This window comes from Rhodopirellula sp. SH410, from assembly GCF_055811895.1.
Window position 1 is genome coordinate 4,840,344 of record NZ_CM147949.1, and the last position, 57,671, is coordinate 4,898,014.

Consider the following 57,671-nt stretch of genomic DNA (forward strand, 5'->3'; position numbering starts at 1 on the left):
TTTTTGCAAGACGTTGCCCAAGCCGTCTCGTGGGCGAACGAGTTCGGCTCGGACGGGTGCAAACGTCGGTGACTCCGCATGAGTACACGCCACGGCAACAAGTGTCAGCAAAGAAAATACGCAGGATTTCAATGTCGGGGATCCAAATTCGGGGGGGCGGGGCGAAACAAAGTTGGTCGGCAAAACAAAGCGGGCGTCTGCGCATGAATCGGTTGAGACAGTGCGCAACGCCGCGCGTTTAGGAACGCGGGATCAATAACTGGCGTAGTGGATCTTGTTAAAGATCCATCCAGAACAGGATCTTTAACAGACGCGCCCGACAAAAGTCTCATGCTACCGGCTTCTTTCGTGGGCGAGATGCGTTACCTTTTGCTGTATGGATTTAGCTTTTTTCTTCGAGTGGTCGGTTAGTCAGTGAAAACCATCGAACTACCTACGCAGCAAAGACTTTTCGACCCGTTCGAGGGCGTCATCGGCCCCATGGGGCGAAAGATGATTGACAACGGATGGCAGGGCCTCCTTCGCGACGTGCTCTTGGAGCAGATGCCCATCGGCCTCGTCGGTGAGCATCTCAGTGACGATCAAGGACGACCAACCTTTGAGTTGCACGCGATCATCGCGCTCCTTTGGATCCGTGACTTTCAAGGTTGGACTGTCCCCCAGGCCCACGAAGCACTGCTGTTCCGAACCGACATCCAGTACGCACTGAACTTGGAGCCAAGCACCGAAGTCACTCAGCGAACCATTGAACGCTACATCGCTCGAATGCAAAGCAACGAGAAGATCAGTGAGGAGATCTTCGCAGGCGTTACCGACACCCTGCTGCAAAGCATGGAAGTCAAAGTCAAAAAGCAGCGTCTCGATTCCACCCATGTGCTCAGCGACATGGCTACCCTGGGACGCGCCCAAATGATCGGCGTGGCCCTGCGGCGGTTCTTCAAGAAAGTCGAAAAGCACGACGCTCAGTCTGGTTCGGCTAGGCTGATCGACCGATTTGACGACGAGCTTTTGGCCCGCTACCGCAAGCAATCCGACAGCCGAATCTTTGGCGACGCACGCACTACCGAACAGCGGAAAATTGCGTTGCAGCAAGCCGCCGAAGACCTCTGCTTAATCCTCAATGAATTAACCGAAACCAAGCCGATCTGCGACTGGGACTCCTTCAAACAACTGCAAACGATCTTTAACCAGCAGTGCGAACTTCGGGAAGAATTCGTCGAAGTTCGCAAGAAAACCGGCGGCCATGTGATCGTCAATCCGTCGGATCCCGACGCGACCTACAGCGGTCACAAAGGAGCCGGATACCAGGTTCAAATCGCCGAGACGTTCAACGAAGACGGCGAGCCGAACTTGATTACTTCGGCCAAAGTCGAAACCGCTGCGGACAACGACGCCGATGCGGTCTCGCCGGTGTTGGAGGACTTGAAAAAGCGGGACGCCATGCCAGACGAACTGCTGGCTGATACCGCTTACGGTGGCGACGCCAACGTCGAGTCGGCTAAGCAAGAAGGCGTCGAATTGGTCGCTCCGGTGCCAGGCTCGAAGAAGTACGATGCTGATGAAATCGGCTACGACCAATTCAAGCTCAACTGCGCCGGTGAACTGGAGTCTTGCCCGGCTGGTCACGCTCCCGAGTCGACCAACTACAACGCCAAAGGCGACTACACTTTCGCACAGATGGATCCCGAGAAGTGCCAGCACTGCCCGCTGCTTGCACACTGCCGCGTTCAACGCAATCGGGACACCGAGCAGCCGACCGGCCGCATTCAATTTACCGGCAGTGCGGTTCGAGCCGACGCGCGTCGTCGCCACGAGCAGAGCGACGAGTTCCGCGATAGGTACCGTTGGCGGTCGGGTATCGAAGGGACCAACGGTTGCCTCAAGCGAATGATGGGCTTGGGTCGGCTCCGCGTTCGCGGCCACAATGCGGTGAAGCTTTCGATCCTACTGAAGCTGGCCGGTTGGAATCTGCTTCGAGCGGTGGCAATGCGCCGCCAGCGAAAGAATTCGCTCCAATTGGCCATTAACTAGGAAAAACAGGGGCAATAGGCGACTAGGACGACGGTTCATGTAGAGCCTGCGACTCCTCGACAGTCAAACCAGGGCCTCCAGAGACCCCCGGCTAAAAACTTTTGCACCACCAAAAAAAGTCGCCCGCAGCAAAGCTACCTAATGTCGGTTGCGTCTTAACAAGATCCACTACGGTAAACCCGTCACTTGTTGTTCCTGTTATCCTTAGCCGGGAAATCTCGACCCGTTGGTAATACGGTTCAACGAGTGGTTCGGAAGAATGGCTCTCCGAGGTGCCTATTCCAGTTCACGCAGCTTTAGATTTCGCCAACGAACTTCGTAGGGGCCGGTTCCTTTCGCGATGCCGTGGACTTGCAAGCCAATGAACCCTTCGGGGTGAGAGGCGAAACGTTCGGCGTGTGTAAGATCCGAGACTTGGGTCCCGTTGATCCAGGTTTGAATCTTGTTGCCTTTCGCCACCACGCGGTACGTGTTCCATTGATCGTTCTTGAACAGGTCGGTCGGCTTGCGTTCGTTGTCCGGGGTCATCCAACCACCGGCGGCTTCGCCATAGATGTAGCCAGCCATCTTGTCGTAAGAAATTTCGACCTGTGGACCGTTGACACGACCTTTGGGGTCATCGCCAGCGGTTTGAGAACGAATTTGGACACCCGAGTTCAAGCCTGGATCGAGCTTCACCTCGAAGGTCATCTCGAAATCGCCATAGTGCTTGTCCGTGCAGATGAACGAGTTCGGGCTTCCCTCAGCGGTTTTGCCAACGATCTCATTATTTTCGATGCGGTAGGTCGCCGTTCCGTTTCGCTGTGTCCAACCCTCGAGATTCTCTCCGTTGAACAAATCGACAAAGTCGTTGCTGTCAGCGGCCGTGAGCGTGATGGCGGTGGTCAACAGTAAAATCAAGGATGCAATGGATCTTCGCATGTCTTTCAATCTCTCGGGGTTTTGAAATATTTCGGTAAAGGGGACGGTCGCGTCCAGCCCATAGCATAGTGTCTGCGACTCGCTCCGGTGGGAGTTTGGTGGCTCGAAAACATCTTCGACCCGACCGGCTTCGCTTCAACAAGCACGCGAGTAGCCGGGGAACGCGTTTTGGCGTCACCGCAACCGTACGCCGGCACCCAATAGCGATGCCGCGTTGACTTGTTCAGTAGACGGCGACGGGGGGCGGTCATCCTTCGACGACGCCAACCAGTACATGAAGAACGGCACGTTGATGCGGCAGGTCGTCAACAAGATCAACGAGATCGACTTCAACAACAGCAAAGACCGGCACCTGTTCGGCGACGTCTACGAGCAAATCCTCAAGGACTTGCAATCGGCGGGCAACGCAACAGCAAGCGCGCACGCTTGCATCTCTTGTGAAGGGCGAGATCGAACGACGCACCGACGCTTAGCGCATTGAAGACTTCTGGAGTGAAGGATGCTCGGACATCTGACATCCATTTCGCTTCCGCATTGCCATTTTTTTGATACGGCGTATAACTGCTGTCGCAGATCTCAACGCACTGAACGATGGCCATGAGTTCGGTGAGCGTGCATTGCCGACCGATTTTGCGAAGGCATTTGATGATTCGACCGCATGAAGTATAGGAAAGCAATGATCCGGCACACACGCGACCGAGCGGTGTGAGGAACAGTTTGCGTCGTTCGCCATCAAGCATCTCGTTGTCTAGCAATTCTGAGACCGCCGCATCGACATCATCGCGGAGATCATCAAGACTGCCGGGGGCGTCGCTACAGCGTAGATACCTGCGTAAATAAACCCTGCAGTTGAACATCATCGTCCAGCAAGCTGCAAATCGCATTGGCCAGTTCGCGAGCTGCTTGTCCCTTGGTCATTATTGGGGCCGGTGCCGTAGGTAGCGAGAATAGACGGGGTCATACGAATGTACTAATTCTCAAACAAGCGAACGCTAGTTTGACTTCCATAAAATGATCATGGAGAAACCGAGATTCTCCGTGTGTTACACGATTGAGTGAGTATCAACAATCCCTCAACTGCGGTCCACAACGAAGAGCTCAGGTGAGATCTATTGTCTCGATTCACATCGCTCGACGCAAGCAAAAAAATCCTCAATCGCCTCTCCAGAGCACGTCGCGAGCAAGTGCGGAAAAGATGACGAGTACGGAAAAGGCGACGGGGGTGAATGGAACGGGAGTTGTTTTGAGATTCAAACCGTGGCTTCCGCTCGCGTCTGTACGATGACGTCGATTGCGTTTGCGATCCACGGCAAACGCACACTATAGCACGGGAATTCCCAGTACTTTAGCGAGATAGTCCAGGTTCCAACCAGCGACTCGTCGCCTCATCGCAACGCTGTACTTGTCGTCTTGCTGCTTCAGCATGCTCAGACCGAAGCGTTTCAGCCACGCCATATTGTTCGCAGTGTTTCGCTCGCGGACTCGATTTTCATCCTCGCGGAATGTCACATCGAGGCACCAATGAAGCGTGTTCTCGATCGCCCAGTGACCGCGTACGTAGCGAGCAAACTTCTTTACTCCCGGTGCAATCGAAGCGATGAAGAATCGAACCTCGGTTGAGGACTTTGAGCCACTCTCACTTTGCCGGATAGCGACACCTATCGTACGTAATCCTGACCATTTGTCGAAGTTCGCAAGTTCCTTCGGAGCCCGCATATGGTAGTAGGTGATTTCATCCACACGACCGTGTCCTTTGAGAGTCTCAGCGTAGCGGCGTACCTTGATGTCCGCGAAGTCATTTTCCATATGCTTGGTGACATAGTCCCGTACCGAGTCATGCAGCTTTCCCTGGTTGCCCTTGAGCGCAAGAACAAAGTCGCCTTCGCCATCAATGATCTTCTTAGCAATCTCTCGCTGACACCCTGCAGCGTCGATCGTGACCACCGCCCCCTTGATTTCAATATTGTCCAGAAGTTCAGGAATCGCAGTGATTTCGTTAGATTTCTCTTCCGTGGCGAGTTGCCCAAGGCTGATCGAGCGATCGACTGCCCAGGCGCTAACCAACCACAAAGGCCCCAGTCCTTTTGACCGATCGTGGCTGCGTCGGAGAGCCTTACCGTCAATCGCGATCTGATTCATAGCGGCATCTTCCTCCAACGGTGCAACCTTTTGAATCCATGCCTGGAAACAGTTCTGAAATGCGAGTGGCTTGAGGGCTGCAAGCAAGCGTCCCAAGGTATCGTGAGACGGAATACCGTTGGGGAGTTTGAGATGCTTTTTCAACCATGCTTGATTAGTGTCCGCCCAGATGCCGATTGCTTGCGGTCCATCGGCTCCTGCAATGACCGCCATGATACAAATGACGAGTAGATCGCCGAAGATATGGAGTCGATTAACGTGGGAACGCGGGTCGTTGAGTTCGTCAAAACAAGTGAGTATCGAATCGACGTTATCGAACTGGATTTCGGCCATAGAGATGAACTTTGGAAAGCGATGGGAAGCAAACAAATCACCCCCATATCATCACCTAAAAACCGGCCGAGCGCAACTCGACGCATGCTGCCTATTTAACCCAAAGTGCGCGTTGGCCGTGGTTTGCGATCTCAGTGTAAATTGGAATCGTTGCGCCAACGTCTTCGATGCGAACCACGACGGCGAACGGGATCGGCTCAACGGCACGCCCCCAACGCTTGTGACTGGCGATCGCAAGGGTGTAGTGGTTGTCGCTGTATTCGTCGCGGTGCTGTGTCCAATCATGCCAATCGTGTTGGATCGTCCCACGTGAGCGTCGGGTAATTCGATGCTCGAACATCACTTCGTTGGGTAAATCGACTTCCAGGACACCTTCTTCGTCTTCTTCAATCGATGCGGACATTGCGTCGACAACCGCATTGCGGTCGATGTTTCCTCGAAACATTCGCCACTTTAGATCAGCACCGAAGTAGCTCTCCAGTCCCCATCTCTGAACCTCGGGGTAGTGAGCCACGGTGACAGTCAGTCGCTTCCGGTCGGTGGATGCTGCCAAGACGCTCGGTATCGGTATATCAAAAAAAGCGACCTTGTTCGGCTCGATCGCCCCCTGATGGAACAACACGATCGAGTAGTCGTCACATTCCGTGGCACGCAATGCATCTGGGATTCCGTAGCCAAGCACATCGAGCCATTTTTTCTTGCCGACGGTATTCAGTACTTCCACCACGCGTTCCAGGTCGCCGCGGTAACTAGCCGAGTTGACCAGAAACGCCTTCAGCAATGGAGCGGTAATGTGATCCAGGCCAAGTTGATTGAGTTCGCGATGAATCCTAGCCAGTTTGTTGGCGACGCGGGGGGCGGCAAAGCTGGTGCCATAGCTGTGCGTTGCGGCTGGCGTCAGCTTATGGCTTGCCATGACGACATTAGACGCGGGGTTTGCGCGTACAGATGTTCGCCCGACGTCGCTGACGAGGTTGCCACCGATGTCGACCAGTTCAGGCTTGGTCTCACCCTTAATTCCCGGTCCCGAACGAGTGAACGGCGAGGGTTCGTACTGCTGTGCAAGCGTCGTGTCGGGCGTGCCAGCCACGAGCGTACCACTGGCAATGGAACCGACGCTCAAAGCGAGTGCCGCGTGCCCTGGGTCCAGAATCCGCGAATCATCATCGCAAAGGTAAGTAGGGTAGTCGCCACCTGATTTCAGCGAATCCAGAATGGTCGCGGGGTGAATATTGCCGGATGCGGTCACGAACACGACGTCATACTCGCGACTCAGTCGATCAATCGTTCTAGCGGTCCACGACGTTCGCGATTGAGTTCGCTTGCTGTCTTGGTTCCACTTCTTCGCCAGATCGGCAACGGACAGGTTGAAGATCCGTACGCCCAGCGGTGCAAAGTGCTTGACAACATCTTCGAGAACTCTTGAGAAGAGGCGGCCATCTTCGATCTGATTGGTTGCATCCAGAATCCGAGCACTGGCGATCCATGCCGTCGCTGTATTCTCAGCCCCCTCGGCCAAGTTCAGCACGTAGTACGAGGCCAACGAAGCGACGCCTGAGCCGTGTCCATTTTCGTCGTAGGGTGCGTCGGGATCGTGCTTCAAGAACGATTTGACGAGATCGGTTTTCGTCACCGGTTCTAGAAACGGATTGCCGGGTGATATTCCCGAATCAATGATACAAACGGTTGCTGCATCGTCAGACGGTGGTGAGATAGCAGCCAGCTTCTCAAACTGGAAGCTATGCCATGTCATGTGAAACGTCTCGAACCTTGGTTTTGGCTCGAACCACGCGATTCGTCGCTGCCATTGGTCTTCTTCAACCAATCGTTTGAACATTGCACCCGAGCAACGAATGACGGCTCGGCAGACTCCAGCACTCCGCTCGTGCTCGAAGAGTGTTCCGTGGACGCCGCTCGCAAACGCGTTGTTGAGGTCCCGCAACATTTCGGCGATCTCTGCTGATTGCTGGTTCTTGCCTTGAGCAAGCGATAGCAATTCGATTTCGCAGATGAACGTCGGCTGCTTCGTCTTGACGATCGATTCGTACTCGGCCAGAAGTTCGTCGCTTAGCCGGTCCTTCGGATCTCCCTGCTCGATGTCCTCGATACGAGCAAAGTCTTGGCCGGGCAGGAACCCTGGTCCTTTCGGTTCATCCGTTTTAAATTGCTTGATCTTTTGAATGAACGCGTCGAGGTTGTCTTCCTTGGGAACGACCAAGGTGACATGTTCAGACCGATCAACGAGTGCCTTGAGACCGGTCCCCGACAGATTGATTGGACCGTCGTGCGTGACCTTGAAGAAGATCGCCTTGCGTTGCTCGTTGGTCAGACGATTGAGTAGCTTGTGCAGCCCATCGACTTTGACGCCCAGTACGCGAGCGATCTCTCCACGACGGGCTAGCACTTCCGGGGCCAACGGCTGGCGGCGAGGTTTCTCGGGACGTCGGTCTTGGTACGTCGGTTCGGCAAGTGATTTGGGTGGAAACTCGTTATTCATCCGATCCGGCTTGTACCTGGCTCATTGCAGAAAACATTTTCTGCAAATATTTCAACTGACGCGTGACGTGCTCCGCCGTCAACTGCGTCTGATCCTCGAGAATCATCGACTTGATGGCATCCACCAGGACGTGTTCGATCTGGGCAAAGGTCATGCCGGAGGTCTTCTTGACCAGCGATTCGATTCCGCCTTGGTAGGCAACGCCATTGAGGTGATGCTGAATGAACGATTTGCGAAGGGCAGGTGTCGGCTTCGGAAACACGATGACGTCATCGAAGCGACGCCAGATTGCAGGGTCGAGCAGATACTGGTGATTGCTGGCACCGACGAGAATACTTTCCTTCGCGGCGAACGAGTCCATGGCCTGCAGCAGACTGTTGACGATCCGCTTCAGTTCGCCAACATCGTTGGCATCGTCACGGTTCTTGGCAATCGAGTCGATTTCATCAAACAGGATCACCATCGGCGTCTCCTGGGCGATATCGAACACGCGCTGAACATGAGACGCCGTGTCTCCCATGAAACTAGAGATCAAAGCGCTGAGCCGCACCACACCGACTTTCAGATTGAATTGATTGGCGAGATGATGGGCAGTGAGAGTCTTGCCACATCCCGGCGGTCCCCAGAAAAGCAGCTTTGACTTGGGCGAGTAGCCATATCGTGCCAGCTTCTTCGCATTCCGTCGCTCGTCGATCACACGATCGATGCGTGATTGGGTCGCTTTATCGAGAACCAGGTGCTCGGTACTAGCTGGCTCGTGGAAAATGGTCAGTAGTTCTTCGCCCGAACGTCGGTCGCGTGGCAGCACGGACATCGATCCAGAGCGTCCCATACTTGACGAAGCGGATCCGAGCGCGGATCGCAGCTCCTTGGCGACCGAGTGATGGTTCCCCGCGAGTTGTTCATCGATGATCGACTGAGCGATTTTACGAAAGGCCGCATCGTTCTGATCACGATAGGCACGAAAAAGCCGTAAAAGCGAGTGAATCTCGGTCATCTGTTCGTTGTGGGACATCGTGAAACTGGACTCCATGCCGTTCTTTCAAAGCTCCATACCAATGGGGTTGTTATCAACCTTTGTGGCAATCACGCCACACCGAGATTAATGATAACACAAGTAAACGGGCCTGGCATTCACGAACATTTCGTGGCTCGCGGCGAACGAGCGTCTGCTCCCGCTGCTCATTGGCTTCTGATCGCGATTGAATTGCCATCGGCGCGAGCCTCGTGATAGTGTCTTGCTATGAACAAGCCGCCTCCCACTAAGCCTGATTTTCCAGACGGATTCACCATCCGCGATGAAGCAAACTCGCTGGTAGCATCCGCCTTCCGCAATGGTCCCCTGGAGAATTTGCACGCTGGAAAACACTCCGATCTTCTCGAAGACGCGAGCCTTAGTCGAATCACGGACACGGAAATGAAGACGCTGATGATCAACGCCTCCCAAACGCTTACGCGTTGGCTGCAACTCCGAGTCGACAATCCAGAAGAATATCGTCGCAAGGTGATGGAGTATGGTGCGATGTACTGTTACATAGGCTGATTGAAAGAGCCGTTGCCCGGGGCATCGATCGACGGACATTGATCGAGATCAAGCACGTCGGCATTGACGAAAAGAGCCTCGGCAAAGGTCATGACTACGTCTCGGTATTGACCGACCAGGATCATCGGCGAGTTCTTGATGTAACCAAGGATCGCACCATCGTGGCTACGGATGAACTTTGGCAAACGCTCAACGAAAACCAGCGAAATGGGGTTGAATCGGTGTCCCTGGACATGTGGCAGGCATTCATGACCAGTTCCAACAAGAATGCTCCCAACGCGGAGATCGTGCACGACAAATTCCATGTCAGCAAGTATCTCAATGAGGCCGTCGACAAGGTGCGACGAAGGGAGCACCGCGAGCTCAAGTCCGAAGGCGACGAACGACTGACGGGCCTGCGTCAGTTGCTGCTATACAACGAAGAAAATCTCAATGAGGATGGTCAGGTGGAGATGCAGATCCTTCAGAAGAGTGATCTTCAAACAGGTCGTGCTTGGGCGATCAAAGAGAACTTTCGCCATTTCTGGTTGAGCGAAGATTCCAACTCGGCGGATACGTTCTTTCGCTCGTGGTACGGCTGGTCGATTCGCAGTCGCCTGGAGCCAATCAAGAAGGTCGCCCGAATGCTTAAGAGCCATCTTCCAGGACTGCTGAGCTACTTTCGGCACCATGTCACCAACGGGCTAGCCGAAGGATTCAACAGTAAGATTCAGTCCATTAAGTCAGCTGCAAGAGGCTTTCGTTCCTTCGCCAACTATCGACTCAGGATTCTATTTTACTGTGGCAAACTCGATCTGATGCCGGAAATCGCGTGCCACTAAAATCCGAGAAGAACCAGATTTTGTGTGTCAATTTTGTGCAGTAAGCACATCACCTTAGTTATAAACAAAACTGAAATGCGTTCCGAGAAAGAACAATGTGGTGTATGTCGACTATGCAAGCAGCATCGCAGGCTTCGCAATAGCCATATCTGGCCATCGTTTGGGTACCGCGATTTCGTCTCCGATCGAGAAAAAGGAGGCGCGTTTATCAACCTGGAAACCAATCGCTATTTCCCCAAGCAGTTAAAGCGTTATTGGTACTGCAGTGATTGTGAGCAAGTCTTTTCACGGGGAGAAAAGTACGCAAAAGAAATGCTAGCTGAAATTGATGAACAGAACCCATCGCCGACTGAGTACGACGAACGGTTTCACACTTTCTGCACTTCGATTTCACTTCGCACGCTGGAATACTGTGGAAAAATAGAGTCGTTGCCCAAGCGAAGCGAAGTAAAGTCCGCACACAAATGCTGGAGGGAACATTTGCTCGGAAAACGCTCAGAAGTTTTACCATTTTCGATCCACTGCTTCCTGCTATACGACAAAGACCTGTCGATGCACAAGGCGATGGGGGGACACGTTTTTTACGATGAAAACCTAATACTATCTCAGGTCGGTCCGCTGTTTATTGTTGCGTTGCTCAGCCGGCGACAACTTTCAATTCGCGATCTCGATATTTGGTCTCAAAGTTTGGTCTCTCCAAAGAGAGAGACCTTGATGCCCTGGAAAGAATGGCGACCCAATGGGAACATCACCACTTCATTCTTCGGTGTACTGGTGAAACACCAACGAGAAGTTGTCGAGCGGATCACCTCTCAAAATTGGGGCCTTGATGTGGAATCCACTTCCGGTTGACGTTGAACGTTGGCGTCGAGTTGTGAACCTAAACGATGAACCCGTCGGATAGATTGCCGCCAGCATGCATTGCAAAATAAGAACGCTCGACTCCTTCTGGCCGAGTGTTGCTTGGCGGCGTGAATACCGACAAGTCTGGAATGTCGTCTGGGTAACTCATCAATGAAGCGAAGAGTTCAGGATCATTCTTTTGGCAAATGTCGATGATGCGCATCCAAGTGAGCCGCCATCGAACTAGATTCGTCGAATTCAATCCCATCACCGCAATGACGCGGCGTGCTTCGTCGGTCAAACCTGAAAGTCGTCCATCGAGATGGACTCGGACAGCCGATTCCAAAAGAGCCTGTGCTGGATCTGGGACCTGCCGTTTTCCTTTGCGGAGATTACAGGCATGGCACGAGTAGACAAGATTGCCGTAATCCAAGCTCGCCTCTGGCGAACGAGCCACCGGCTCGAAATGGTCGAGGTCAAATTCACCGAGTCGCTTTCCCCACTGTTCTCGGATCAGACAGTACACACAGCGAAACGAAAACTCGTCACGCAACCACGGCCGGAACGATTGGACATCCGAGTAGCCACTCGGCCCGTGACGACGAACTAGCGGTCCGCCGGGGTATGTGAACGCAAGCGGCGGCACACTACGCATCCGGTTGAGAGAGTAGCCGCTTGTGTAGCTTAAGAGCTTCTTCCATTGGTGGTGATGCTATTTCATCGAAGTGCTGCTCTGCCATCCTTTGCAGGCCCGCAAGCTCGGTACGTTCAGGCACACTGATGGTGCCAGCAATTTCGCGATCAATCAACTCACAGCGTCGATCGTCTTTGGCCTGCGTCCACTGAGAATCATCTCCGTTCGCCCCGACTTCCTCGGCAACAAACCGGGTCACGGCTAGTTGGATCAAATGCACAACGTCTTGACCGGTCTCGTTAGCACGAGCGGTAAGGCAATGCTGGATATCGGCAGGAAGATCAATTTCGTACTTCATGCCTTCATTGTATCACGGAAAACGGCCAAAAAGCCAGCGATTACTGCGGTATCCACGCACGCTGGAAGCGTGACCAGGGCATTTTCGCCACAAAGAAAGGGATTTTGCTGATTTCCGCATTCGTCAATTGGCGGTTCTCGGGTGACGAGGGATGGCTAGTTTCGGCAGACTCTCGCTCCAGTAATGGGATCGTACTCAGGAACACTTGGCGGATGGAGGGCAAACCAAACTTCCTGGTGATTCGCGTTAACCCGCACGATTTCGTGGTAGATCTGTTCTAGTTGGCGGCGAACAGCTTGTGGGTGGTGTTGTCCAGCAATCGGAAAATCGGAAGACACGACATTTGAATAGACTTCCACACCCAGGACGACAATTCGATACTCTCGCGAAGCAAGGCTCCTACGCGGCAAATCTCTCGGATGCTGAATCGACAATCCCGGCATCTGCCGATCACGTTTTCGAAATTGTTCTCCCGCCCTTTCGACATCCTGTCGGAACGAAGCGAGAAGTTGCGTCGACTCGGATACCTTTACGGTGGAACCGGCGAGTTACACTGCCCAAGAAGCAAGCACACCTACCCAATTGGAATAGATACCCTTTGAGTCCTAAGCGGATGCAGGCGGGTACCAAATGGGTAGTTAACGGGTGCAAACGGTACGAAAAAGTGCTATTCTGAGTGATGTTTACCACCCACGAGCATGAAAAAACCCTGCCGTAACAAAAAGTTACGGCAGGGTTTAGGAAGCGACGCGGACGGGACTCGAACCCGCAACCTCCGGATCGACAGTCCGGGGCTCTAACCAATTGAGCTACCGCGCCTTCATTTGAAGACATTCGCCTTGAAAAAAGGCGGTGAGCGAAAGTGTCTTTTGTGACTCGTTCGCTCGTGTGGGTGGAAGTATATCGATGCTGCTGAGTCGTGCAAGAGGTGTCAGCACGCAGATCCAAAATTCTCGAAATTTCTCCGTTTCACGGGGTGGGATTGTACCGAATAGGGTGTTTTCGCCCCTCCGCGGCTGGAGGGTTCGGTACCACTTTTAGCCTGGGGCTCATGCCCCAGGCATGCTACTGTTGCCGCTCCGAGACTGCCGAAGCGAGGGATTCACGCCCTTGGGGCGTGGCACCGTCGCTCGTCGGCTCTTTAAGAGTCCGTGGGTCTCTTCTATTTGACGATCGCGAGCAGGTTGCCTGCTTCGACCTGCGTCCCGGCGGGGGTGTGGATCGTTTCCACGGTCCCGTCGATTGACGCGTTGATCGTCGTTTCCATCTTCATGGCTTCGAGCACGAACAGTTTTTGGCCCGCTTTGACTTTATCACCGACAGCCACTGCGACGGTGATTACCATTCCGGGCATCGAGGCAGGGATGTGTGTCGGATCGTCGGCGTCGGCTTGGATGGCCGCTTTGACCTGGACGTCGAGCGATCGATCGATCACGGCGACTTCTCTGGGTTGGCCGTTGAGTTCGAAGAACACCGTGCGACTGCCATCGGGATGGGGCTGGCCGACGGCGAGGAATTTGACGATCAAGCGTTTGCCGGGCTCGATATCGACGGCGATTTCATCGCCCGGTTCTTGGCCGTACAAAAAGTTGGGTGTGGGCAATGTTCCCACGTCACCGTATTTCTCGCGGTGTGCGGCGAACTCCTTGAACACCTTGGGATAGAGCAGGTACGTGACCGCGTCTCGGTCGCTCGGTTTCTCCTTGGTCATCTCCGCTGCGGTGGCGCGGGCGGCGTCCATATCAGCGGCAGGCATGGTGGCACCGGGGCGTTCTTTGAGCGGTTCGGCTCCGGCCAGAATGACTTTGGTAACATCCGCGGGGAAACCGCCGGGCGGTTGGCCCATGCGGCCGCCGATCAGATCGAGAACGCTGGCGGGGTATGCGTGCTGTTTGTTGGACGTCAGGACTTCGTCGGCCGACATCTTGTTAGCGACCAAGAACAACGCCATGTCGCCGACCGCTTTGCTGGTGGGGGTGACTTTGACGATGTCGCCGAAGAGTCGATTGACGTCCGCGTAGGCTTGGCACACGCCTGACCAGCGGTCAGCCAGCCCCAGGGCGCGGGCTTGTTGGAACAGGTTGGTGTACTGCCCACCGGGCATTTCGTGGTCGTACAAGTCGCCGGTTGCCGGCAACACGTCACTTTCGAAGGGGCGATAGAACTCGCGAGCGGCTTGCCAGTACGTCGCCAGGTTCGTCAGCGCACGGGTACTGAGTGCTGATTCGCGTTCGGTATAGCGAAGGGCCTCGACCAGGGTGTTCAGGTTCACTTGGCTGGTGCCACCGGACATCGGTGCCAATGCTGCATCGGCGATCTGCAATCCTTCCCCCGCGGCGGCCAATAGCGTCGAGGCTTGAATGCCCCCGGTATCATGCGTGTGCAGATGGATGGGGATACCAATTTCTTCACGCAAGGCCCGCATCAGCGTTACCGCGGCGGTGGGCTTGAGCAGGCCAGCCATGTCTTTAATCGCGAGCAGGTGGGCACCACCGGCTTCGAGTTTTTTAGCCAGATCCACGTAGTACTTGAGGTTGTACTTCGTGCGACCGGGGTTCTGTAAATCGCCGGTGTAGCAGATCGATGCCTCGCAAATGCCGCCTTCGGCCAAGACGGCGTCCATCGCGACACGCATGTTCTCTTCCCAGTTCAATGCATCGAACACGCGGAAGATATCCATGCCGGCTTGGACCGCTTCATGCACGAATGCCCGGACGACGTTGTCGGGATAATTCGTGTATCCGACCGCGTTGCTGGCTCGTAGCAACATTTGCGTGAGAATATTGGGGACGGTGGCGCGAAGATCGGCAAGCCGCTGCCACGGGGACTCGTTGAGAAATCGCATGCTGGTGTCGAATGTCGCACCACCCCACATTTCAAGCGAGAACAGCTCGGGGGCGAGATGCGCATAGGCCGGGGCAATCTGCAACATGTCGTAGCTGCGCACCCGCGTGGCGAGCAGGGATTGATGGGCGTCGCGCATCGTCGTATCGGTGATCAACAGTCCCTTCTGCTGGCCGATCCAGCGGGTCAAGCCGGTAATCCCCTCTTCGCGGAAGATATCAGCCGTGCCACGAGGTGGTTTGGATCGCTGCGGATAGTCCGGAATCGGGGCGGGCTCCGTGCGCAGGGCGACAGGGCGTCCCACGGCGAGCGGGTTGCCGTTGACGATCGTTTCGGCCAGGAACGTCAGCAGTTTGGTCGCTCGGTCGCGGCGGCGTGGCAAGCGGAATAGTTCCGGCGTGGTGTCGATCAACCGCGTGGTCGCTTCTCCGGCCAGGAACGTGGGATGATTCACCAGTTTGAGCAGGAACGGGATGTTGGTTTTGACGCCGCGAATCCGGAACTCCTGAAGCACACGATCCATCCGCGAGGCGGCGGCGGCAAGTGTCGGGGCGCGGGCGGTAACCTTCACCAACATGGAATCATAAAATGGGTTGACGACGGCGCCACTGTAGGCACTCCCTGCATCGAGCCGGATCCCCAGTCCCGCGGCCGACCGGTAGTGACTGATCCGCCCATAGTCAGGCCGGAAATCCGCTGCCGGGTCCTCCGTCGTGACGCGGCACTGCATCGCAAAGCCGTTGGTGTGGATGGCGTCTTGCGAGCCGAGTCCAACCTGCTCGCTACCGAGCGGATTTCCTTGTGCGATCAGAATCTGGCTGCTGACAATGTCAATTCCAGTGACTTCCTCGGTGACGGTATGCTCGACCTGGATCCGTGGATTGACTTCGATGAAGTAAAATTTGTTCTCGTCCACATCGAGCAAGAATTCGACCGTGCCGGCATTCTCATAGCCATTGCCCCCGCCGACGACGCGGCCGATTTTCAGTGCGGCTTCGCAAAGATCCAATCGCATTTGCGGTGACAGGTTCGGTGCCGGTGCGAGTTCGACCACCTTTTGGTGGCGGCGTTGGACGCTGCAGTCGCGTTCCCAGAGATGGACGAGGTTGCCGTGACGATCGCCCAGCAATTGGACTTCGAGGTGGCGTGCGCGCTGGACAAACTTTTCCAAAAACACTTCGTCGCTGCCAAAGGCCGTCTTGGCTTCCCGCTGTGCCGCCTCGAGTGCTGAGGCGAGTTCTTCCGGTTTTTGGACGACTCGCATGCCGCGACCGCCGCCGCCTTTGGAGGCTTTGAGAATGATCGGATAACCGAGTTTATTCGCGGCACTCTCAGCATCCTCGAATGACGCGACCGCAGCGGCCGTTCCGCTGAGTACGGGCACTCCAGCAACCTCAGCCAATTGCCGGGCGCTGGTTTTGTCACCGAGATCCCTGAGTGAACGCACGCTGGGGCCGACGAAAAGAATCCCCGCATCTTCGAGTGCTTGGGCGAAGTCAGGATTTTCCGACAGGAACCCGTAGCCGGGGTGGACGGCGTCAACGTCGTGTTTTTTGCAGATGTCGACGATCGCGTCGATATTCAAATACGAACGAATCGGCTCACCCGGTTGACCGATTTGGTACGCTTCGTCGGCTTTGAAACGGTGCAGCGCGTAGCGGTCCTCGTGGGAATAAATCGCTACGGTGCGAATGCCGAGTTCCGTTGCCGAGCGAAATACTCGCGTCGCGATTTCGCTACGGTTGGCGGCCAATAATTTACGAATTGGACGGATGGAATCGTTCGAAACGGCAGCATCTGCGGGTTGAGACATCATGCAAGTCGATAGCGAGGAAGCGAAGGGTGGGGAGACGCCCTAAAGCGTAACGAATTCGCCGTCCCAAGTGAAACTACCCTCCCAGTTTGATTCCCGTGTCGCGCCATTTTTGTGGTGGGGGAATCTGGCTACGCAAATAAAACTGATGGCGAGGTGTCTCCGATTTTTCTCAAGGTTCGTTCGACGGAGAGACGGCGGCTCCCTGGGGGGGCGAGGCAGCCGACATGAGTGGAATCGGTGCCGCAGCGGGCCAGTCCGCCAGTTAGGAACGAGCGGAAGATAAGTGGCCGAACGCTCCGCGGTCGGAATGATCGACCGCGGAGCGTTCGAACACAATTTCATTCGTTCCAGCGGCAGACGCAAGTTCCGAGGGACCCTCGACGTTGCATCTTTTACCGCATGCTTTCGTTCACCGCATCGATCTCCGCCCCGCTGGGGCGGATCATCTCGAAGTACTTTCGAATCGTTTGGCGGTGGCCGAGAGGGATTGATTCGGAATCCAGTACCGATTCGCTCAGGGCTTCATACTCTTGAGCCTTCTCGCGGTAGGCCCGTACGGATTGTTGCTGATTCGGGTCACTCGATTCGGTCTCGACATCGACGTCGCCCTGCGAGGATTCCTGACCCTTCAAGTTCATTTGCGGGTTGGTTTTCAGTTGAGCGGTCTTGAGTCCAGGCTCATTGCTGCTCTTGGCACTGCCCGCTTTGGTGCCACCTTTTTTGTTGGATTCGCTCCGGCTACGACATTCGCTCTCGCATTCGGACTTACACTCGCTCAAGCACTTGCACTGCTTCTTGAGTATGTCAGAGAGCAACTTGCGACGTGATTGTTTGCGTGCCTCACTAGCGAGACTCTTCATTCCGTCACTGAACGTGCCGCGTTTGCCTTCGCCCAGCCCCTGGCTGATCTTGCTGGCAGCTTCGGCGACCGACTTCTTTTGATTTCCGTCCCCCGATGCTTGCTGCAGCTTGTCAAGTTTTTCAGTGATCGCTTTCTCGGTTTTGTGATCGAGTTCAGGCATGTCCAGTTTCTCTAGCTCTTCGGCGGCCTTTTCCATGTCACCCTTGGCGAGCGATTGTCCGGCTTTCGCCATCGCCTGGGACAACGCCAACGCACTGCCGACTTCTTGCAGTTCCGCGGCGGCTTGCGGGTCGTCCAACTGCTGCTGCATTTCCTGTAGCGAAGCTTCCATCTCCGACAATGTTGCGAGTGCCTCCTTCGGATCCAGACCGGGTTCTTTCAGTTGTTCAATCAGAGCTTCGAGATCCTGAACTAATTCTTTCAACTCGGGGTCATCGGACTTTTCTTGCAGTTCCTTGAGATCCTCCAGGTCGTTTTCGACTCGTAGGGCCTGTTGGCTGACGACGTCGTTCCGGACTTCCGCCGCGGTCAATTTTGTTTTGGGGCCAGCAAAGACGGCCAACACGACTGCCGCGACACTGATGGCGATCGCAAGTGGCCAAGACGAAGGATGAGCGATCGGTGCGACTTGGTCCACGTTCATCCGCGAGACGTGTTCATCCGCATCGGCGAGTTGCAGCCGATGCAGGGCCGAAGTGGATTCACTCTTGGACGCACCATCAAACTGCAGCGCCGTCTGGGTGCGGTCTTTTAATCCACCGACACGGTCAATTGCTGCGGCGGCATGCCGGGTCGAACGCGAGGAAATCGAGGCGTAGATCAGCCCGACGATCGGACCGGCGAGGACCGCTGCTGCGATCCAAGTCCGTGCGATCCCCTCGGCTGAAAATAATCCCGCCACGCCGATGAGACAGGCAACCGTGCCGCTGATCAGTAGTCCTGCGCTGACGCAACGCCACTGCCACTGTCGCTGTTGGCGGCGACGGACGGTTTCGATCTGTTGTTGCAATCGAGTCATGAGCAGGAGTCCCGGGGAGGAGGTTGCTGGTGTGGGGGAAGAATCTCGCAAGTCTCCCCGCTCGCCCTCGCTCCGGAGGGAGAGAAGTGGGAGGATGGTTGTTAGGTGATGCTTCCCTAATCCGTGGAACCACCGATCCGGAACGTGTGGGGCGGTGACAAAATGGGATCGCCGGCTCGCACGCAGTGACAGGTGATTGGGGTCAAAATCCTTCAGCTCGGACGGGCGGAACCGTCCGGTTACCTTGGAGTATATCCGTTGGTGCCCTAGGTGGGGGAGGGAAATCTCTCACTATTTTTCTTCGATCAGACTCAGTTTTTGCAGAGTGAGTTCGGCGGTACACGCGCTGTCGGAGCATTTACAGCCAAATTCGACCGTTCGAATTGCCGCAGAACCGACCGGAAACGCCGCCAACCATCGGAAATCTTCCGAATTTGGATCTGCGATCAAGCAATGTATCTGCCCATCGCGGCGAATCATTCGCAACCGGCCCGATGGCATCGCTTCGTGAACCGCAAAACCGCCGTAATATTTTTCTTGCGGGTTGGGGAAGTTGTGGGACATGCGCGTGCGACAGGTGGGGCGGTTTTCTTTGTCCAACGATAGCTGCAGCTCGAAGACCGAGTTTTCAGGATCATTCATCTGAATCCGAAGTCCTGTCGCAATCCCCCAACCTTCTTTCACCGGCGTCATCTTCAAGTCCGCATAATCCGCCGTGATCTGAAAATCTCCTTCGACGACTTTTCGCCGGATCACACCCGGAAGCGATGAATATCCCTCGCTATCATGCAGCGTCATCCGAACGCCATCGTTGGACTCGGTCGTGCGGTCGGCCGGACCCAGGATCTGGAAACCTGCCGACTTCATCTCAGCGAGTGTTTCTGAAACTTGGGCGTTTCCATCGAGTGCGAATGCTCCGCCTTCAGGTGCGGCGAGATCTTGATCTTCGACCGTTGGGAATGTCTTCGGCCAATCGCCACGATAGACCACGTTTCGGACGCGGCACTTGGTCTGATTCACGTAGCGAAACAATCCAAAATGTCGCTCGGAACTCGGCGACGCCACGTCAATGCCCGCAATTTCGACATCGTTGACTGTGATCGTCAATCGATCCCCTGCGAGCTGCAATCGTACTTGGTTCCAGTCATTCTCGCGTAGCGGTACGGATGTGGCCGCCCCGTCAATCTCCGACGCATTGTCCGGTGCCAGGCCACTCGTTTCGTATTGGCCTTCGGTCAGACGATGACGGCGAATCCCATCAGGCGAGATGAAGAAGGCCTCTCGTCCGAGTGCCGGATGGACTTCAAAGACGCCCGGTTCATACCAGCACTCCAATTCAATCACCCCATCTTCGAACATGGGACGTTGGTATTGGATCAGACTCTCCACATCGGTGGCTTGAGTATTGAGCACGCGATCGCCAACGATTTCATCACCATCGCGAATCCATGGTGCGTTCGAGTTGCGGTCCGTGGAATGCCATCCGCCATAGATGTCGGCACGCCATCCAGACAGTTTATGGACGTCGATCAAGTCAATCTCGTCAGGGATCACGGGAGTACCTGTGATCCGCAGATCGCTCATCGTTGCGTAGTCGGACGGCCAGTTGGCCTGCAACATCAGCCATGGATTGGCAGGCGAATCAAAGTGTTCCTCATGAATCTTCACGCCGTTGCTGAACGTCGTAATCTTGTTGCCATCAACTTCAAATCGGGTCTTCGTGCGATGATCCCAGTGCGGCAACTCCACATCGTCACCAACCGTCTTTGAGCCGTGCATGACTGTGTAAACCTTCACGCCATGGAGATCATAGGACGGTTGAGCGGCATGTTCACCGTATGAAATGCTGACCTCCTCATGACCGAAGTTGGAGTGTTCGGCTTCGACAGTGAACTTACCTCGCAGTGGTGACTGAAAGAACAACTGAGTCCATATTTCGGAGGGGAAATGTTGCAGCGAACCTTTCGCACCCAACCACGTCGAAGGGCGATAGCCTTTCCAGCGGTCAACGGGACCCATGTACGATGTGGATTGCCACTGAGTGATGCCCTCGCTGGCGAGTGACTCTTGTTCCGGCGCAGAGTACTGTTGCAGACGTTCGATATCGCCGTACAAGGCATGGACATAGCGTGAAAAGGAATCATCGCCGGACTTCCGCTCGCCATCTCGTTCGGCAAAACGCATCTCTCGCACGATATCCAGAGCAGCAGTCCGATACTTTTGCTCATGAGCTGCTTGCCAGGCGAGGACATACTCGGCCGCTCGCTGACGCGATATCCATTCATCGGTCGAGTGGTCACGGAGCAGACGCCATGCCTGCTGCAATGCCAATCGCACACCGTCTTCGGCGCCCTTTCGCAACACAATTAATCCGCCCAGGGCGAGTCGGTTGTGCGTATCGAGACCCGAAGCATCCTCGCCGGGAAGGCCCGCGAGGACTGTCGATAACTCATCGAGTTTGCCGAGCTCATCGGCAACGCGGACAAGCTCCACAGCGGGGCACAGCACGTTGGCGAGCGTTGTGTCGTCGCGAGGTTCGCCAATCGAAAAGTACATTCGTGTGTTGGCATGATCCGGGGTTGGCAATACCCATGACTTCAGCATTTGGTACGCATCTTCGGGATTTAGATCCCGTGCCGATTCCACTACCTCGCCCGCGAGCAGCGCGATCGAGCTGTCGTCAACAATCGTACCGATTTCACGCCGTTGGGCATCAGAGAGTGGTTTGTCGAGCTCGGTGATATGGGCCGCTAACTCTTCGCTCCACCGCTCGGGCCAATCGCCGCTGAGCATCATCTTGCGAACCTGGGTCGCTTGATTCTTGTAGCGGAAGATGCCAAAGCGGGTTGATGATTGCGGCTCGATGGGGCGTTCGAACACCCATTCACCATTGACCGATACGGAGGCGGCACCGTCTGACAGCTTGAGCCTGACATGATTCCACTCGTTGGACTTGAGCGGCAACGCCTTCGGGCCGCGGCGGAATTCTGACTCGACGACCGAATTATCTGCGGCGATCGGCGTGGGGCCATCCCAGGAGGGAACGGTTACCCAGTGACTCGTGACACCATCGCCCTGCAACATCATCGCCAAACCGCCGATCGTTGGATGAGCGACCGATTGCCCAGGCACGTAGAAGAATTCGTACGCGACTTGATCGCCTTCGACCAATGGCCGAGCGTACTGAATCCAGCTCTGTTGTGGTATCCCACCGGGACGCGAAATCGCTCGTCCCTTGAGCACCCCGTCAACCGCGTCCCAGTCAAATTCACTGGGCTCCTGTTTCTGATAGTACGCCATGGCAGAATTTTCCTCTTCCACGGTTTCGGCCATCAAGCGATGCCGAGGCTGCGACTCCCCAAATACGGAACAATCCCAACCGTCCAACCGGTCCCTGCCGATCAGTGGGACTTCACGCGGGATGATAGGGTTGCCGTCTATGCGTACTTGACGCATGGCCGCCAAACGCACTTCCCAGGTAGACAACGTTAACCAGGGGCTGGTCATGACGGTTGGCTCCTCATAGACCGCCTGTCCGTTGATCGAATAGGTCAGTATTGAATCGCGTTGATCAAGTGCGGCAGTGCCAAACATGGGTCTGACGCGGTTGAACGAATCCTTGCGGGTGATCGACTCGTGATGGGTGATTGATTCAATCAGCGTCCGACCATTCTCAGAATTGATATTGATACCGTTGATTCCAACACTCGATTCCGCCCAATGGTCATCGAAGCGATCGATCGAAACCGTGAAATCACCCGTCAAGGGAAAACGCAAATACAACCGGTCATGTGCAGGGCCCCAAAAGTGAACCAGTTGGTTTTCATACGCCGACCACCATGGGGTTGCACCACCGAGGTCTCGTTCGTCTGTGGTCGGAATCCAATATTTCAGACGAGGGTAACCCGCCGATAGCGGTGCCGGTGAAGAGTCACGCTGGTTCCAATCGCGGACGAAAAGCTTCATCAACGTATTCTGGCCGCAGTCAATCAAACGTGCACGCAATGGTCGGTACTGGTCATCAAACACTGGCGAAATTGATTCCGAGTTCAAACACGCCTGGAGTAAAAGGTAGTCACCAAAGAGAGACGGATTTCCCCGCCGTGGATTCACAGGCTTGCTGCGCTCTTTCATCGAACTCGCCAGTGAATGGTAAGTCGCCAGGGCAACGTCGTTGTCACCCATCGCAACCGCGATCAGCCCGAGCAATGCTTCGGCGTCAGCTGTTTCGGCTTCCACCAGCGATTCGACTTCGCCACGCAATTCATCGAGCTGGTTCGCCGCCGCTGCTGCGCCGACGAGCTCTGTGAAATTGCTAAGTAATCGTGGCGATGCCTGGTCGGCGTTGGATTTGTCGTCCATGCGAAACACGGTGGGGACATAGCGTTGCCGGACCAGTTCAGTTAAGAACCGAATCGTTTGACGCCCCTCTGCTGGCATTGTCCAGTCCTTCCATGCTTGGTAGCGTTCTTGAGCAGTGGCCGTTTGCAGTGATTGCGCAACGGCGGAGAGCGGCATGGTCAGGTCCGGTCGGGAGTAGTTCTCAACATCAAAATCCATCGCCCGGCCGATGAGATCGAGCGTCAGGTCTGGCAGATTTAACGTCGCGGTCTGGCTAGCGATCTCGGCCAAGTCTCGCCATTGTTGGTTGAGACCGTAGTCGCCGCTGTATCGGCTGTAATAACTCTGCCGGCTGGATAGGAGTGTCTCGATATATTCCTTGACCGACTTGGAATCGCCCGTCGAGGCAAGGTACTCGTTGACGAGCTTCGGTAGCGCTGCGGACAGGTTCAATTCCGAGTTGTTGTTAGCGGAAACCCCCTGCAATTCGTCCTGGAGTGACCGGCGAAGAATCGGGAATGCTGCCGCCTTGAGTTCGTCGTGATCAAACGCTCGCAGCGCCGCCAAGAAAGCGGTCTCAGCGTTTGCGGTCGGCAATCCTGCGGCCGACATTGCCGCGAGCGCAGCGAGCGGTTCCTTGGCCGCCTCGGTTTCCCCTTGCTCGATAGCGATCAGCGTTTTGATCGCAGGAATCGAAACCCGCGTCGCTGGATTGCCTGCCCGCTTGTCCAATTGACGCGCGAGCTCGTCCAACCGATTCGATGCGGAGGCACTGGCCACCAAGGGCTCAGCCAAGCTGCCTGCCTGGGCGTCAAAAACATCCGCGTTAACGTACATCATGATCTCGGTTGCCCGATTTTCGGGCAACACCATCGCGGCCAAGACGTCGAAGGTTTCCGTCGGCGGATAGTCCTCGCCGGACCACAGACCAACAATCTCTTTGAGCGATTTCACAACCTCTGTTTCCATCGGATCGGCAGTGGGCTCGCTGTTAGTGCTGAGCACACGGGCGACGCTTGCCGATTGCGTGGTGCTCAAACTGTCGTTGGAAACATCCGCGACGGGGAAGCCGCCGCGCAGTGACTCTTTGACCGCCCTGCGAGAGAGTTGCGGCATGCCGTGCCGTGCGGCGAATCTGCCTACCAAGCTGGCGACGCGGAACTGGGACACTGTCAATGGCGGAACGAACGCTTTTGCGGGATCAGACGCCTTCTCGCCAGCATTCTTTGAGTGCGCCGGACGAATGGTCACTGCGTTGAGCAACTGAGTCCAACGCTGGCGTCCACCCTCGGTATCGCCCTTGTCGACCAGACGCTGTCCCCATTCGAACAGGACTGCGGCCTGCTCTTTGAAGGAAACCTGACGGTCGGCGGCGGCCAGAGCGACCTCGGCCAGCGAATTCCCAACGTCGGCCAGATCATCCCGTCCCAGGCACTGCCTCGCAACGAGCCAGATCGGCACCAACGCAGCCGCCTCGCGGCGCTGCCGGGAATTGGGACGACGGCCTTCCGCGATCGGTTCGAGCGGATGCGTCTGCACGATCGAGTTCAGTCGCTCAACGGCCGCCTCGGCATCATCTCGGTCTGACTGCAACTTCCAATCGGCTTCCGCAATTGCAATCGAGACATCCTGGGGATATTGATTGGCCATCGCATCGAAGCGGCTTGCAATCGCGTTTTCCGTCTGTGGGTCCTGTGACAATTGATTCAGCAACGCCACATAGGCGCTGTTCATCGGATTAATCGTGGCAGCGTCCGCCGCTGAGATTCCAACCATTAAGTCAACCACGGAAGCATTCGGTTTGACTTCCTCAGGCATTTTTAACAGCTGAGAGATCATCTTGTCCGCTTTTTCCGGCTTCATCGCGGCGAGAGCCTTTTTGATGCCCGACTCAGCCTGCTGCTTGAATTGATCACCACGGCTGGTGAACTGGGCAGCGGCCTTCATGCCGTCCGTATCGTCAAGTGTCTCACGATACAGCCGAATCGCATCGACGGGGAAATCCATCTCCAGCAACCGCTCACCAACCCACTGCATGTTTTCGAGGCGTTGGTAGGATGCATAAGACTGGTCGTACTGATTGGCGTCGCCACCACTGAGTTGATTGAGCAATAGGTCTCGAGCCTCGTCCTTACGCCCGGCCGCATCATAAGCCGTGATCAGTTTTGCGACGGGTGAATATTGCAGTTGGCTCGTGCGATTCTGAGACGGGTTCTTCACTGCTTTTTCGAACAGTGTCAACGCGAGAGCCTGAGTCTTCTCGTCTTGATCGAGTGCTTGGCCAATGATCCAACATGTTTCCGCCGGGATCGTCTTCATCACGTCTTGATCATCAACAATGGACTTCAAGCGGTCGCGTCCCGCTTCGGAGTGCTCCGTCGCCAGTTCAATGAATGCGAGCATGGCTTGACCGCCGAGCCATTCGGGGTGCGCGTCCGCCGCAGTTCGGATTGTCTCTTCCAAATCCTTGATTTTGTCGGTCGACTTCACGCCGTTCAAAAGTTGGCCAAAGTGTGTACTGACGGTACCGTTGCCGGAGTACGAATAGATGGAATCCATCCCCGTCCAACGATTGGCTTTGATGTCCATGGGGGTCGGCACAGCCATCTTTTTGGCGAAGGCGTAGACGCGTGGATTTTCGAGCAGTTTCGGGTCCCCAAAATTCTGGACCAAGTAGCGGCGATATTGGGGCAACGCATCGAACGCTTGTTCCAACAGTGCCATGGCAACATCGACATTCTCGCCCTCTCGCAGCATCGATGTCGCCGCTTGAGAAATGTAATACGGCTGGGTGACCTGTTTCAGGTCAATGTTGGTGAGTGCTTTGACCAGGTCAACGCGGCGTTTTGCTTGGGTGAACACCCGTTCGATTTGGTACAGCTCGGACGTGACCCAGTTGGGCTGCAAGCGGAGCACTGCCAAATACTCATCGCAGGCTTCGCTTTGTTTGCCGGCCAATTCCCATTGTTTGGCCAGCTGCAGATGCAACATCGGTGAATCGGGGCGTCGCTTGACAGCCGCCTGGAGCAGCACCAAGGCCGCCTCTTTCTGACCGGTGACGGTGTAGAACTCGATCAGTTGTTCGACCAGCTTGTCCGAGTCAGGCGATCGATTGTACTGTTCCTCCAATTGCGTGATGAGCTCCTTCAACGCTCCCGAACGCTGCAACACATTGATCGCTTGCGTGCGTACCCCGCTCTCGCTACTCCGGTATCGCGATGGACTTTGCGAGGATCGTGAGTTAATTGACATGGGCGAACTGGTGCGGCGGAGCAGGATGTGAGCGACCTGGTTCGCCTTGTCTGTTTTTCCTTGCCCCTGGTAGAGCATCATCAGCGATGCCATCGACGAGGTTTGATTGCTGCTGGTCCGTTCGATTCGTGAGATGACCGCATCGGCCATTTCATTCAGTCCGAGTCGCCGCATCCGTTCGACGAGGCTTAATTGAAGTTGGGGATTCAACCGCAGTCCAAACAAACGCTCGGCCGCGGTGCGAGCGCGATCGATATCGCCGATCCGTTCGGCCAATTGCAGCACCGCGATCTCTTTGCGCTGCAGGACCTGTTGGTCGCGAGGATGGATCGATTCCACCAGCGTCAAGGCGTCCTCGAAATCGCTGCGTTGCTCGTACATCGCCGCCATGTCGAACCGCATCGAGAGATCTTCAGGCAACTGGTCGGTGACCTTGGCCATCGACTCGATCGCTGCGTCCTGGTCGTCTGCCCACCACAAGGCTGCGGCTAAGTAAAGTTGATCACACAACGCTTCCACTGATTCCGATTCCTTGACGTCGTTCACCCGCGACTGCAATTTATCCACGAGATCGCTCGCGACATCGTTTTTGACGAGATTCTCGTGGACTTGCCGGAGCAGCGTTAGCGTGGGCTGATCGAGATACAGACTCGTCGGAGGGAAGGTGATGTTGGTATACGTCGTTTCCTCGCCATAGACAATTTGCGTCCGCCCGCTCGACGCATTGCCGCTCAACGCCTGACGCTTTCTTGTGTTGAGCGCATCGACTAGCTGGCGATGTTTCGCTTCGGCAACGGAAACGTCGAGTACCGCGTCTAAGATCGTCAGGAGACGAGCGTTCTCTTCCTCGGCAGCGAGCTTGCCCATCCATCGCTGGATCGTGTAGGTCGCAGCCGGCAGGACGGTTGCACTCGCGGTGCTTCCGGCGTTCGCAGAGCGGGTGCCACGGCGTGAAGGAGCCTCGACAGGTGCGGCGGCAATCTGTTTTAACGCCTCTTTCTGCCAACGATCGAAATAGACAGCGATCTCCTCATCTCGCTCCTCTTTCATGAGCAAGGACATCGCCTCGGTGAGTTGTCCGGCGGTCTCGGCCTGCTGCAAATGCGTGTCGAGCAACTTCTCGGCCTCGTCGTCGTGCCCCCCTAGGCGTAGTTCCTCGACCAGCGTGTTCAGGAACGCTCCCTCTCCTTTGAACACGCCCGGCAGCATTTGATAGCTGCCACCGACTAAGGCATAGGCTTGCCCATTGTTAGCGAAAGCGATGTTGCCACCATAAATCGCCGCGAGATCTACATTTTTGTTTTCTGCCTCGAGGGCCGCGTAGCAATCACGGACCAACTGTAGATCATCCTCCGAGAGTGCCGTTTTGATGATTTCGGCGTTCTGTTGATTCGCCGTTGGCTGGGCATCTCGTAGCGACAGCGATGACAGGAAGAAGCGTTGTCCCTCGCTCTCGCCCTCTTGGGCCAATCGGCGAGCAATTTCGTAAACCTTCTTGTGGTCCTCCGTAATCGACGCAGCATACAGTGCGTCGTAGATCGCGCTGCGTGGTGCATCGTTGGCATCGGCCGCTACGTAAAAATTGTCGACGAGTGACGTTGACTCGTCGGAGGTCGCGTCGGCTTCGGCCGAGTCGACTTCCGTCTCACGTTCCGCATCCTGTTCGAATTTCACCAACCATCCCATCGCCGCCATCCGGGCCACGCCGTAGACGTCGGGCGTCCAGATCGTGGGCGTCTGCCCAGGCGGATAGTACCGATTGTCGGCGACCAATCCCGAGGTCTGCCGAACTTGCAGCGCCGATGACCGCATCGCTAAGGGAGACTGACGTTGGGGGGCCACTGAAGTGACGCCTCGCAGATTGTCGGACTTCGCCTTGGCTTGATCACGCTGCCACTGCGCCTCGGCAGACCTGCCCATTGAGTCAAACGGCAAGCTGAGCGACAAAATACGATCAAAACGGTTCTTCGCTTCGCCAGCCTTCTCCAGGTTGGCCCATGCGAGGGCTTCGCGGTAGAGCAGTTCCCAATCGTCACGCGACTGAGCTAATAGCGGCTCGATCACATCAATCACCGCTTCGTTGTTACCCTGTCGCAGCAACGAATCGATCGCCTTGATTTGCCGGATGGGATCTTCTTCGCCCCGCGTCAGCTTGACAAAAATGTCCCGAGCTTCGTCCGTCTCACCGTTGGACATCAGCATCGTTGCGAGCGGGAATTCCGTTTCGTGTCCGGGCGCGAGGGCGACGAGTTGGCGTTGGTAGCCGATCGCCGCATCGAGTTCGGCACCGTCCTGGCAGAGTTTGGCTAGCTGGTTGAGCAGATTGGTGTCCCGGGTATCCTCGCTGAGCAGACTCTCGAGTTCTTGCCGGGCTGCACCAAAATCGCCCGTCGTGTGCCAGGCCTGAGCGAGACAAATCGTCATTTCCCGCCGTTTGTCGTCCTCACGCCGGTCCCGCTCGAACCGTTCGATGAGTTTGTCGAACTGGTTGGTCTGCTGATAGAGATTGGCGAGCTGTATCGTCAGACTGACTTTGTCTTCGACCTCATCGGATTTTTCGAACGCACGCCAGTACACCTCGATCGCTTCGTCGGTACGCAACTGCTCGGCGAGCGCCGCGGCGAGTGCCATGATCAGATGCGGCTCGTTGGGGTTGATCCGAACCGCTTTCCGCAGTGCTTCGAGACCATCGTCGGTCTTGCCCATACGGAAACACATTTGGGCGTAGAACTCGTAATGGTCGGTATTGCCCGGTGCCGACACAATCAATTCCTTGGCGGCGGCGAGGGCCTCGTCGGCGCGACCGAGCTGTGCTTCCAAACGCGACACGTTCATCAAGTGATCGCCGCGTGCACGCCGATCGATCGCAGCGAGCTTGCGGCTCGTCTCAGCGGCGCGGCCATAATCACCGGATGTCTCGGCGATCCGCGCCGCAGCGGTCAAGCTGACGATGGATTTCGGATCGAGCTCGATCGCTGTATCGATCGCGGCCGTCGCGTCCGCCCAACGCCGTGCCGCCTCGTAGTAGCGTGCCAAACGGTACCAATCCGTGGTGGTCGACTCTGGGTTGTCGCTCACTTCCGCCGCTAAACGCTCTGATTCCTCTTCCAGCCGTTGGCTGGTTTGCAAGACCTCGATCCGCTGGGTGACGACGGCCTCATGCTCATCATCGCTCGACGCGATTTTTTTGGCTTGAGCGATATAGGCGAGTGCATCGTCGAATTTGCCCGCGCGGCTGTGGGTGTCCGCAGCACGAATCTGAAGATTGAAATTCTTGGGGTCGAGTGTCACCGCCGCCGCGATTTCCGTGATTGCCTTTTCCGGGAACCCAAAGCTGTTGTAGACTTCCGCCAGCCGCGTCAAGTTCACCGCCGTCGCCCGCTCGCCTGCGGCGATACCCGCCCAAACGGCGAGTGCTTCCTCGGGGCGTTTTTGGATGTAGAGGAACTCGCCCAAGTATTCGCGGTACTGAGGATCGGCGGGTGACCGTTTAATCGCACGCCGATAGAGCTCTTCGGCTTGAGGCAATAAATTATTTTGGCGATACAGGTCAGCAACCTGCGATACCACGACAGCATCCTCGTCATGACCGATCAGCATGCGGTTCCAAATGCGCTCGGCCTCCTGCTGCCGCTCGGCTTGTGGCATCTCCTTGTTCCGAAGCACCAACTTGCCCCAATCACGCAGGTAGTCCGGGTTCCCGGGTGCCGATTCCACCAGGATTTTGTATTGGGAAATGGCTTCGTCAAAACGACGGTCGTTGACCAATTGGTCGATGAATGATTTTCGTAAGTCCGTGCGCGAAGGGGCTAGCTTGAGGGCTTTCTCCATCCACTGCATCGCCTCTGGCATCCTTGCCGACGAGGCCAGGAAGCGAGCGAGTCGCGACATGCCATCAATGTCGTCGGGATGCGTTTCTAGCCAACGCTCGTAGTACTTGACCAAGCTGTCTTGGTCACCCGATCGCAAAAACACATCGTCAATGCGGCGGCGCACATCCCGGTACAGCCAACTGTCCGGATTCAAATCCGACATCACTTTTTCGAGTTCTGCGATTCCGGCATCACGTGAACCTGATTGAATTCGCAACTCCGCGGCGGCGACTTCGTAAACCACTCGGCGGTAGTCGTCATTGACGAGCGTGGCCAGTTTTTCGTAGCGGGGCAGGGCCAGTGCCGATTGTCCCTCATCGGCCAATGTCGCGGCGATCTGTTCGAGCACACGGGGGTCATCGGGAAATAGAGATTCCAATCGCTGCCACACCTCCATCGCTTCGTCGGTGCGCTGGGCGCGTTGGTGGACCCGGCCGAGTTGCTGATAGATTTCGAGGAGGTCGGCGCGAGGGGGTTGGCACTCGATCGCACGCTCCATCGACGCGACCGCCTCGACGGATTGGCCGATTCGCAGTTGAGATTGAGCGAGGTAGTAGGGCGCCAGAGCATCCTCAGGCCGCAACGATTCAGCTTGCGTAAACGCATCGGCTGCCGCTCCGTCGTTGCCGCGTTGCGATTCAAAGAGTCCGAGCAGCATCCACGCCGCACCGTCATCTGACGAATGTTGGGTCTCAACCTTAAGTGAATCGATCAAGTTATCGAGGGTGCCAAACTCAATGTGATGCCCATACACCCGATCCAGCGCGGTGCCACGCCGCGGGTTCCTTTTCAATATAAACAGAAACCTTTCGGCAGTCTTGATCTGGCGAAGTTCGTCTTCGGAGAGTTCGTCCGCATTTGCCTGATCGCGATCCGCTACAATTTGCGGTGCTGCGGCCACCTCTCGGTCCGGTGAGATGATCGTGGTGCAAAGTGAGAGTAAACCCAAACCAACCCAATTCGAACCGCTCATTAACTTCATCGGTCAACCTCAGAAAAGAAATTTCGCTACTCGTTTTATTGTCGCTCTGCTCTCCGAGCCGCAAGCGAAATACACACGATTCCAAGTGAGTCAAGAACCTTATGGCCGGTAGCAGCACTGCCAACCATGCCGCACAGATGTCTTGGCAAACTTCACTCACCACAAGACTCGCGAATCCATTCGGCTTGGAGCACCGATCGACAACCAAAATAACACAACGCGACTGCAGCATGTCACGATTCCCGATAGAATCGAGCTGACCTCCCCCACTCCGCGAGAACCATCGATGAACATCGACGATCAACTGAAACAGCAACTCGACGACTTCCGTCGCGACTTTCACTTGCTGAAATCTGAGATATCCAAGGTGATCGTTGGACAGAACGAGATCCTCGATGACATGTTGATTTCGCTCATTGCCGGTGGTCACGTGTTGCTCGAAGGGGTGCCTGGGCTCGGCAAAACACTGACCGTTCGTACATTGGCCGACGCCCTGCACCTGGACTTTCACCGCATCCAGTTCACACCCGATTTGATGCCCGCCGATTTGATCGGCACGCAAGTGATTGTCGAATCGGCGGACGGCCGCAAGGGATTCGAGTTCCAACGCGGGCCCTTGTTTGCCAATGTGCTGTTGGCTGACGAGATCAACCGTGCGACGCCGAAGACCCAGTCGGCGCTGCTCGAGGCGATGCAAGAACACAGCGTCACCGTCGCGGGAACCACTCATCGATTAGCCGAGCCATTCTTTGTCATGGCGACGCAGAACCCACTCGAGATGGAAGGCACCTATCCGCTGCCCGAAGCCCAGTTGGATCGATTCTTTTGCAAACTGCTGGTCAAATATCCCAGCGTCAGTGATCTCGAGTCGATCTTGGATCGGACGACCGAGTCGCTTCAAACGCAAGCCCAAGCGGTCATGACGGGAGAACGTATTTTGGAAATGTCAGCTTTGTCTCGGCTGATTCCGATCGCTTCGGACGTACGGCGGTATGGCATAGCGATGGTGGTCGCGACGCATCCTGACCACGAATTGGCAGCGGAGTCGACTAAGAAATACGTTCGCTACGGGGCATCACCACGTGGTCTGCAATCATTGATCCTGGGCGCAAAAATTCGAGCGATTCTCGACAACCGCTATCATGTCGCTCGCGAGGATTTACGTGAGATGGCGACTCCCGTATTGCGGCATCGATTGATTCTGAACTTTGAAGGTCAAGCTGAGGGGATCAGTGCTGACGATGTGGTCAGTAAGATCATTGCCGACGTTAACGAAGATGCACTGGCGGTGGCGTGAGCGTGCTCTTCCCACCTGATTTCCTGACGCGATTGGAATACCTTTCCATCATGTCCAAGCGTGTCTTTCGAGGCACGCTCTTGGCCCAACGTCGGACGACACAGATGGGCTCGGGGATTGAGTTTTCCGATCACCGTGAATACACGCCTGGCGATGACCTACGCTACCTGGACTGGAATATTTACGCTCGTCATGGTGACCTGCTGCTCAAGCGTTTTCAGGAAGAACAGGATCTGCATGTTTATTTGATGCTCGATTGTTCTCCGAGCATGGCAGTGGGGGATCCGGCAAAGTTTGATTTGGCACGGCACCTGACGGCCGCGCTGGCCTACATTGCACTGGCGGACCTCGATCGCATCGCGGTGCTCGCCTACGCCGACGGGATTGTGCAAGAATTTCCAGTGACGCGTGGCAAGGCACGTATTTTGGCTTTGATGCGGTTTTTGGAGTCGCTGTCGACCGTGGGGCACGATACGAATCTGTCGCGCGCCGTGCAGGGCCTGGTTCATCGCGGCGCCCGGTCGGGAATGGCGGTCGTGATCAGCGATTTCTTTGACCCCCACGGGTTTCAACCCGGATTGGATCTACTGCGGTCTCGGCGATTTGACGCTCATGTGCTGCAATTACATGACCCGAAGGAAGCCGACCCGCAACTGTTGGGTGATGCCGAGTTGGTGGACGTCGAAACCGATTCGGTCCGCATGGTCACGGTCACTGAAAAGCATCTACGAACCTATAAGAAACTGTTTCAGACGCACCAGCAGTCGGTACGTGATTACTGTTCCAACTATGGCTTGGGATGCACGCAGTCACCATCGACGGTGCCGTTTGACAAACTGGTGCTGAGCATGATGCGTGCTTCGGCGACGGGAGAATAAACACAATGTCGTTTGCCGCACCCATCGCCTTGACCTTGGCCGCTTTGGCTGTGCCGATTATTGGGCTGTACATCCTGAAGGTCCGACTGCGGCGGGTTCCGGTTTCGACCAACATGTTTTGGCAACAGGTCTACGACGAGAAGCCGCCGCGATCGTTGTGGCAAAATTTGCGGCACTGGCTTTCACTGTTGGCGCAGTTGGTTTTGCTCACACTGCTCGTGCTCGCGATTGCCGACCCGTTTTTTGCCTGGCAAGCCGCGCGGGCACGCCGAATGGTCATCGTTGTCGATGCCTCAGCGAGCATGCGGGCGAGCGATGTCGAACCCACGCGATTCGATTCAGCGATTGCCGAGGCGCATCGCATCATCGATGGCGTTCGCGATCACGATCAAGTCGCGATCGTCTCGGCCGGGAGCGTGCCGAAGGTCGTCACGGGAATGGCCAATCATGCCCCCACACTACGGCGTGCCATCGATTCGATTCACTGCACCGATGCACCGTCGTCGTTGGATTCAGCTCTCGCGCTCGGGCAACAACTCATCGGCGATCATCCCAACGGACAGATTGTCGTGATCAGCGACGGTGGTCAGGAACTACCGCCCGACATTGATCAACGCATCGTGGGCACGCCTGCGATCAACCTCGGCATCACGCAGTTGCAGGCCCGACGCAGTTTTGTCGATCCGGTCGGATACGAGGTGCTCGTCGAAGTGAAGAACGCGTCGGAAGAGCCCGCCCTCGGCCGACTGGAGTTGGAACTCGACGGCGTCCCGATCGACGTGCTGCCCTTGGAACTCGAGCCGGAACAATCGTGGTCACGCACAATTGAGAAGACGTCGCTCGAAGGCGGCGAGCTCACGGCGACATTAACGCAGTTGGAACAGGCTGACTTCTTGCAGACTGACAATACGGCCTGGGCGATCGTGCCACCACGCGCGCTGCAGAATGTACTGATTGTCTCGCCTGGCAACCTGTTTTTGCAAAAAGTCTTCGAAGCCAACCCGCTGGTGAGCGTCGTCGTCACGGACGAGCTGCCGGACAGGTGGCCTGCTGACACGATCGTGGTGCTGCACAGACTCGTCCCCGAGAAAATGCCAGCGAATGATTTTTTGATGATTGATCCGGAAGCGAATAGTGATTTGTGGGACGTGGGCGAACGGATTGCCAATCCAATCGTTACCGAGCAGGACGAATCATCGCCACTGATGACCTACATTCGTTTGGATAACGTGCTCGTGCCCGAAGCACGCCAGCTCCAATTTATGGGGGCTGTCGATGCGCTCGCAGCCACCGTGAGCGGCGAACCAATTTACGCTTCGCTCGATCGTGATTCGGGCAAGGCACTCGTACTCAGCGTGAACTTGGAACAGAGCGATTTGGCATTCCGTACCGCGTTCCCTATCCTGATCACCAACGCGTTGGCGTGGTTCGCGGACCAATCCGGTGAGCTGGAGCAGGCCATCGCGACCGCAGGTGTGGCCACGATCAAGTTGGATGCCGATGAGAAGCGGACACTCGTCTCACCGTCGGGAGAACGCTCGGCGGTCGCCGGCGATCAAGTGGGACCTTTGACAGAAGTCGGGATCTGGGCGGTTGAGGGGAACGCCGCTGAAAAGAAGATCGCAGTCAACTTGGCCAACGCAGCCGAATCGGATTTGCGGCCCGTTGCCGCGGCGCAGGCCGACCGGCAATCTTCCGCTGCGGCACTGTGGTTCACCCGCCCAATTTGGTTCTACTGCGCTGCGTTGGCCCTTTTGTTGTTTGTGGTGGAATGGTTTTTGTATCAACGCCGGCTGATCGGATAGCGCCATGATCCCGTTGGAATGGACACGACCGTGGTTCTTACTCGCCCTGATTCCCATCTTGGCGGTGATTGTTGCCTATTTTCGTCGGTCCCTCTCGGACTTTCCACATCGCCAGCGGATCGTGTCACTGTTGGTACGCATGATCATTGCCACTTTGTTGATCGCCGCGTTGGCGGGCTTGACGTTATTACGCGACACACGAGAGCAGTTTGTCGTTCTTTTGACGGACGATAGTTTGAGCATCGATGACGACGCGAAGAAGCAACTCGATGATTTTGTCCGGCAAGCTGTCACGAGCAAAGGTGGCAATGAACTCGCCATGCTTTCGTTCGCATCGTCGACCGGTCCCATCCACTCCCTCAGCGACGTGGCATCGATTCCAAAGCCGCGAGATGCGGGCGACCGCAGCGATGATGACAGCAGAGGTGGACAAGACGCGGATGAAAACGAGCAGAATCAGCAGCGGGACGGAACAAACTTGGCCGCTGCGATCGAAGCGGCGGCCGGCTACATCCCACCTGGATATGTCCCGCAAATTGTGCTCGTCACAGATGGGAATCAAACTGCGGGCGATGCTGTCGGCGCAGCCTCGCAGAGTCGCGTTCCGATCACGACCGTGGCGCTTCCATCGATGAGCGAGCCCGAAATTCAGGTTGCTGCGGTCGATGTTCCCGCGGAGGTTCGAGAGGGGGAGCCATTCAATGTCGGTGTCGTTGTCCAGTCCAATCATGACGACGAGGGGCTCGTTGAGGTTTACCGAGGCGACCACAAGGTGATCAGTGAAACGAAAAAGTTCACGAAGGGCGAGAATCGATTTCAGTTTCAACAATCGATCGAGCGAGACCGCTTGGCCGCTTTCACGGTACGTGTCACGGGAGTGGAGCAAGACACTTTGCTTGACAACAACTCCGATATCGGTCTGGTCTATTCAGCGGGCAAACCACGGGTGCTGATTATCGAAAGCGATCCAAACCTGATCCGTGAACTGGCTTACGCACTCGAAGATGAAGGGATTATGGTCGATGTCCGGCCTCCCCAGGGAATGCCGGAATCGTTGGCTGACCTGCAGAACTACGAGTGCTTGATGTTATCCAATGTCCCTGCGACGGCGCTATCGCAAACGCAGATGCAGATCGCCCGGACCTGGGTTCAGGAATTGGGCGGCGGATTGATCATGCTCGGGGGTGAGCAGTCGTTCGGATTGGGCGGCTACTACAAAAGCGCTCTCGAGGATGTCCTGCCCGTACGCAGCGACTTTGAAAAAGAAAAAGAGAAACCGTCGCTCGCGATGGTTTTGGTCATCGACAAATCGGGGTCGATGCAAGGCGATCCTATCGAGATGGCTAAATCCGCCGCCCGCGCTGCCGTCGAATTGTTGGGCCGGCGAGATAAAGTCGCCGTGCTCGCCTTCGATGGTGAAACGTTCGTGATCAGCGACATGCAACCGGCCAGCAATTCGCTGAAGATCAGTGACGAGATCGCTCGGATCGATGCTGGAGGGGGAACGAACATGTATCCTGCGATGGAGATGTCGTTTGACATGCTGCAAGCAACCTCGGCGAAACTCAAACACGTGATCCTGCTGACCGATGGCGTGTCCACTCCCGGCGATTTCGAAGGCATGGCCCAGCAGATGGCATCGCTGAAAATCACCGTGTCGACCGTAGCCGCCGGCGGCGGCGCCGATACCGAGCTGCTCGAACAGATCGCCCGCACCGGCAAGGGGCGTTACTACTTCACCGATGACCCGGCTCAAGTGCCACAGATCTTTGCCAAGGAAACCGTCACGGCGAGTAAGTCGGCGATCGATGAGCAGCCGTTCCTCCCCGTGGTCATCCGGGCGACCCACGCGCTCGCGGATCTGGACATGGAATCCGCTCCGTTTCTGCTGGGATATGTGATGACGCGTCCCAAGCCCACCAGCGAAGTGATTTTGGCGACCGAAAAAGGAGACCCGCTGTTGGCGTGGTGGCGATATGGGTTAGGCATGACCGCCGCATTCACATCCGATGCGAAATCTCGCTGGGCCGCTGAGTGGATGACGTGGCCGGGATACGGCAAGTTTTGGACACAGGTGATCCGGCAGGTCATGCGCAAGAGCGATACTCGTGGTATCGAAGTTCACACGGTCCGTGACGCTGACCGCATTCACGTTGACATCGATGCGGCCAACGAAGTCGGCCAGTTTCTCAATGCCGCCGAAGTCGAACTGACCGTGATCGATCCCCAGCTCAAACGACAAACGATGACGGTCGCCCAATCGGCGCCGGGCCGCTACGCAGGCGACTTTGATTTGCCGGTGCCCGGTTCCTATCACATGGAGATCAATGTCAAACAAAATGGTCAAACCGTGTATCGACAGTCACGCGGGGTGATGCGGGGTTACAGTGACGAGTTGCGCATCCGGCCGACCGACGAAACGCTCTTGAAACAGATCGCCGAAGTCTCCGGTGGCCAGTACAACCCGAGTGCCGCTGAGCTATTCGATTCCACCGACGCCGTCGCCAACCGCCCTACCCCACTATGGCCCTGGTTACTCACCGCCACCGCTTTCCTGCTGATCCTCGACGTCGCTCTGCGTCGCATCGACTTCGGGCTGCATTGGAATCGTTGGTTCGGATTCGCTCCCGCGGCGCCAACCGGGTAGCAACGAGTCGGAAGAGCAACCGCGTGGTGACCTACCTCGCGGTAGGTCATCACGAAGCGAGTGACCACACTATTCCGCGGGCAGCAATTGGTGATTGCTGAAATGAAGTTCCCGAATTTCTCGTGCACCGTCGGCACCGACGTGGACCGTGAATGTGCTTTCGGGCAAGTAGAAATCACCGACCTTCGTCCATGTGAAGCGGTTGCTGCCGTTGGATTTCAAGTTGCCTGTGGCAGGATCGCGAAAGGTTACTGAGGTCGTCTCAGGTAGGAATTGGCCGTTGTCAGTTTCAAATTGCTCGACGTTGGTGATTTCCATCCATGCGGATTTGGATTTTCGATGCACTTCGCGGATCACACCATCCTGAATTCGAAATTCGCCCGAGCCGTCTCGGTGACCGATCAATCGGCCGATTGGACTAGGCTGGTTGTCGTCCAGAAATACCACGTCATAGGTGGGCGCGTCATCGGGACGACGGTGCGAAATCACAGAGCGTAGTTTGGAGTCCACCCAAGGTTCGTCGGCATCGGCGGGTAGGCGATAAGTGTATTCAAAGTCGCTCTCCACCTTGAGTTTTGTGGCATGCGACGCGTTGTCGGTGACCACGCCGAGATCAGCGGTAAAGCCAGGGAAGTTCTCCCATACGGCGCGTGAGTTGTGTCCGGCGAGCATCATCGCAGCGGCGCGATCTGCGGGAGAGAGGGCGGACGCGTGCGATCCGGCGGTGGGGACGCTTGCTTCCTGGGCGGTCAGCGGACTCGTCGCTGCCAAGTTGGAGACAATGCCAGCGACGAGCAAGAGGCGTGCAGTTGGATTCTTCATTTGTAGTTCTCTCGAGGGTTTTGGTTTAGAGTGATTTATTCTTTGATGGCAAACAGTTCATCGCCACTGCGTAGAATGAGGTAGGGGGATGCAACAGCGGCGGCGTATAGAACCTTGGCGCCGCCACCTTCGGTGCGGCCGGTGGACGTGTCGTCACCGACGTCCGCCCAGCAGCGGTTTGTGGCAATCTCTTTTCCATCGGCCAGCGAAATGACAGAAGTCGTTCCCTTGTGGCCGAAGATGTAGATGACATCACCATTGACGATTGGTGTGGCCCAAATGCCGCCAGCGCTAACGCGATCCATCGCGACTCGCTCTCCCGATTCCAAATCGATGCGATAGAGCACTCCCGTGCGATTGACGATCGCTGCGGTGTTGCCAGCCACGACAGGACTGCCGAAAGTTGAAGTTGCTTTTTGGGCCTGCCATTTGAATGCTGCCTGGAAGCTTCCATCGTCCTGTTTCGTAACTTTGATCAAACCGTTCGACGCTGCCCCGGATCCACCCGATGCTTCCCCTCGGCCATCTGACGCACCGATCAGAAACTGGTTTTCACCCGCTGGCATCGGTGTGCACGAACTGTTGTTGGCAATGTCGGCAAACTCCCACAAACGATCTCCGGTGGAAGGGTCGAGACCGGCAATTTTTCCGCTTCCGCTGCACACCAACTGCGGAGCCTGATCAACGCTGATCAAACGCGGTGAGGCCCACGAGGTGGTTCCCAGCCCCGGCACTTTCCAGACCACGTCGCCATTGCGTTTATCCAATGCCAACACATACGGATCTTCACTACGCTCAACCCATACGAAGATGTGTCTGGCGTCTTGCTCTACCGATGCCGCCAAGCCGTGGCGTGCTTCGATTTCGCCGAACTCCTCGACCAAATTTTTCTCCCACTGCTGGGCACCCTTCGATGATACGGAGACGAGCAATCCGCCCTCAAAAAACGCGATGAATCCGTCGCGAGTTGCAATCGCTGTTGGCGCAGCGCGGCTGACCATCGTGGAGTTTTTGAAGGGTGATGGATTTCTCAAATCGACTTGCCATGTCGGTTCTCCCGATTCGATCGCGTAGGAACACAAATGGTAGTGATCCTTGTTTTCACCGCTGGTCGAGGTAACCACGATTTGACCATGGGCGACAATCGGTGCGGATTGACCATAGCCGGGAATTTTGGCCGTCCAGGCGATGTTGGTTTCTGGTGTCCAGTGAAGCGGCAATTCCGTACGGGTTGCCAGACGCTGACCACCATTTTGAAATCCGGTCCAAGCCGGCGATTCGGCGTCCACTCCAACAATGGGCATGGTTGTCATTCCAACCATCACCATCAACGCGGCAATGCCGATCGTTGGCAGCCGTGGACGGCGATCGGGGGGCTGCATGAAACGGACGGGTGCTCTAGGCAACGCGGGATCAATAACTGGCGTAGTGGATCTTGTTAAGACGCGCCCGACAAAAGTCTCATGCTACCGGCTTCTTTCGTGGGCGAGATGCGTTACCTTTTGCTGTCTGGATTTAGCTTTTTTCTTCGAGTGGTCGGTTAGTCAGTGAAAACCATCGAACTACCTACGCAGCAAAGACTTTTCGACCCGTTCGAGGGCGTCATCGGCCCCATGGGGCGAAAGATGATTGACAACGGATGGCAGGGCCTCCTTCGCGACGTGCTCTTGGAGCAGATGCCCATCGGCCTCGTCGGTGAGCATCTCAGTGACGATCAAGGACGACCAACCTTTGAGTTGCACGCGATCATCGCGCTCCTCTGGATCCGTGACTTTCAAGGTTGGACTGTCCCCCAGGCCCACGAAGCACTGCTGTTCCGAACCGACATCCAGTACGCACTGAACTTGGAGCCAAGCACCGAAGTCACTCAGCGAACCATTGAACGCTACATCGCTCGAATGCAAAGCAACGAGAAGATCAGTGAGGAGATCTTCGCAGGCGTTACCGACACCCTGCTGCAAAGCATGGAAGTCAAAGTCAAAAAACAGCGTCTCGATTCCACCCATGTGCTCAGCGACATGGCCACCCTGGGACGCGCCCAAATGATCGGCGTGGCCCTGCGGCGGTTCTTCAAGAAAGTCGAAAAGCACGACGCTCAGTCTGGTTCGGCTAGGCTGATCGACCGATTTGACGACGAGCTTTTGGCCCGCTACCGCAAGCAATCCGACAGCCGAATCTTTGGCGACGCACGCACTACCGAACAGCGGAAAATTGCGTTGCAGCAAGCCGCCGAAGACCTCTGCTTAATCCTCAATGAATTAACCGAAACCAAACCGATCTGCGACTGGGACTCCTTCAAACAACTGCAAACGATCTTTAACCAGCAGTGCGAACTTCGGGAAGAATTCGTCGAAGTTCGCAAGAAAACCGGCGGCCATGTGATCGTCAATCCGTCGGATCCCGACGCGACCTACAGCGGTCACAAAGGAGCCGGATACCAGGTTCAAATCGCCGAGACGTTCAACGAAGACGGCGAGCCGAACTTGATTACTTCGGCCAAAGTCGAAACCGCTGCGGACAACGACGCCGATGCGGTCTCGCCGGTGTTGGAGGACTTGAAAAAGCGGGATGTCATGCCAGACGAACTGCTGGCTGATACCGCTTACGGTGGCGACGCCAACGTCGAGTCGGCTAAGCAAGAAGGCGTCGAATTGGTCGCTCCGGTGCCAGGCTCGAAGAAGTACGATGCTGATGAAATCGGCTACGACCAATTCAAGCTCAACTGCGCCGGTGAACTGGAGTCTTGCCCGGCTGGTCACGCTCCCGAGTCGACCAACTACAACGCCAAAGGCGACTACACTTTCGCACAGATGGATCCCGAGAAGTGCCAGCACTGCCCGCTGCTTGCACACTGCCGCGTTCAACGCAATCGGGACACCGAGCAGCCGACCGGCCGCATTCAATTTACCGGCAGTGCGGTTCGAGCCGACGCGCGTCGTCGCCACGAGCAGAGCGACGAGTTCCGCGATAGGTACCGTTGGCGGTCGGGTATCGAAGGGACCAACGGTTGCCTCAAGCGAATGATGGGCTTGGGTCGGCTCCGCGTTCGCGGCCACAATGCGGTGAAGCTTTCGATCCTACTGAAGCTGGCCGGTTGGAATCTGCTTCGAGCGGTGGCAATGCGCCGCCAGCGAAAGAATTCGCTCCAATTGGCCATTAACTAGGAAAAACAGGGGCAATAGGCGACTAGGACGACGGTTCATGTAGAGCCTGCGACTCCTCGACAGTCAAACCAGGGCCTCCAGAGAGGCCCCAGCTAAAAAATTTTGCACCACCAAAAAAAGTCGCCCGCAGCAAAGCCACCTAATGTCGGTTCCGTCTTAACAAGATCCACTACGCCAGTTATTGATCACGCGTTGCTAACTGACTGCAGATAAAGATCTCGTCGCCACGTTCGCCAGAACGTGGACTCCACCGCCTGGCGCCGGGGACGTCCACAGGTCGACTCGCCTACAGGTCAAATGAGATTTTCAGAATCTTGAATTTGATCTTACCGGCCGGAACATCGATCTCCGCCTCTTCGCCGACCTTCTTGCCCAAGAGACCTTGACCGAAGGGGCTGGTTACCAAAATTTTTCCGGCGTCGTAATCTTCATCTCCGGCCCCGACGAGCGTGAACTGCTCTTCGTCACCGTAGGCGACATCTTCCACCGTGACGGTGCACCCGAAAACGACTTCGTCCTTGGGCAGTTTCGACAGATCGATAATCGAGGCGCGTGCCACCTTGTCTCTGAGCTCATTGATTTTGGCCATCAGCATGCCCTGATTTTCACGCTGAGCGTGATACTCGGCATTCTCTTTCAGGTCGCCTTCCTCGCGTGCTTCGGCGATTTTCTCGGTCACGAGCGGCATTTCCACGTTCTCGAGACGGTGGATTTCCGCTTTGATTTTGTTATATCCCTCGCGGGTCATGGGGACGGATTCAACCATGCCTGTCATCCTGAAATTTCGCAGAAACCAAAAAAGAAACCTTTCCCACACCCGTGTGCTGGAAAAGGCTGCTGTGACAAATCTAAAGACGGCTTATTGTGAACCAGTCCGCAGCGGGCGGCAAGAGCCATCTATCGATCGCCGACCCGAAACCGCGATTTGGATCGCGGCGTGTACTTCCAATCATTTTATACCACGCAAGTGTTCCATACCGGCTTCGGCCCGAGGCTCGAATGGGTCACTTTTGCGGGTTAAAACGAGTGGCGTGACGACTTCGGCGGGAAACAAAACGGCGGGCCGAACCGGGTGCGGCGTTCCACGATCTGGACCGGTTCAATCCATGTCGGGTTCGCGCGGTTGATCGCGATATTCGACAGGTGTGCCCTCCGCGTCGCCTTCGAAAGGCACCCCAATCTCTTCGTTAAACCAGCGGCCGAGATCAATGAGTTGGCAGCGGGAGGTGCAAAATGGAGGTGTCGGCGTCTCGTCGGACAGAAACTTTCGTCCACAAGTTGGGCACGTCATGGGAACCGGTTTCATTCTGGAGGCATCCATGAAAGATGATTGTACCTAATAACGGGGGGTGCAACGATGAAGCTTCGAACGGCTTGTTAGTTTACAATAGAAGGCACTCGTTGAATAACCTTGGACGGATTGATATGTCGCCAGTTCCCCCAATGATCGCTTTTCGGGCCATTCACCGAGGCGTTTGTCGCATTCTTCGTCAGCCCGCGGTCGTGCTCGTCGCGGCATCCATTCTATCGCCCTGGAACGCGTGGGCGGATGAAGGCCCCGGTTCGGGGGCGAATTCTCAGGTCGCCGACCTGCCGGCCGTCACGTACTCCGATGCCGTCGTCGAAAAGGCCGATCGTGTGCTCCTGACCGCTGGTTTGCGGCGGAGCGGCACTTCACTGCAGAGCACTGACGCGGCTGAATTGTCGCGATTGCTCAGCACGATCGCCCGCAGTCGCCGGGAACTGAGACTGCAACAGAATGCGTTTGCTGAGTATCAGGCGAAATTAGCTGCATTCGAACAGGAAATCGATCAACTCCGGCACCAGGACGGTGAGCTCAACCTGCAGCTCGCTCGCGTCGCGGGACTGGACGTCGGCAAGAACAACCGGCTGGTTGCGTTGATCAATGCAACCCGCACGCAGATCGGGCAACTCCGCAAACAAAGCGTCGAGCATGAAAAAGTCGTGCAGGCGGCACAATCGCAACTCAATACTGCTGAGCAAAAGTACGCTGAATCGGTATTCCAAGTCCGGAAACGGTTCGACGCATTGCAGCAAACCATCGACACTCATCTGCAAGATCGCCAGATCCAGATTGCGATGGGGGTGATGCACGCCAATTTCTCCGTCCCCAAGGACATGGATGCCGCACAGATCATCCGCGCCGTTGAAACCCGATTACGGGATTTCGAAAAAGAGGTGTTTCAAGAAACGATTGCATTGGACGCCGCTAGCAACGGTGCGCTCTACACCATGGTCAGTGTCAATCAACAATCCATCCGGATGGTCATCGACAGCGGTGCCACGCTCATTACCTTGCCTGCCAACATAGCGACAGAACTGCAAGTGATCGTTCCCGATGACGCTCCCATTCTACGCATGCAACTCGCCAACGGCCAACAAATCAGTGGTCGTCGCGTCTGCCTTGCCAGTGTCCGAGTGGGCCAATTTGAGGCCCAGGACGTCGATGCGGTTGTACTCGAACCCATCACCCAGAGAGCCGAACCGCTGTTAGGGCTGAGCTATCTCAATCGCTACAAGTTTGAATTGGATTCCGCAGGTAAAACGCTCGGTTTGCTCCGGGTCGACGAATCGGGCGACACCGATGCGAAGAGTCGTTGATGCCGGAGCTTCCCGAAGTCGAAACGATGTGTCGCGGTCTTCGTCCGATCATTGGGATGCGGGTCGTCAAGGTAAGCCGGCCTCCCTGTGCGTGCCGACCCTGCTTGATGGAACCCGGGATCGACGAAATACACCCGAAATTGATCGGGCAGCATGTCGCCGCGATTGAGCGCCGTGGGAAACGCGTGATGATCCGGTTCGAAAATGAACATCGCCTCGTTATCGAACCGCGCATGAGCGGGTTGGTGCTGCTCGCCAATCCGCCCAGTGTGGAGTATCTGCGATTGCAAATCGATTTCGCCGATCGCCGTCACGTGCGCGATGACGTTGACGTGGTGGCCGAGCAAGCCCCGTTGCCTGCGGGCCGTCTGTCGGGGGCCCCGTCGCTCGGTGTCGCGGTCGAACGATCGACCGCCCCACAAATGTTGGTCTGGGACCGGCGCGGCCTCGGCACCATCCGCCTGTTGAGTCCGGATGACTACGAAACGCAGGTGAACGCTCGGTTGGGTGACGACGCATTGAAAATCACGGCAGCGGATCTCCGCCACCGACTCGGTCGTAGTGCACGGGCGATCAAGGTCGCCTTGCTCGATCAAACAGCCGTTGCGGGAATTGGAAATTTGTACGCCGCGGAGATACTTTTCGTCGCGGGGATCGATCCGCGCGTACGGTGTGCCAAGCTCAGCGGTCCTCAGTGGACACGTTTACACGCGGCCATCGGCGACGTGCTGCACGCCGCCATCGCCCATGAGGGCAGCACGCTGAGCGATGGAACGTACCGCAATGCCCTTAATAAAGCGGGTGGCTATCAGAACATGCATCGCGTCTACGATCGAGCGGGTGAAATCTGCTCCCGTTGCGGGGAGGGCCCGATTGAGCGAATCGTTCAGGCCCAGCGGTCCACCTTTTTTTGTTCCCGCTGCCAACGGCGGACCGGAAAGCATGTGGCGGTTGGCGAAATCTCCTCGCCCGACTAATATCTGCCACTCCCGAGCGTTCAGCTCTACTTCGTGATATCCCCTTCGAAACGACACCGTTGCCCGTGCCTGAATCGCTTGCACCACTCGACCGCCTGATGTCGACCCTCATCCGCCGCGCCGCGGAGCGTCCCGCAGGCTCCTACACGACTAAATTGCTCGATGGTGGCGCCGAGGCGATCGGTGCGAAGATTCGCGAGGAAGCCGAAGAGTTGATCGAAGCGGCTGGCGAAAGCGGCGAGGAAGGACGCAGTCACGCTGTCTACGAAGCGGGCGACCTGATCTATCACACGCTTGTCATGCTCGCATGGCGAGGAATCTCGCTCGACGAGGTCGCCGCGGAACTCGCCCGCCGCGAAGGCACCTCGGGGTTGGCTGAAAAGGCCTCCCGTAGCACCGATGAAGGCCAACCGAGGACCCAATCATGATCTCCGACTCCCACTTGCGACTCGGCATTCCGAGCAAGGGACGCTTGAGCGATTTAGCGACCGATCTATTATCCCAGGCCGGACTCCGGTTCCGCCGCCAAAACCGTGGGCTGTTCGCCCGCGTTAGCGGCATGAATGTCGACCTGGTCTATCTTCGCACCGACGACATCCCCACGCTCTGCGCCGAGGGCGCGATCGACATGGGCATCACCGGTGGCGATCTCGTCGAGGAATCGGGAGCGACGGTCCAGGAAAGGATGAAGTTCGGTGTGGGACGCTGCCGACTCGCCTTCTGCGTCCCGGATGACACACAAATCAATTCAGCGGCGGAGCTCGATGGGAAACGAGTCGCGACCAGTTTCCCCAATGTCACCCGCCGCTATTTGGCCGAACATGGCGCGACCGCACATCTGGTCTCGCTCGCCGGCAGCGTCGAAGCGATGATCCAGCTCGGTGTTGCCGATGCGATCGTCGACCTCGTCGAAACCGGGAGCACCTTGGCGGCCAACCGGCTGCGCATCCTCGAAGAAATCGGGCACTACGAAACGGTTTTGGCTCAAAATGAATCCTGTCGTCTCAGTGACATCGCCGACAGCCTCGTCCAGCGACTCGAAGGCGTGGTGATCGCTCGCGACTACTCGCTGATCCAGTACAACATCCCCCGCACGGTGCTGACGGCCGCCGAAAAGGTCACCCCCGGGTTCAATTCACCAACCATCAACTCGCTCGAAGACTCTGATTGGTGCAGCGTGCAGGTGATGGTTCGCCGCGGCGAAGTCGTCGACGTGATGGACCAACTCAAAGCGATCGGAGCCACCGCCGTCTTCGAGATGACCCTCAATAACTGCCGGTTGTAGAGGTAACGCGTCCGTGTCGCGGCCCCGCACGCATCAATGTCCACGCCGTCACAGACCGGATGCTTCCTCGTCGCTCCAACGCCACCGGCAGGAATATTGATAATCACTATCGGGGTTGATCAATTCGAACGTGGCGAGTGTGCCAGTCGGCAGATCGACCGTGTTGGTTGCTTCGACAAACTCGACGAGCTCGGGATGATCGATCGGGTGGCGGTTCAGAACAAAGTGTTCGTGTTTACGCCCCTCGGGCAGTAGAACCCAGATTCTCGCCAGTCCGGTGTTGCCGGCGATCGTGAACCGAAATTGGGCGCACTCGTATTGCTGCGAAGCCATATTGGGCGGCAACATCTGGTTCACCAACACCGTCGACTCACCTCCGATGGGAATCTGGCTGAAATCGAGCGCAGTCTCAAAAACATAGCCCCCCGACTCGAGTTGTGTTCGGGAGTGAACCGGCAGTCGCGAGTTCGGCAGGAACTTGGCTCTTAGCTGGGGTTCGCTCGATGGCATCTGAATGCGGAGGAAAGGGCGGTCGATCGCCGCCTCGGTTCGCCGGAATCGCAGGCGTGCATGCATCCGGGCGGTTGAGGAAGGCGATGCCTCGTCTTTCCATTCGCGCAAATCGTAGATGCGGTGATCGGAGACGACTTCATATCCGGTGAGATTGAGGGGTTCGATCTTGCTGACCTCGTTGAACGTGATCTGCGGCATCGGTTTGTCTGGGCCGTTGTGCAGGAGGGCCAACACGTCGCCATACAGCGGACTCGTCGCCGCAATTGCGGAGAGCACGTTGGCTTGCTGGCTCGACGTTCTCTGATTTTGATAAGTGACATAGGGCAGCGTGAACAGCAGCACCGCGAGCAATGGAATCCAGACATAGGTCGGCCAGTCTCGGAAGTCGAAGAGCGTGCTGATCGTCCGTCGGCTGGACGAACGCTGGAGGGTGCGTGCCGCTCGCAGTGCCTGGCCGCTGTTGCTCAGCGGTACTTGCGGATGCTTCGTCGCCCTGGATCGACTCTGCAGCGGATCCCACGGGGCGCTGGTGGGCAGCTGATCCAGCGGCGCCATGTTGTTCTCACGCAGTACCTGTCGTGCGACACAGTAGCCGTGCTGAACGAGCGACGATATTTCCAAATCGGAAAATCGATCCATGTCCGTGCGGATCAAAGCCGCCTGGCGTTGGATCTCCGGGTGAGGCGCGGTCGGGTCTTGCGCGGGTTCTATAAATCGTGTGATCGGAATGAATTGCACGCCCGGCGTGACTGCAAACGATTCCATTTCCAATTGATTGACGCGATCCATCAAAATGTCGGTGGAGCGCAGCGCCGTACTGAGCAGACCACCGGCCCGTCCGTCCGAGCGGACTTTGAAGCTCGCTCCCGCGTCGCTGACCAAGATGCCGTCCAGTTCGTCGGTGCCCACTTTCACGCACACAGATTCGGTGGCCCGCTGCAGGGCGGCGGTAGCCAGTTCGCAGTTCAACCAAATCCGTTCGTATTGATCAGGCTGTTCACCGGAGGCAATGAAACTACTCAGCCGTTCCTGGGCATCTGGGTTCGCCAGGGTGAGAGACTGGAACGCCGGGAGACGGTACAGCTCATCATTCCGGTATACATCTGAAAGCCCCGTCAACAGCGACTGCATCGTATGAGAACCCGTCATCTCAATCGTTGCGTTGGACGAGCGACCACCCTGGTGGAGGATTCGTTGACTCAATTCACGCTGCGGGCAATGCTCAGGCATTTGGGCGCCCGCATGGACGGATTCCGCGAACGATTCCGAATCAACGACATTGACGAACGCTTCGGTATCTTTACGGCGCGTGCTGAACTGCTGCAGATGGCGGAACATCCGCAGCCCAATATTGTCGTAGATTCCGCCATCGGTAAAAGCGTGCCGGTCAAAATCGCCTTCCTTCGCACCAACATCCCTACCGCGAAGTTCGAGCGGGGGAAAGAAGCCAGGAAAGGCGGACGAAGCAGCCACAGCCATCGGGACGGTGGCCATGCCCATCTGCACCTCTTCAAAGTGAACCTCTGCGTTGCGCCCCGACCTTCGCTGCAACAACAACCCATCGCGGTGGAACGCACATAGCGAACCCTCACTCAAATTGGTCGCCAGAATATAGAGTCGAGGACTATCGGGCAGGTTGAACAGGCCGGTGTCACCATACAAGTGCTTTTCGTAGTGCTGTTCCAACAAGCCGGCGCGGGTGTACTGCCGGTGGGGCGCCCGTCGCAACGCTCGTCGGCCTGTATTTAGCAGCGATGCGAGTGGGAATCGCCGGACGATCCGATTGCGAACATCCAATTGCAGGAACCGCAGTAGTTCATCGGAAACCTGCTCAAATTCTTCATCGGAACCACAGTACCGGTCCCAATTCAGTACCAGATGGGCGCCGATCACACTGCCGCCGGATACGGAGGTGATATGCGTGATTTGTGGGAGGGTGCCCGCGTCGCGCAGCAAGCGAATCACGCCCAAGTGATACAGAACAGCACGAAAGCCGCCGCCGGAAAGCGCAAGACCAAATCGTCGTCCGTGCGCTGTCCGTGTCACTTGAAATCCATCCCGTTTAATTTGAAGAGGTCCAACCGTCAACCGCTGATCACAGCACGACTTTAGCGAAATGGTGCGGATGAGCGAAAGTAGAGTTTCCCGGGGGGGCAACGGGCGGCCACATTACCTGAATGAGCGAGTGACGCCCCGTACCTGGGCTTAACGTCAACCAACCCCACATTGCTATTCCCCCCGTTGGGGCATCGTCATCAAGTCGCTTCCGCATTGACGGAAGTCGCCTCTAGAATGCCGCAGCCTCTCCATCGCCCAGGCAAAAACGGTTCGATATCCGCGGAGCTTGACAGCTCTCTACCATGCCGATGCGCCCCGCAATGACCGGCGGCGACAACTTGACCTCCCGGCCATCTCGATGCGAACACAACTCGTGGCTCCTACACGCCAGACGTGGGCATCGGAGGTCGCCAGTTATTTCGCAGGGTGCCCAGTGATGATGACAAAGAATGCCGTATGAGAACTCGTACCGAGGGCAGACGATTCGCCCGTGCCATCCTCTCGCTGTCGCTGCTAGCGATGCTGATTTTATCGGGATGCCAGCCCGACGAATCGACGGTGACGGTTCCTCACGTTGCCAAGAAACGGATGGATACAAGCGTGACGCTGGCCATCGATGCAGAGTCGGTCATGGACAGGGCAGCGAATTTGAACGAGCAGTCACGGTACCGCGAAGCAGAGTTGTGCCTGAAACCACTCCTGCTGGTTCATTCCGACCATAGCGGCGGGCTGTTCCTTCTGGCGCAAGCCAAAGCGGGCCAGGGGGAACTCGAAAATGCAGTGGAAACGCTCGAAACAATACCGCCTGACGATCCTCAGCTGGGCCTATCCGCACTCGGCCAGGCCGCCGATTGGCTGATCCAATTAGCCAGGTATCGCGACGCGGAGTCAAAGCTGCGCCAACTATTGCAGCGTGCCCCCGACGTTCCCATCGCCCAGCGGAGGATCGCTCAATTGCTCAATAATCAGGGGCGACGAATTCAGGCGGCACCGCATCTTCGAAAGCTCGCCGAACTCGGCGATGCATCACCCGAAGAACTCTACGGGATGATCAGCTTCAGCGATCCGTTCATGCACACCAATTTCGACGGCACCGATGTGGTGGTGCCCACGCTGGGGCTTGCCGAGGCCAGGTTGCTGCACCACCAAAGCGAGTCTCGATCGGCCCAGAAAATGGTCGAGAGTCTATTGCACGAACAGCCACGCTCGGCCGCCATCGCCGCTTTTTCCCTGCGGTTGGCTGCCGAGATGCAAGACCAAGCGAGTTTCGACCGGACACTCAGGGCTCTTCCCGAAGGCATCGTTGAGCAACCCGAATACTGGTACGCGCTGGGAATTTTCAACCAGCGTCGCGAGCTGCACGACGTCGCGATTCGCTGCTTTCTCGAGGCTGTTCTGCTGGACGATACCGATCGATCTTCGTTCCTAGCGATGGCGAGGTCGCTGAGGGCGAGACATCGCGATGCGGAAGCTGCTGGCCTACTCGAACGCTTTGAAATACTCGATGAAATCGCATCGATCAATATCGCACCTCATCGCACCGACGAGCAGATGCAAAGGATGCCGATGCTGCTCCGAGAACTGCATCGCGATGCCGAAGCGAACGCTTGGGAACGAATCGCCCGTCGCGGCGAATCTCCACATGCAATTCCGCAGTCCCATCCGAATATTGCAAGCTCATGCTCGCATCCGGATCCTTTGTGGGCCACCTGCGGAATCCTGGTCGACGATTGGCCGCTGCCCAATGTTGCCGAACAGTCGCCCCAGAAACCTGCGCTCCGGGAACGTGAACTCGATGGGTCCACCGATCTGACGACTCCTCAAGCGTTTTCACTGATCGATGTCACTGACGATGTGGGCCTAGAATTTCAGTACCAACCGGGCCCCGATCAAGATCGCGAGTCGCTGTTGATGCCGGAGACCGTTGGTGATGGGATCGCCGTCATCGACTTTGACCTAGACGGATGGCCGGATCTGTACTTTACCCAAGGCGGCGGGAAAGCGTTGGAGTCGGAAGGCAGCTTACCCAATCGTCTGTGGCGCAATCGGGGCGGGCAAGCCTTTATCGATGCCACATCGGCATCCGGGACGGGCGATCACGGTTATGGACAAGGTGTCGCGGCAGCGGACATTGATCAAGACGGTTTCCTCGATCTCATCGTCGCCAACATCGGTCCCAATGTTTTGTATCACAATAATGGTGACGGAACGTTCTCGAGATCCGAGCTCGCCAGCTCCGATCCAGGGGGAAACCAATGGACGACGACGATCGCATGCGGTGACGTCACCGGAGATGGGTTGCCTGAAATCGTCGAGATTAACTACATCGACGACCCTGCTGCCCTGGTCGCCGAGTGCATCGGTTCGGCGAAATTCCCGCTGTGCAATCCACAGCAATATCACCCCGCAGAAGACCGGATATTGCTGAACCGGGGAGATGGGAAGTTTGAACGTTGGACCACTGCCGATTCGGATCGACCAGACGGCTACGGATTTGCCGCCATCATCGCGAACTTTGATGGACATGCTGGAAACGATCTTTTCATCGCGAACGATACCAGCGGCAATGAATTTTGGGTCAGCCAAAGCGAAGCTTGGGTCAGCCAAAGTGAAGGCTCGACGGGTAACCGCTTCGGGTTGGTAGAGGAAGCGGAACTATTTGGGATCGCGCATGGACCTCAGGGGATTTCACTGAGCAGTATGGGAATTGCGGCCGGTGACTTCGACCGCAATGGACGGCTCGATCTTCAGATCACGAACTACGCCAACGAGGCCGCGGATCTGTTTTTGCAGCAACCCACCGGCTTCTTCTCGAATGAGAATTTCCACTACGGTCTCGACGAGTCCACGAAAGCGCCACTCGGTTGGGGGACACAGGCTGCCGATCTCGACCACGATGGCTGGCTCGACATCGTCGTATTAAACGGCAGTCTGTATAGCCAAAGCGACGACGGCGTCCCCTATCGGATGGCGCCGCAAGTGATTCGAGGTCGACCGGGGCACTTTCGTGACGTCGATACCGCATCGCTAGGCGATCCCTTCTGGACCACCCCCACACTCGGCCGAACGCTCGCCACCGTCGACTGGAACCGCGATGGGCAAGTTGATTTTGTCGCGACACATCTCGATGCACCCGCAGCCCTATTACAGAACGACACCGCTTCGGAAGCCGTTGAACCCGGTCTCAATCACTGGGTTCAGTTTGATCTGGTCGGTACACAAAGCGAACGAGATGCCGTGGGATCCGTCGTCACGGTGCATTGCGGCGACCAATCATGGTCAGCCTGGGTGACAGGCGGGGACGGTTTTCTCTGCAGCAACGATCCAGTGCTGTCGATTGGCGTGGGGGCTCAGAGGCAGATCGATTCGATCGAGATCCGTTGGAGCAGCGGCAAGATTGAAACGTTCGAGGCAACTGCAGTCGACCACCGCTACTTGGTCGTCGAGGGCGAAGACGCACTGCACGCTTGGTAGCTGCCAAAGCGTCGGTCTCTCACCCACAGAACGGGTTCGCCGGCGTCCCGCGACGGCACAGCAATGTTTCCTCGTGAAACCGCCTGGACAGCGCTCCCGCGAGTTCGCCGCCCCGCGTGAGATCCGATGGGCGGGGGGCCAACGAGAGTGCTGCGATCAGGCTGCCCAAACGCCCCATCCCGACAGGCGGAACCAAGGCACGGACGAAACGCTAATTGGAACGAACGAACGGTTGATCTTCGCTCTCGATCAACAGGTAGCTGTGGTTGGGTTTCATCTTCGAAAATCGTTGTTCGGCTCCCGACGGCCAGCGGACCAAAACTTCGTCGATCTGCGTATGCGAACCGATTCCAATATCAAGCAACGATTCATTGCTACATAGAAACCCGTCCCCGCCGGTCACCCAACTCGTCCAGCGGTCGTCGCCACAGGTGACGGTCACCTCCGCAGCGATTGCGTCGCGTTCGCTGGCGACGCCGACCAATTCAAGCTGCAGGGAGTTACCACCGGCGGTTCGATTTTCGAGGATTGCGAGGGGCACATCCAAATGGTTGCAGACGAGATCTGGTTTATGGTCGCGATTCCAATCCAACACCGCCATCGTGCGCCCGAGAGTGGGGCGGTTCCAATAGTTATTACGAGCGTCATCCTGCGACGCGAGATCGCCAGCGTTTAAAAGCTGGAACCCGCTCGCGTCACCGCGGAACAACTGAGGCCGCATCTGATAGGGCTCCGATGGACGATGGCGATCGACGAGATGGCCGTTGAGCACGGCCAGGTCGAGCCAGCCATTGCGATCAAAGTCAACGGCCTGGGTTCCCCAAGCGACCGTCTGTCGTGTCGCCTCTGCCAAACCTCGGTTAACGGATGAATGGACGAAGAAACCGTGCGCGCCTTGCATGTACAAATCGGCGGGTTGATCCCAGAAATTGGTCACGTGAAAGTCGATTTTGCCATTTCGATCGAAGTCGCCCGCCGCGATCCCCATGCACCCTTGTTGGTGGCCGAGAAGCCCTGAAGCGCAGCCGAGTAGTTGCGCGTTTTCACCCACGCGAAAACGCGTTGGCGAGGCATCGTTCCGGTCACCCTCGGCCGACTCGCTGACCCAAAAATGATTCGCGATGCGATCATTGGCAATCAAGAGATCGCTGCCCGCTTGGCCGTCGGTGTTGGCGATCACTGCTGCAAAGCCATAGCCAGGTTGAGTGCCGTTGGACCAGAGTTCGTCACCACCGATGATTCCCCCGTGGGCCTGCACATGCCACATCCGATCGTGGGCTGGCTTGAAATTACTGGGGTTACAGAGCGTGTTATGGGGCGTGCAGTAACTGGTCAGCGCCGTCGGGTCATCGACGTAATTGACCTCCACAATCTCCGGAAGTCCGTCACCACTCAAATCACCACAGGCCATCGAGGTCGTCCATTGCGGGTCGTCATCCCAGCTCGGCAATGCCTTCTGCACGAACGTCCCATCGCCTTGGTTGATGTAAACACGGTTGGGGCCGATGTTGGCGACCACGAGATCGGCAAACCCATCTTGATTCAGATCCGCAACGGCCACCCCTTGCCCGTACCCTGTGTCGGCGGTCTGCGTGAATGGGGTCACGTCGCTGTAGCTCTCGCCACCGAGATTCCGGAATAGCCGATTCGGCTCGGAACCCTCCGCATCGAATGCGTCCCCACCCGCTTGAGTGAGATACAGGTCCGGCCAACCGTCACGGTCCATGTCGATGACCCCAATCCCACCACCGGTAAGTTGATGCAGCAACACATGCTCGCTCGCCATGTCGGCGCCGTTGAGATACTGGAAATCGATACCGACCTGAGCGGCCACATCCATCAATTGGATTGGCACTTCGTCGACGGCAGGATCACCGATATCACGTCGCGAGCTCGCAGCGGCGACCGTTGCGGCGGAATCTGCGGTGGCGGGCAGCGGCCATTCAACGAGTCGTAAACCGCACAGCACCGACGACTCCATCGCCCGCTCGCTCGCAGCGTGGACAACCTCATCTTGGTCGGCATCGATTGTGATGTCGGCATCGGAGGCGAGCGCACTGCGTTGAGCGATCAGTTCATCGATCTCGCTGGATGATCCGCCGAATCGTTCGAGCGCGAGCATTCGCCAGCCGATTGATTCGACCTCTCGATGCAGAGTGTGTAAACGATCAGCCATTTGGTTCAGCTCCGACTCGCTGCCGGCGCGGCTACCGAATGTGTACGCCAGACGAGTGGTCTCGTCGAGCAATGTAAACTTTTGACGTGCACATTCTGCCGCGTCGGCTTGCCCGAGGCTCGTCAAAGATCGCGAGAGTTCCAGATAGGAAAAACGGTCGGTGGGATCACGCGTCACCGCTTCGGCGAAGCATCGCACGGCTTCCTCGTGATTCGACTGGTGGCGCATCAGGACGCCCAATGCATACCAGTATTCAGGCTCCGCTTCGATGCCCTGGGGCAAGTGCGATTGCCACTGCGTCAGTTTTTCAACGTCATGGAGATCAGCGTAAAGGCGGCCGCGAAAAGCGGCGATCCCGGTCGACTCGGGAAACTCCGTTGAAAGTACCTCGGTCAGCCTCATCGCCGCTGGCAGGTCGCCCTCGTGCCGCTGCACCTTGGCGAGCGACAATGCCACGGGCGTCATACGCTGCGAAAAATCGGGTGCGGGCGAGTTAGTGTCAATCAATGGATCGCCGTATGCAATCATCGCAAACAGCTCCCGCTCGCGAATCACACCTTTTTGGGCGAGCCATCGCAAGTGCGGTGCAGCGGCGTGCCGGCGACCGGCGTTGTTGAGCCATTCGGCAAGCCGCCGATGGATGCGAGTTAATTCCGCCGCATCCAGGTCCGTGGGACGCCGACGGAGGATTTCCTCCAGCGGCGCCGCGGCGAGATTGTACTCGCCCGACTCAGCGAACCATTCAGCGGCCAGGCTCAGTGCCTGCGTCGTGGGCTCGGAATCAGCCGGGGGATTCTCAACGAGCATCTTGGCGGCGGCCACGAGATGGCCGTGAGCGGCCTCCACCCTCGCGGCTAAAACGATGACATCGAAATGTGACCCATCGGAGATCAACAGTGGCCGCAGTGCCACCGCCGCAGCGGCTGGATTGCCGTTATCGAGGTAGTCTTGGACGACCCGCATTCGCTCGTCGAGGGTCCTCGGTTTGGAGGCGGCAGCGGCTTCGCGAAGCTGCTGCCGGTGCACCAAATCGGCGGCCGTCGGCCCCGTGTCTTGTTGGTTGCACCCGGTCGCCATCCCGGTCATCAGAGCGGCGAAGGTCCAGTGCGACACCCGAGAGTATCGATGTCGGCGGGGTGTGTTCATGGATGTTCCCACATGTCCAGCGCGATGCCGAATCCTTCGACGAGCAAGTAGTCATGGCCGCTGGGGAGCGAACCAAACGTTTCGACTCGGCCCGAGGGCCAGGTGACGGTGACATCCTCCACCGATGCGGCCTGCCCGCACCCAATGTGAATTTGTCGCTGGTTCGACGCCATGTAGCCGTCGCCCGTGGAGAGTTGAGCGGCAAACTGCCGTCCCCCCACCGATGCGGTCACCCGTGCCCCGATGGCGTCACGCGGTGACGCGGTCGCCTTGAGCTCGAGATCGATCGATCGTCCCGCATCGGGCGTTTGATTGATGAGCAGCGCAACCGGATCGTCGAGGTGACTGATCGCGACATCCCGGCGACCATCGCGATTCGCGTCCAATGTCACCAGCGCCCGCCCCAAATGATCATTCAGAAAGTATTCACCCAACTCGGCTCGATCCCATTCTTTCCAGCGTCCATTGGACACTCGGGAGAAGAATTGCGGGGGCATGCGGTAGATCGCGTCGGCCCGGTCGACGCGATCGACGTGCCCGTTCGCGACGATGAGCTCCAGTTCACCACCATTATCGAAGTCCGCCCACTGCGTGCCGAAACCGAGCAGCTTCATCGACGGTTCACCGAGCCCGACCTGGTAACTGCGATCACTCCAAAACCCAGGTGCCACCTGCTCGTAGTAGGTGTTGTAATCATCCGAAAAGTGCGTCATGAACAGGTCGAGATCCCCGTCCCCGTCCGCGTCCGCAGCGGCAATCCCCATCGAAGCTTGCGAGCGCGAGTTACCGCCGGTCCCGAGCCCCCGGATGACGCCGAGATCAGCGAGTTCAAAGGGCTGCTCTTGCGGTTGCGAGGACCACAAGTGGTTCGCGGTCATGTCATTGCCCACGAGCACGTCAATACCGGGTTGGTTGTCGAGTTCGCCGGCGACGAGCCCGAGACCCCGACCAGGCGACGTTTGTTTCATCCAATGGGCCGTCTGTTCGACAAACGTGCCGTCGTTGCGACCTTGCCAAACCCGGTCTGGCTCGGCATCGAAAAGCAATGGGGAACAGGTCCCCAGCCCGAACCGATTTCGACACTCGTGTTCGTACGGTGCCGCGCCAGCACAGTAGTTGGCTTCGTAAATATCCAAAATAGTATCGCCGTCCAGATCAACCATTACGACGGACGTCGTCCACGCGTTGCCTCCGAGGCCGACCGAGTCGGATACGTCCGTGAACGTGCCGTCGCCATTGTTGCGATACAGTCGATTGCGACCGATGTTGGCGTCAAACAGATCCGGGAACCCGTCATCGTTGTAATCGGCGACCGCGATACCCTGGCCAAATCCCGTATCGTGATAGTTCGCAGCCGCCGAAACATCCACGAAGGTGCCATTCAGATTGCGGCTGAGTCGATTCGGTGACGAGTCATTCTGCAGTGCCGTGCCATCGAGCGTTGCCGCGGCGAGATCAGGCCAACCATCGCAATCAAAGTCAATCACCGCGACACCGCCCCCGACGCTCTGTTCAATGGTGTGGCCGCCGACCTTAGGTGCTGGAATGGAGGTATGCACCCAGCCTCGCTGGGGGGCTTGATCGACGAACGCGATCTGACCTTTCGACGTCTGAGTGTCACCTCGAGTGGAAGCGGGGGCATCGCCCGTTGAGGCACTGGAAAGCTCGCTGAGATCCACCAGCGACGCGGCTTCCGAGCT

32 protein-coding genes and 1 tRNA gene (2 of these 33 cut by a window edge) are annotated in these 57,671 nt (G+C 56.9%); 15 read left to right on the forward strand and 18 right to left on the reverse strand.

Annotated features, from left to right (window positions below; all coding sequences use genetic code 11):
- On the reverse strand, positions 1 to 111 hold the 5' end (the start) of the coding sequence (locus SH410x_RS17720) for an SGNH/GDSL hydrolase family protein (protein ID WP_473669434.1). It extends 1,164 nt beyond the left edge of the window; only the first 111 of its 1,275 coding nucleotides appear in the window; the start codon lies at positions 109 to 111; its stop codon lies beyond the left edge, outside the window.
- Positions 112 to 414: 303 nt separating this feature from the next.
- Here SH410x_RS17720 and SH410x_RS17725 point away from each other — a divergent pair, with 303 nt between their 5' ends.
- Positions 415 to 2,031: a transposase gene (locus SH410x_RS17725; RefSeq protein WP_473669436.1), complete on the forward strand. Its 1,617-nt coding sequence runs from the start codon at positions 415 to 417 to the stop codon at positions 2,029 to 2,031.
- A 276-nt stretch (positions 2,032 to 2,307) separates the two neighbouring features.
- Here SH410x_RS17725 and SH410x_RS17730 read toward each other — a convergent pair whose 3' ends face one another.
- On the reverse strand, positions 2,308 to 2,952 hold the full coding sequence (locus SH410x_RS17730) for a 3-keto-disaccharide hydrolase (protein WP_473669438.1): 645 nt from the start codon (positions 2,950 to 2,952) through the stop codon (positions 2,308 to 2,310).
- Between the two features lie 214 nt (positions 2,953 to 3,166).
- Between SH410x_RS17730 and SH410x_RS17735 the strand changes: the two genes are divergently transcribed.
- Positions 3,167 to 3,433, forward strand: a complete 267-nt coding sequence (locus tag SH410x_RS17735; protein ID WP_473669440.1) for a hypothetical protein — start codon at positions 3,167 to 3,169, stop codon at positions 3,431 to 3,433.
- Between the two features lie 839 nt (positions 3,434 to 4,272).
- Here SH410x_RS17735 and SH410x_RS17740 read toward each other — a convergent pair.
- From SH410x_RS17740 to SH410x_RS17750, 3 genes are all read right to left on the reverse strand, one after another.
- Positions 4,273 to 5,424, reverse strand: a complete 1,152-nt coding sequence (locus SH410x_RS17740; protein ID WP_473669442.1) for an ISAs1 family transposase — start codon at positions 5,422 to 5,424, stop codon at positions 4,273 to 4,275.
- A 91-nt stretch (positions 5,425 to 5,515) separates the two neighbouring features.
- The gene (locus SH410x_RS17745; protein ID WP_473669444.1) at positions 5,516 to 7,921 is read right to left on the reverse strand and encodes a S8 family peptidase; all 2,406 of its coding nucleotides are present in this window, start codon (positions 7,919 to 7,921) and stop codon (positions 5,516 to 5,518) included.
- Positions 7,914 to 8,936, reverse strand: a complete 1,023-nt coding sequence (locus tag SH410x_RS17750; protein ID WP_473669446.1) for an AAA family ATPase — start codon at positions 8,934 to 8,936, stop codon at positions 7,914 to 7,916. Before SH410x_RS17750 ends, SH410x_RS17745 begins: the two co-directional genes overlap by 8 nt.
- A 228-nt stretch (positions 8,937 to 9,164) precedes the next feature.
- On the opposite strand from SH410x_RS17750, the gene SH410x_RS17755 reads away from it, so the two are divergent.
- The 3 genes from SH410x_RS17755 to SH410x_RS17765 all read left to right on the forward strand — a co-directional run bounded on the left by SH410x_RS17755 (position 9,165) and on the right by SH410x_RS17765 (position 11,137).
- Complete coding sequence (locus tag SH410x_RS17755) at positions 9,165 to 9,464, forward strand: hypothetical protein (protein ID WP_473669448.1); 300 nt, start codon at positions 9,165 to 9,167, stop codon at positions 9,462 to 9,464.
- A 38-nt stretch (positions 9,465 to 9,502) separates the two neighbouring features.
- Positions 9,503 to 10,285, forward strand: coding sequence for an ISL3 family transposase (locus SH410x_RS17760; protein WP_473669450.1), 783 nt, complete (start codon positions 9,503 to 9,505; stop codon positions 10,283 to 10,285).
- Between the two features lie 75 nt (positions 10,286 to 10,360).
- Positions 10,361 to 11,137 carry a hypothetical protein gene (locus SH410x_RS17765; RefSeq protein ID WP_473669452.1) on the forward strand — a complete coding sequence of 259 codons (777 nt, stop codon included), beginning with the start codon at positions 10,361 to 10,363 and terminating at the stop codon, positions 11,135 to 11,137.
- 28 nt (positions 11,138 to 11,165) lie between these two features.
- On the opposite strand, the gene SH410x_RS17770 is transcribed toward SH410x_RS17765, so the two are convergent.
- From SH410x_RS17770 to SH410x_RS17795, 6 genes are all read right to left on the reverse strand, one after another.
- Complete coding sequence (locus SH410x_RS17770; protein WP_473669454.1) at positions 11,166 to 11,774, reverse strand: HNH endonuclease; 609 nt, start codon at positions 11,772 to 11,774, stop codon at positions 11,166 to 11,168.
- A gap of 1 nt (position 11,775) precedes the next feature.
- Positions 11,776 to 12,120: a hypothetical protein gene (locus SH410x_RS17775; protein ID WP_473669456.1), complete on the reverse strand. Its 345-nt coding sequence runs from the start codon at positions 12,118 to 12,120 to the stop codon at positions 11,776 to 11,778.
- A gap of 745 nt (positions 12,121 to 12,865) precedes the next feature.
- Positions 12,866 to 12,939, reverse strand: a tRNA-Asp gene (locus tag SH410x_RS17780).
- A gap of 343 nt (positions 12,940 to 13,282) precedes the next feature.
- Positions 13,283 to 16,777, reverse strand: coding sequence for a pyruvate carboxylase (locus SH410x_RS17785; protein ID WP_473669458.1), 3,495 nt, complete (start codon positions 16,775 to 16,777; stop codon positions 13,283 to 13,285).
- 395 nt (positions 16,778 to 17,172) lie between these two features.
- A complete protein-coding gene (locus SH410x_RS17790) occupies positions 17,173 to 18,660 on the reverse strand; it encodes a hypothetical protein (RefSeq protein WP_473669460.1) in 1,488 nt (495 codons plus the stop codon).
- A gap of 291 nt (positions 18,661 to 18,951) precedes the next feature.
- Complete coding sequence (locus tag SH410x_RS17795) at positions 18,952 to 31,107, reverse strand: DUF1583 domain-containing protein (RefSeq protein WP_473669462.1); 12,156 nt, start codon at positions 31,105 to 31,107, stop codon at positions 18,952 to 18,954.
- Positions 31,108 to 31,393: 286 nt separating this feature from the next.
- Here SH410x_RS17795 and SH410x_RS17800 point away from each other — a divergent pair, with 286 nt between their 5' ends.
- Genes SH410x_RS17800 through SH410x_RS17815 form a run of 4 tightly spaced genes read left to right on the forward strand, consistent with a single transcriptional unit; the run spans position 31,394 to position 37,734 of the window.
- Complete coding sequence (locus tag SH410x_RS17800) at positions 31,394 to 32,404, forward strand: AAA family ATPase (RefSeq protein WP_473669464.1); 1,011 nt, start codon at positions 31,394 to 31,396, stop codon at positions 32,402 to 32,404.
- Positions 32,405 to 32,454: 50 nt separating this feature from the next.
- Positions 32,455 to 33,282, forward strand: coding sequence for a DUF58 domain-containing protein (locus SH410x_RS17805; protein ID WP_473669466.1), 828 nt, complete (start codon positions 32,455 to 32,457; stop codon positions 33,280 to 33,282).
- 5 nt (positions 33,283 to 33,287) lie between these two features.
- Positions 33,288 to 35,087: a vWA domain-containing protein gene (locus SH410x_RS17810; RefSeq protein WP_473669468.1), complete on the forward strand. Its 1,800-nt coding sequence runs from the start codon at positions 33,288 to 33,290 to the stop codon at positions 35,085 to 35,087.
- 4 nt (positions 35,088 to 35,091) lie between these two features.
- Positions 35,092 to 37,734 carry a VWA domain-containing protein gene (locus SH410x_RS17815; RefSeq protein WP_473669470.1) on the forward strand — a complete coding sequence of 881 codons (2,643 nt, stop codon included), beginning with the start codon at positions 35,092 to 35,094 and terminating at the stop codon, positions 37,732 to 37,734.
- 69 nt (positions 37,735 to 37,803) lie between these two features.
- Here SH410x_RS17815 and SH410x_RS17820 read toward each other — a convergent pair whose 3' ends face one another.
- On the reverse strand, positions 37,804 to 38,556 hold the full coding sequence (locus SH410x_RS17820; protein ID WP_473669472.1) for a DUF3386 family protein: 753 nt from the start codon (positions 38,554 to 38,556) through the stop codon (positions 37,804 to 37,806).
- Between the two features lie 35 nt (positions 38,557 to 38,591).
- Positions 38,592 to 39,962: an outer membrane protein assembly factor BamB family protein gene (locus SH410x_RS17825; RefSeq protein WP_473669474.1), complete on the reverse strand. Its 1,371-nt coding sequence runs from the start codon at positions 39,960 to 39,962 to the stop codon at positions 38,592 to 38,594.
- A 141-nt stretch (positions 39,963 to 40,103) separates the two neighbouring features.
- Here SH410x_RS17825 and SH410x_RS17830 point away from each other — a divergent pair, with 141 nt between their 5' ends.
- Positions 40,104 to 41,720 (forward strand): transposase, encoded by a 1,617-nt coding sequence (locus SH410x_RS17830; RefSeq protein ID WP_473668332.1) that lies wholly within the window; start codon positions 40,104 to 40,106, stop codon positions 41,718 to 41,720.
- 286 nt (positions 41,721 to 42,006) lie between these two features.
- Here SH410x_RS17830 and greA read toward each other — a convergent pair whose 3' ends face one another.
- Complete coding sequence (greA, locus tag SH410x_RS17835) at positions 42,007 to 42,486, reverse strand: transcription elongation factor GreA (RefSeq protein ID WP_473669476.1); 480 nt, start codon at positions 42,484 to 42,486, stop codon at positions 42,007 to 42,009.
- A gap of 333 nt (positions 42,487 to 42,819) precedes the next feature.
- Positions 42,820 to 43,041, reverse strand: a complete 222-nt coding sequence (gene yacG / locus SH410x_RS17840; RefSeq protein ID WP_473669478.1) for a DNA gyrase inhibitor YacG — start codon at positions 43,039 to 43,041, stop codon at positions 42,820 to 42,822.
- A gap of 104 nt (positions 43,042 to 43,145) precedes the next feature.
- On the opposite strand from yacG, the gene SH410x_RS17845 reads away from it, so the two are divergent.
- The 4 genes from SH410x_RS17845 to hisG all read left to right on the forward strand — a co-directional run bounded on the left by SH410x_RS17845 (position 43,146) and on the right by hisG (position 46,604).
- Positions 43,146 to 44,342 (forward strand): TIGR02281 family clan AA aspartic protease, encoded by a 1,197-nt coding sequence (locus tag SH410x_RS17845; RefSeq protein WP_473669480.1) that lies wholly within the window; start codon positions 43,146 to 43,148, stop codon positions 44,340 to 44,342.
- Positions 44,342 to 45,319, forward strand: coding sequence for an Fpg/Nei family DNA glycosylase (locus SH410x_RS17850; protein ID WP_473669482.1), 978 nt, complete (start codon positions 44,342 to 44,344; stop codon positions 45,317 to 45,319). The genes SH410x_RS17845 and SH410x_RS17850 overlap by 1 nt, the downstream gene beginning before the upstream one ends.
- Positions 45,320 to 45,417: 98 nt before the next feature.
- Complete coding sequence (gene hisE / locus SH410x_RS17855) at positions 45,418 to 45,747, forward strand: phosphoribosyl-ATP diphosphatase (RefSeq protein WP_473669484.1); 330 nt, start codon at positions 45,418 to 45,420, stop codon at positions 45,745 to 45,747.
- Positions 45,744 to 46,604, forward strand: a complete 861-nt coding sequence (gene hisG, locus SH410x_RS17860; protein WP_473669486.1) for an ATP phosphoribosyltransferase — start codon at positions 45,744 to 45,746, stop codon at positions 46,602 to 46,604. The genes hisE and hisG overlap by 4 nt, the downstream gene beginning before the upstream one ends.
- A 48-nt stretch (positions 46,605 to 46,652) precedes the next feature.
- Here the strand turns inward: hisG and SH410x_RS17865 are convergent, their stop codons facing one another.
- On the reverse strand, positions 46,653 to 49,163 hold the full coding sequence (locus SH410x_RS17865; RefSeq protein ID WP_473669488.1) for a patatin-like phospholipase family protein: 2,511 nt from the start codon (positions 49,161 to 49,163) through the stop codon (positions 46,653 to 46,655).
- Positions 49,164 to 49,631: 468 nt separating this feature from the next.
- Between SH410x_RS17865 and SH410x_RS17870 the strand changes: the two genes are divergently transcribed.
- Positions 49,632 to 52,649 carry an FG-GAP-like repeat-containing protein gene (locus SH410x_RS17870; RefSeq protein WP_473669490.1) on the forward strand — a complete coding sequence of 1,006 codons (3,018 nt, stop codon included), beginning with the start codon at positions 49,632 to 49,634 and terminating at the stop codon, positions 52,647 to 52,649.
- A gap of 211 nt (positions 52,650 to 52,860) precedes the next feature.
- On the opposite strand, the gene SH410x_RS17875 is transcribed toward SH410x_RS17870, so the two are convergent.
- Positions 52,861 to 55,971, reverse strand: a complete 3,111-nt coding sequence (locus tag SH410x_RS17875; RefSeq protein WP_473669492.1) for an FG-GAP-like repeat-containing protein — start codon at positions 55,969 to 55,971, stop codon at positions 52,861 to 52,863.
- Positions 55,968 to 57,671, reverse strand: the 3' portion of a protein-coding gene (locus SH410x_RS17880; RefSeq protein WP_473669494.1) for a CRTAC1 family protein. Its footprint extends 1,293 nt past the window's final position; the window shows 1,704 of its 2,997 coding nt (coding positions 1,294-2,997); its start codon lies off the right edge, out of view — the gene reads right to left on this strand; the stop codon is at positions 55,968 to 55,970. The genes SH410x_RS17875 and SH410x_RS17880 overlap by 4 nt, the downstream gene beginning before the upstream one ends.

Excerpts from the sequence above, each read along its gene's own strand:
- SH410x_RS17805 (WP_473669466.1), top strand. The coding sequence starts at position 32,455 with ATGTCCAAGCGTGTCTTTCGAGGCACGCTCTTGGCCCAACGTCGGACG.
- SH410x_RS17870 (WP_473669490.1), top strand. The coding sequence starts at position 49,632 with ATGAGAACTCGTACCGAGGGCAGACGATTCGCCCGTGCCATCCTCTCG.
- SH410x_RS17730 (WP_473669438.1), bottom strand. The coding sequence starts at position 2,952 with ATGCGAAGATCCATTGCATCCTTGATTTTACTGTTGACCACCGCCATC.
- SH410x_RS17850 (WP_473669482.1), top strand. The coding sequence starts at position 44,342 with ATGCCGGAGCTTCCCGAAGTCGAAACGATGTGTCGCGGTCTTCGTCCG.
- SH410x_RS17765 (WP_473669452.1), top strand. The coding sequence starts at position 10,361 with ATGCGTTCCGAGAAAGAACAATGTGGTGTATGTCGACTATGCAAGCAG.
- SH410x_RS17815 (WP_473669470.1), top strand. The coding sequence starts at position 35,092 with ATGATCCCGTTGGAATGGACACGACCGTGGTTCTTACTCGCCCTGATT.
- hisE (WP_473669484.1), top strand. The coding sequence starts at position 45,418 with ATGTCGACCCTCATCCGCCGCGCCGCGGAGCGTCCCGCAGGCTCCTAC.
- yacG (WP_473669478.1), bottom strand. The coding sequence starts at position 43,041 with ATGGATGCCTCCAGAATGAAACCGGTTCCCATGACGTGCCCAACTTGT.
- SH410x_RS17845 (WP_473669480.1), top strand. The coding sequence starts at position 43,146 with ATGTCGCCAGTTCCCCCAATGATCGCTTTTCGGGCCATTCACCGAGGC.
- SH410x_RS17785 (WP_473669458.1), bottom strand. The coding sequence starts at position 16,777 with ATGTCTCAACCCGCAGATGCTGCCGTTTCGAACGATTCCATCCGTCCA.
- hisG (WP_473669486.1), top strand. The coding sequence starts at position 45,744 with ATGATCTCCGACTCCCACTTGCGACTCGGCATTCCGAGCAAGGGACGC.
- SH410x_RS17750 (WP_473669446.1), bottom strand. The coding sequence starts at position 8,936 with ATGTCCCACAACGAACAGATGACCGAGATTCACTCGCTTTTACGGCTT.
- SH410x_RS17790 (WP_473669460.1), bottom strand. The coding sequence starts at position 18,660 with ATGACTCGATTGCAACAACAGATCGAAACCGTCCGTCGCCGCCAACAG.
- SH410x_RS17820 (WP_473669472.1), bottom strand. The coding sequence starts at position 38,556 with ATGAAGAATCCAACTGCACGCCTCTTGCTCGTCGCTGGCATTGTCTCC.
- SH410x_RS17810 (WP_473669468.1), top strand. The coding sequence starts at position 33,288 with ATGTCGTTTGCCGCACCCATCGCCTTGACCTTGGCCGCTTTGGCTGTG.
- SH410x_RS17755 (WP_473669448.1), top strand. The coding sequence starts at position 9,165 with ATGAACAAGCCGCCTCCCACTAAGCCTGATTTTCCAGACGGATTCACC.
- SH410x_RS17775 (WP_473669456.1), bottom strand. The coding sequence starts at position 12,120 with ATGAAGTACGAAATTGATCTTCCTGCCGATATCCAGCATTGCCTTACC.
- SH410x_RS17795 (WP_473669462.1), bottom strand. The coding sequence starts at position 31,107 with ATGAAGTTAATGAGCGGTTCGAATTGGGTTGGTTTGGGTTTACTCTCA.
- greA (WP_473669476.1), bottom strand. The coding sequence starts at position 42,486 with ATGGTTGAATCCGTCCCCATGACCCGCGAGGGATATAACAAAATCAAA.
- SH410x_RS17740 (WP_473669442.1), bottom strand. The coding sequence starts at position 5,424 with ATGGCCGAAATCCAGTTCGATAACGTCGATTCGATACTCACTTGTTTT.
- SH410x_RS17745 (WP_473669444.1), bottom strand. The coding sequence starts at position 7,921 with ATGAATAACGAGTTTCCACCCAAATCACTTGCCGAACCGACGTACCAA.
- SH410x_RS17800 (WP_473669464.1), top strand. The coding sequence starts at position 31,394 with ATGAACATCGACGATCAACTGAAACAGCAACTCGACGACTTCCGTCGC.
- SH410x_RS17875 (WP_473669492.1), bottom strand. The coding sequence starts at position 55,971 with ATGAACACACCCCGCCGACATCGATACTCTCGGGTGTCGCACTGGACC.